This is a genomic window from Helicobacter sp. MIT 14-3879, assembly GCF_003364125.1.
Window position 1 is genome coordinate 1 of the sequence record NZ_NXLP01000005.1, and the last position, 57671, is coordinate 57671.

At 27.0% G+C, this 57671-nt stretch carries 64 protein-coding genes and 1 pseudogene (1 of these 65 running past the window's edge); 27 read left to right on the forward strand and 38 right to left on the reverse strand.

The window, feature by feature from the left end; genetic code table 11:
* The 3 genes from CQA44_RS04605 to CQA44_RS04615 all read left to right on the forward strand — a co-directional run.
* The coding region (locus CQA44_RS04605) for a hypothetical protein (protein ID WP_115546117.1) at window positions 1-1128 on the forward strand (1128 nt) is incomplete at its 5' end.
* A 31-nt stretch (window positions 1129-1159) separates the two neighbouring features.
* On the forward strand, window positions 1160-2137 hold the full coding sequence (locus CQA44_RS04610) for a hypothetical protein (RefSeq protein WP_115546118.1): 978 nt from the start codon (window positions 1160-1162) through the stop codon (window positions 2135-2137).
* A 22-nt stretch (window positions 2138-2159) separates the two neighbouring features.
* Window positions 2160-3437, forward strand: a complete 1278-nt coding sequence (locus tag CQA44_RS04615) for a hypothetical protein (protein ID WP_115546119.1) — start codon at window positions 2160-2162, stop codon at window positions 3435-3437.
* 235 nt (window positions 3438-3672) lie between these two features.
* On the opposite strand, the gene CQA44_RS13175 is transcribed toward CQA44_RS04615, so the two are convergent.
* Together CQA44_RS13175 and CQA44_RS04625 are read right to left on the reverse strand one after the other, a co-directional pair.
* Window positions 3673-3933: a DUF6402 family protein gene (locus CQA44_RS13175; RefSeq protein WP_258864901.1), complete on the reverse strand. Its 261-nt coding sequence runs from the start codon at window positions 3931-3933 to the stop codon at window positions 3673-3675.
* A gap of 635 nt (window positions 3934-4568) precedes the next feature.
* The gene (locus CQA44_RS04625; RefSeq protein WP_258864902.1) at window positions 4569-5882 is read right to left on the reverse strand and encodes an MATE family efflux transporter; all 1314 of its coding nucleotides are present in this window, start codon (window positions 5880-5882) and stop codon (window positions 4569-4571) included.
* 172 nt (window positions 5883-6054) lie between these two features.
* Here CQA44_RS04625 and modA point away from each other — a divergent pair, with 172 nt between their 5' ends.
* The 21 genes from modA (at window position 6055) to CQA44_RS04730 (ending at window position 25867) form a co-directional block, all read left to right on the forward strand.
* Window positions 6055-6783 carry a molybdate ABC transporter substrate-binding protein gene (gene modA, locus CQA44_RS04630; RefSeq protein ID WP_115546120.1) on the forward strand — a complete coding sequence of 243 codons (729 nt, stop codon included), beginning with the start codon at window positions 6055-6057 and terminating at the stop codon, window positions 6781-6783.
* A 1-nt stretch (window position 6784) separates the two neighbouring features.
* Window positions 6785-7192, forward strand: a complete 408-nt coding sequence (locus tag CQA44_RS04635) for a molybdopterin-binding protein (RefSeq protein ID WP_115546121.1) — start codon at window positions 6785-6787, stop codon at window positions 7190-7192.
* Between the two features lie 33 nt (window positions 7193-7225).
* Entirely contained in the window at window positions 7226-7912 is a 687-nt protein-coding gene (modB, locus tag CQA44_RS04640; protein ID WP_115546122.1) for a molybdate ABC transporter permease subunit, read from the forward strand.
* Window positions 7893-8765: an ABC transporter ATP-binding protein gene (locus CQA44_RS04645; protein WP_115546123.1), complete on the forward strand. Its 873-nt coding sequence runs from the start codon at window positions 7893-7895 to the stop codon at window positions 8763-8765. The genes modB and CQA44_RS04645 overlap by 20 nt, the downstream gene beginning before the upstream one ends.
* A 40-nt stretch (window positions 8766-8805) precedes the next feature.
* A complete protein-coding gene (locus CQA44_RS04650; RefSeq protein ID WP_115546124.1) occupies window positions 8806-9342 on the forward strand; it encodes a hypothetical protein in 537 nt (178 codons plus the stop codon).
* On the forward strand, window positions 9321-9857 hold the full coding sequence (locus CQA44_RS04655; RefSeq protein ID WP_181881784.1) for a GT-D fold domain-containing glycosyltransferase: 537 nt from the start codon (window positions 9321-9323) through the stop codon (window positions 9855-9857). Before CQA44_RS04650 ends, CQA44_RS04655 begins: the two co-directional genes overlap by 22 nt.
* Window positions 9858-10028: 171 nt before the next feature.
* The gene (locus CQA44_RS04660) at window positions 10029-10418 is read left to right on the forward strand and encodes an NAD(P)H-quinone oxidoreductase subunit 3 (RefSeq protein ID WP_115546126.1); all 390 of its coding nucleotides are present in this window, start codon (window positions 10029-10031) and stop codon (window positions 10416-10418) included.
* The gene (locus CQA44_RS04665; protein ID WP_181881785.1) at window positions 10400-10903 is read left to right on the forward strand and encodes an NADH-quinone oxidoreductase subunit B family protein; all 504 of its coding nucleotides are present in this window, start codon (window positions 10400-10402) and stop codon (window positions 10901-10903) included. Before CQA44_RS04660 ends, CQA44_RS04665 begins: the two co-directional genes overlap by 19 nt.
* 12 nt (window positions 10904-10915) lie before the next feature.
* Window positions 10916-11671: an NADH-quinone oxidoreductase subunit C gene (locus tag CQA44_RS04670; RefSeq protein ID WP_115546128.1), complete on the forward strand. Its 756-nt coding sequence runs from the start codon at window positions 10916-10918 to the stop codon at window positions 11669-11671.
* Window positions 11671-12900, forward strand: coding sequence for an NADH dehydrogenase (quinone) subunit D (nuoD, locus tag CQA44_RS04675; RefSeq protein WP_115546129.1), 1230 nt, complete (start codon window positions 11671-11673; stop codon window positions 12898-12900). Before CQA44_RS04670 ends, nuoD begins: the two co-directional genes overlap by 1 nt.
* A gap of 23 nt (window positions 12901-12923) precedes the next feature.
* Window positions 12924-13196 (forward strand): NADH-ubiquinone oxidoreductase subunit E family protein, encoded by a 273-nt coding sequence (locus tag CQA44_RS04680; RefSeq protein ID WP_115546130.1) that lies wholly within the window; start codon window positions 12924-12926, stop codon window positions 13194-13196.
* A gap of 17 nt (window positions 13197-13213) precedes the next feature.
* The gene (locus tag CQA44_RS04685) at window positions 13214-13960 is read left to right on the forward strand and encodes a hypothetical protein (RefSeq protein WP_147289751.1); all 747 of its coding nucleotides are present in this window, start codon (window positions 13214-13216) and stop codon (window positions 13958-13960) included.
* Window positions 13960-16308, forward strand: a complete 2349-nt coding sequence (locus tag CQA44_RS04690) for an NADH-quinone oxidoreductase subunit G (RefSeq protein ID WP_115546132.1) — start codon at window positions 13960-13962, stop codon at window positions 16306-16308. The genes CQA44_RS04685 and CQA44_RS04690 overlap by 1 nt, the downstream gene beginning before the upstream one ends.
* A complete protein-coding gene (gene nuoH, locus CQA44_RS04695; protein ID WP_115546133.1) occupies window positions 16305-17285 on the forward strand; it encodes an NADH-quinone oxidoreductase subunit NuoH in 981 nt (326 codons plus the stop codon). Before CQA44_RS04690 ends, nuoH begins: the two co-directional genes overlap by 4 nt.
* A 13-nt stretch (window positions 17286-17298) precedes the next feature.
* Window positions 17299-17871: an NADH-quinone oxidoreductase subunit NuoI gene (nuoI, locus tag CQA44_RS04700; RefSeq protein WP_115546134.1), complete on the forward strand. Its 573-nt coding sequence runs from the start codon at window positions 17299-17301 to the stop codon at window positions 17869-17871.
* Window positions 17872-17880: 9 nt separating this feature from the next.
* On the forward strand, window positions 17881-18396 hold the full coding sequence (locus tag CQA44_RS04705) for an NADH-quinone oxidoreductase subunit J (protein WP_115546135.1): 516 nt from the start codon (window positions 17881-17883) through the stop codon (window positions 18394-18396).
* Complete coding sequence (gene nuoK / locus CQA44_RS04710; RefSeq protein WP_115546136.1) at window positions 18393-18695, forward strand: NADH-quinone oxidoreductase subunit NuoK; 303 nt, start codon at window positions 18393-18395, stop codon at window positions 18693-18695. Before CQA44_RS04705 ends, nuoK begins: the two co-directional genes overlap by 4 nt.
* Window positions 18688-20538, forward strand: a complete 1851-nt coding sequence (nuoL, locus tag CQA44_RS04715; RefSeq protein WP_258864903.1) for an NADH-quinone oxidoreductase subunit L — start codon at window positions 18688-18690, stop codon at window positions 20536-20538. Before nuoK ends, nuoL begins: the two co-directional genes overlap by 8 nt.
* Before the next feature lie 12 nt (window positions 20539-20550).
* The gene (locus CQA44_RS04720) at window positions 20551-22068 is read left to right on the forward strand and encodes an NADH-quinone oxidoreductase subunit M (protein WP_115546138.1); all 1518 of its coding nucleotides are present in this window, start codon (window positions 20551-20553) and stop codon (window positions 22066-22068) included.
* Window positions 22068-23543 carry an NADH-quinone oxidoreductase subunit NuoN gene (nuoN, locus tag CQA44_RS04725; protein ID WP_115546139.1) on the forward strand — a complete coding sequence of 492 codons (1476 nt, stop codon included), beginning with the start codon at window positions 22068-22070 and terminating at the stop codon, window positions 23541-23543. The genes CQA44_RS04720 and nuoN overlap by 1 nt, the downstream gene beginning before the upstream one ends.
* A 41-nt stretch (window positions 23544-23584) precedes the next feature.
* On the forward strand, window positions 23585-25867 hold the full coding sequence (locus CQA44_RS04730; RefSeq protein WP_115546140.1) for a tetratricopeptide repeat protein: 2283 nt from the start codon (window positions 23585-23587) through the stop codon (window positions 25865-25867).
* 1 nt (window position 25868) lies between these two features.
* Here CQA44_RS04730 and xseA read toward each other — a convergent pair whose 3' ends face one another.
* The 24 genes and pseudogenes from xseA to CQA44_RS04850 all read right to left on the reverse strand — a co-directional run bounded on the left by xseA (window position 25869) and on the right by CQA44_RS04850 (window position 44713).
* Window positions 25869-27215: an exodeoxyribonuclease VII large subunit gene (xseA, locus tag CQA44_RS04735; RefSeq protein WP_115546141.1), complete on the reverse strand. Its 1347-nt coding sequence runs from the start codon at window positions 27213-27215 to the stop codon at window positions 25869-25871.
* Window positions 27212-27874, reverse strand: a complete 663-nt coding sequence (locus tag CQA44_RS04740; RefSeq protein WP_115546142.1) for a uroporphyrinogen-III synthase — start codon at window positions 27872-27874, stop codon at window positions 27212-27214. The genes xseA and CQA44_RS04740 overlap by 4 nt, the downstream gene beginning before the upstream one ends.
* An 8-nt stretch (window positions 27875-27882) precedes the next feature.
* Window positions 27883-28482 carry an isoprenylcysteine carboxylmethyltransferase family protein gene (locus CQA44_RS04745; RefSeq protein WP_115546143.1) on the reverse strand — a complete coding sequence of 200 codons (600 nt, stop codon included), beginning with the start codon at window positions 28480-28482 and terminating at the stop codon, window positions 27883-27885.
* Between the two features lie 17 nt (window positions 28483-28499).
* On the reverse strand, window positions 28500-29024 hold the full coding sequence (locus CQA44_RS04750; RefSeq protein ID WP_115546144.1) for a DUF2147 domain-containing protein: 525 nt from the start codon (window positions 29022-29024) through the stop codon (window positions 28500-28502).
* The gene (locus CQA44_RS04755) at window positions 29021-29545 is read right to left on the reverse strand and encodes a YhcH/YjgK/YiaL family protein (protein WP_181881786.1); all 525 of its coding nucleotides are present in this window, start codon (window positions 29543-29545) and stop codon (window positions 29021-29023) included. Before CQA44_RS04755 ends, CQA44_RS04750 begins: the two co-directional genes overlap by 4 nt.
* Window positions 29529-30107: a hypothetical protein gene (locus CQA44_RS04760; protein ID WP_115546146.1), complete on the reverse strand. Its 579-nt coding sequence runs from the start codon at window positions 30105-30107 to the stop codon at window positions 29529-29531. The genes CQA44_RS04755 and CQA44_RS04760 overlap by 17 nt, the downstream gene beginning before the upstream one ends.
* Window positions 30104-30670, reverse strand: coding sequence for a D-sedoheptulose 7-phosphate isomerase (gene gmhA / locus CQA44_RS04765; RefSeq protein WP_115546147.1), 567 nt, complete (start codon window positions 30668-30670; stop codon window positions 30104-30106). The genes CQA44_RS04760 and gmhA overlap by 4 nt, the downstream gene beginning before the upstream one ends.
* Before the next feature lies 1 nt (window position 30671).
* A complete protein-coding gene (gene rfaE1 / locus CQA44_RS04770; protein WP_115546148.1) occupies window positions 30672-32066 on the reverse strand; it encodes a D-glycero-beta-D-manno-heptose-7-phosphate kinase in 1395 nt (464 codons plus the stop codon).
* A complete protein-coding gene (gene rfaD, locus CQA44_RS04775; protein WP_115546149.1) occupies window positions 32054-33055 on the reverse strand; it encodes an ADP-glyceromanno-heptose 6-epimerase in 1002 nt (333 codons plus the stop codon). The genes rfaE1 and rfaD overlap by 13 nt, the downstream gene beginning before the upstream one ends.
* Window positions 33056-33073: 18 nt before the next feature.
* Window positions 33074-33613 (reverse strand): D-glycero-beta-D-manno-heptose 1,7-bisphosphate 7-phosphatase, encoded by a 540-nt coding sequence (locus CQA44_RS04780; protein ID WP_115546150.1) that lies wholly within the window; start codon window positions 33611-33613, stop codon window positions 33074-33076.
* Window positions 33614-34318, reverse strand: a complete 705-nt coding sequence (locus tag CQA44_RS04785) for a sulfite exporter TauE/SafE family protein (protein ID WP_115546151.1) — start codon at window positions 34316-34318, stop codon at window positions 33614-33616.
* A gap of 22 nt (window positions 34319-34340) precedes the next feature.
* Window positions 34341-35378 carry an LptF/LptG family permease gene (locus tag CQA44_RS04790; protein ID WP_115546152.1) on the reverse strand — a complete coding sequence of 346 codons (1038 nt, stop codon included), beginning with the start codon at window positions 35376-35378 and terminating at the stop codon, window positions 34341-34343.
* A 2-nt stretch (window positions 35379-35380) separates the two neighbouring features.
* Window positions 35381-36136, reverse strand: coding sequence for an A24 family peptidase (locus CQA44_RS04795; protein WP_258864904.1), 756 nt, complete (start codon window positions 36134-36136; stop codon window positions 35381-35383).
* Window positions 36137-36147: 11 nt separating this feature from the next.
* The gene (locus tag CQA44_RS04800) at window positions 36148-36795 is read right to left on the reverse strand and encodes a protein-L-isoaspartate(D-aspartate) O-methyltransferase (RefSeq protein ID WP_115546153.1); all 648 of its coding nucleotides are present in this window, start codon (window positions 36793-36795) and stop codon (window positions 36148-36150) included.
* A 7-nt stretch (window positions 36796-36802) separates the two neighbouring features.
* Window positions 36803-37531 carry a nitrilase-related carbon-nitrogen hydrolase gene (locus tag CQA44_RS04805; protein WP_115546154.1) on the reverse strand — a complete coding sequence of 243 codons (729 nt, stop codon included), beginning with the start codon at window positions 37529-37531 and terminating at the stop codon, window positions 36803-36805.
* Entirely contained in the window at window positions 37521-38558 is a 1038-nt protein-coding gene (locus tag CQA44_RS04810) for a ribonucleotide-diphosphate reductase subunit beta (RefSeq protein WP_115546155.1), read from the reverse strand. The genes CQA44_RS04805 and CQA44_RS04810 overlap by 11 nt, the downstream gene beginning before the upstream one ends.
* A 107-nt stretch (window positions 38559-38665) precedes the next feature.
* Entirely contained in the window at window positions 38666-39178 is a 513-nt protein-coding gene (locus CQA44_RS04815; RefSeq protein WP_115546156.1) for a thiamine phosphate synthase, read from the reverse strand.
* Window positions 39179-39187: 9 nt separating this feature from the next.
* Window positions 39188-39538: a hypothetical protein gene (locus tag CQA44_RS04820; protein ID WP_115546157.1), complete on the reverse strand. Its 351-nt coding sequence runs from the start codon at window positions 39536-39538 to the stop codon at window positions 39188-39190.
* Window positions 39522-40226 (reverse strand): F0F1 ATP synthase subunit A, encoded by a 705-nt coding sequence (locus tag CQA44_RS04825; protein ID WP_115546158.1) that lies wholly within the window; start codon window positions 40224-40226, stop codon window positions 39522-39524. Before CQA44_RS04825 ends, CQA44_RS04820 begins: the two co-directional genes overlap by 17 nt.
* A 96-nt stretch (window positions 40227-40322) precedes the next feature.
* Complete coding sequence (locus CQA44_RS04830; RefSeq protein WP_115546159.1) at window positions 40323-40748, reverse strand: RDD family protein; 426 nt, start codon at window positions 40746-40748, stop codon at window positions 40323-40325.
* A 23-nt stretch (window positions 40749-40771) separates the two neighbouring features.
* Entirely contained in the window at window positions 40772-41380 is a 609-nt protein-coding gene (pyrE, locus tag CQA44_RS04835) for an orotate phosphoribosyltransferase (RefSeq protein ID WP_115546160.1), read from the reverse strand.
* A gap of 2 nt (window positions 41381-41382) precedes the next feature.
* On the reverse strand, window positions 41383-41940 hold the full coding sequence (gene frr / locus CQA44_RS04840) for a ribosome recycling factor (protein WP_115546161.1): 558 nt from the start codon (window positions 41938-41940) through the stop codon (window positions 41383-41385).
* 30 nt (window positions 41941-41970) lie between these two features.
* Window positions 41971-42306, reverse strand: a pseudogene (secG, locus tag CQA44_RS04845) (preprotein translocase subunit SecG); the annotation flags it as partial.
* A 199-nt stretch (window positions 42307-42505) separates the two neighbouring features.
* Window positions 42506-44713 carry a hypothetical protein gene (locus tag CQA44_RS04850; RefSeq protein ID WP_115546163.1) on the reverse strand — a complete coding sequence of 736 codons (2208 nt, stop codon included), beginning with the start codon at window positions 44711-44713 and terminating at the stop codon, window positions 42506-42508.
* A 134-nt stretch (window positions 44714-44847) separates the two neighbouring features.
* On the opposite strand from CQA44_RS04850, the gene CQA44_RS04855 reads away from it, so the two are divergent.
* The gene (locus CQA44_RS04855; RefSeq protein WP_115546164.1) at window positions 44848-45693 is read left to right on the forward strand and encodes a fumarate hydratase; all 846 of its coding nucleotides are present in this window, start codon (window positions 44848-44850) and stop codon (window positions 45691-45693) included.
* A gap of 18 nt (window positions 45694-45711) precedes the next feature.
* Window positions 45712-46260 (forward strand): Fe-S-containing hydro-lyase, encoded by a 549-nt coding sequence (locus tag CQA44_RS04860; RefSeq protein WP_115546165.1) that lies wholly within the window; start codon window positions 45712-45714, stop codon window positions 46258-46260.
* Between the two features lie 15 nt (window positions 46261-46275).
* Here CQA44_RS04860 and CQA44_RS04865 read toward each other — a convergent pair whose 3' ends face one another.
* Genes CQA44_RS04865 through CQA44_RS04910 form a run of 10 tightly spaced genes read right to left on the reverse strand, consistent with a single transcriptional unit; the run spans window position 46276 to window position 55449 of the window.
* Window positions 46276-48228: a hypothetical protein gene (locus CQA44_RS04865; protein ID WP_147289752.1), complete on the reverse strand. Its 1953-nt coding sequence runs from the start codon at window positions 48226-48228 to the stop codon at window positions 46276-46278.
* 6 nt (window positions 48229-48234) lie between these two features.
* Window positions 48235-49182, reverse strand: coding sequence for a glycosyltransferase family 2 protein (locus CQA44_RS04870; protein WP_115546167.1), 948 nt, complete (start codon window positions 49180-49182; stop codon window positions 48235-48237).
* An 11-nt stretch (window positions 49183-49193) separates the two neighbouring features.
* Window positions 49194-50369: a pyridoxal phosphate-dependent aminotransferase gene (locus CQA44_RS04875; protein WP_115546168.1), complete on the reverse strand. Its 1176-nt coding sequence runs from the start codon at window positions 50367-50369 to the stop codon at window positions 49194-49196.
* Between the two features lie 14 nt (window positions 50370-50383).
* Window positions 50384-51352, reverse strand: a complete 969-nt coding sequence (gene hemB, locus CQA44_RS04880) for a porphobilinogen synthase (protein ID WP_115546169.1) — start codon at window positions 51350-51352, stop codon at window positions 50384-50386.
* Window positions 51345-52601 (reverse strand): ArsS family sensor histidine kinase, encoded by a 1257-nt coding sequence (locus tag CQA44_RS04885; RefSeq protein WP_115546170.1) that lies wholly within the window; start codon window positions 52599-52601, stop codon window positions 51345-51347. Before CQA44_RS04885 ends, hemB begins: the two co-directional genes overlap by 8 nt.
* Complete coding sequence (locus tag CQA44_RS04890) at window positions 52598-53272, reverse strand: response regulator transcription factor (RefSeq protein WP_115546171.1); 675 nt, start codon at window positions 53270-53272, stop codon at window positions 52598-52600. Before CQA44_RS04890 ends, CQA44_RS04885 begins: the two co-directional genes overlap by 4 nt.
* 29 nt (window positions 53273-53301) lie before the next feature.
* On the reverse strand, window positions 53302-53637 hold the full coding sequence (locus CQA44_RS04895; protein WP_115546172.1) for a CiaD-like domain-containing protein: 336 nt from the start codon (window positions 53635-53637) through the stop codon (window positions 53302-53304).
* A complete protein-coding gene (locus tag CQA44_RS04900) occupies window positions 53627-53869 on the reverse strand; it encodes a hypothetical protein (protein ID WP_115546173.1) in 243 nt (80 codons plus the stop codon). The genes CQA44_RS04895 and CQA44_RS04900 overlap by 11 nt, the downstream gene beginning before the upstream one ends.
* A gap of 2 nt (window positions 53870-53871) precedes the next feature.
* The gene (gene leuB / locus CQA44_RS04905) at window positions 53872-54924 is read right to left on the reverse strand and encodes a 3-isopropylmalate dehydrogenase (RefSeq protein WP_115546174.1); all 1053 of its coding nucleotides are present in this window, start codon (window positions 54922-54924) and stop codon (window positions 53872-53874) included.
* A gap of 15 nt (window positions 54925-54939) precedes the next feature.
* Window positions 54940-55449: a 3-isopropylmalate dehydratase small subunit gene (locus CQA44_RS04910; RefSeq protein ID WP_115546175.1), complete on the reverse strand. Its 510-nt coding sequence runs from the start codon at window positions 55447-55449 to the stop codon at window positions 54940-54942.
* A 99-nt stretch (window positions 55450-55548) separates the two neighbouring features.
* On the opposite strand from CQA44_RS04910, the gene CQA44_RS04915 reads away from it, so the two are divergent.
* Window positions 55549-56184: a hypothetical protein gene (locus CQA44_RS04915; protein WP_115546176.1), complete on the forward strand. Its 636-nt coding sequence runs from the start codon at window positions 55549-55551 to the stop codon at window positions 56182-56184.
* A 156-nt stretch (window positions 56185-56340) separates the two neighbouring features.
* On the opposite strand, the gene murI is transcribed toward CQA44_RS04915, so the two are convergent.
* Complete coding sequence (gene murI, locus CQA44_RS04920) at window positions 56341-57087, reverse strand: glutamate racemase (RefSeq protein WP_115546177.1); 747 nt, start codon at window positions 57085-57087, stop codon at window positions 56341-56343.
* Window positions 57088-57095: 8 nt separating this feature from the next.
* Window positions 57096-57671: the final stretch of a transcription termination factor Rho gene (rho, locus tag CQA44_RS04925; RefSeq protein ID WP_115546178.1), read on the reverse strand. It continues 732 nt past the right edge of the window; the window shows 576 of its 1308 coding nt (coding positions 733-1308); the start codon falls outside the window, past its right edge — the gene reads right to left on this strand; it ends in the stop codon at window positions 57096-57098.

Sequence of the window (57671 nt, forward strand, 5' to 3'; positions counted from 1 at the left end):
AAACCCATTTACCTAGACCCTACATTAAAAACAGGACAAAGCTCAAATTATTTAGAATTTAAAGCTTGGCAAGATTTATATCTAAAAGAGCCAGTTAAAGGCTCTATTGCCCCTTGGACAAAAGCAGAAAAAGCTTATTATGAATCTTTAAAAACAAAAAGAGAGAGATATAAATATCTAGTCATTAGAAGTGGATTAAGAAGTTCTGTAATAGATATACCCTATGATGCTTATGCAGGAGTAGATGACAATGGAAAACTCATCAATAAAGAATATGCCTATCTCTATGAAGAAGTAGAAGCAAATAGAGGATTAGCACATTTGGGTGATGGAGATTTGTTTATGGGTGAATGGGAATTAGCAGCAGGAATCTTAGGAGATATTAAAGGATTTCAAAAGGCTTTACAACTCTCTAGCACAGGATTTAAGGCAAGAGCTTCTGCTGTTCGTTTTTTACTCTTACAATTAGGTTATAAAGAAGTCTTGTTCGGCAAGAATCCCATTGAAAGTTATTTGGCAGAGGCTCATGAGTCTTTTAGAGGTTTATCAGTTGGTATGCACATCAATGCCTTAAGAGCCTTGCAAATCAAAGAATTTTCTAAGAATCCTCCTTATGATGAATATGGAATGCTTCCCTTTTTAGATGAACTCATAGGAGTGGATTGGGTGATTGATTTAACGGAGTATCAATTTGCAGATGATGCTTTAGGCAATGCAATGTGGGGACTTTATCAAGATGTTAAACAAGGCAAACTCAAAGACCCTAGAGATAAAGATTCCACAAAGGAAGGTAGATTGGAATTTAATGACGCAATGTTTGCGTATCGTAGAGGTTCTCGAGCAGGTTATAATACGGATATTCCAAATGATTGGAGTGAAGAATCCGCCAAACGATATATGAGGCACCTAATTCTAGATGCTAAGTTAGCCGCACTTACTCCCCCTCAAGGTTACCCCAATGCTCCTCGTTATTATGTGCCAGAACATTTAGAATTTCTCTATAAAAAAAGACATAGGCTAGACAAAAAACTAAACCCCACTATCCCAGCAATGTATAGAGAAAACTTCCCAGAGTGGCTAAGAAAAGAAATAGAGGATTATGCAAGGAAGCATAATATCAAAAAATAAGGATAAATCAAACATTTAAAAGGATATAACTATGCAAACAAACAACCAAACAAAAACTTTGAATCTTTTTTCTCTACAAAGACGACAAGCCTTAATTGCTTTTAGAGATTTAGGCATAATGTGTATAGCAGGGATAGTTGGTATTAAAGGCATAAGAGAATCTACAAACATAGAATCTCTAAATACATCATCTATTCTACAATCTTATCAAGATTTAGATTCTTTGTATTCTTATGCTTCTACTTCTAATATTCCTAAAGAATTGCTTTCTTTACCACTAGAATCTTTCTCTATTCCTCATGAGTATGCTTATATTTTAGAAAATAAACATAGCATAAATCAAAAAGAGAATCTAAGCTTTATAATCCCCTTAATCTCAAATCAATATTTAGAGGATACTCATTATTATTTAAATATGCCAATGAAGCATAAAAATTCTCCTTTTCTTAGCTTTCATTACCAAAGCCTACAATCTCTAGTTAAAGATTTAGAATCTCGTAATTATTTCATCAAAATATTTGATAGGGATTTTATAAACTTTTTTAAACAAAGCTTTATTGATTTTTATAGCAATATCAAGGTATCAACAAGACTAGATACATTGTATAAGGAATACAAGGATAAAGAAAGTAGAAATCCCCACAATAAAGACAATTATATAAAAGCACCAATTTCAGCCATAGATGCCTATCATACTGCGATGAATTATCTTGATGATGTTTATATGGGTTGTTTCAATACCAATTTAAAAGATAATACCTTAAATTTACAAAAACACAGAGAATTTTTAAGAGCTTTAAATGTGATAGGGGAGAATAATATTAAGGCTTTGTATGTGGGGGTGAATAATAAGGAGTCTCCAAACAATACACCGCCAACACCCATTGTGGGAGTAACCAATAATAAAGATAGTGATAAAAAAGATACTACTACCCAAGAAAAAAGACCTAAACTTGTAGGGAGATTAGCCACTACAATTATTATGAAAGATGGATTACATATAGGATAAAATTAAAATAAAGGAGATTAAAATGAGTGAAACATATATAATATATGCTGCCAATGGAGTAGGGGTCGAAGTCAATAAGGAAACCAATGAAATATATTTTTCCAAAGGAACAAAAGAGGCGGGAAAATATAATAAAAAGCATAGTGATATTTATTTTAAAACACACAAAGCAAGAGAAACCTCCCCCTACATAAACTATAAACCCATTTACCTAGACCCTACATTAAAAACAGGACAAAGCTCAAATTATTTAGAATTTAAAGCTTGGCAAGATTTATATCTAAAAGAGCCAGTTAAAGGCTCTATTGCCCCTTGGACAAAAGCAGAAAAAGCTTATTATGAATCTTTAAAAACAAAAAGAGAGAGATATAAATATCTAGTCATTAGAAGTGGATTAAGAAGTTCTGTGATAGATATACCCTATGATGCTTATGCAGGAGTAGATGAGAATGGAAAACTCATTAATGAAGATTATGCCTATCTCTATGAAGAAGTAGAAGCAAATAGAGGATTGGCACATTTAGGTGATGGATATTTGTTTATGGGTGAATGGGAATTAGCAGCTGGAATACTAGGAGATATTAATGGATTTAAAAGTGCTTTACAACTCTCTAGCACAGGATTTAAAGCAAGGGCTTCTGCTGTTCGTTTTTTGCTCTTGCAATTAGGTTATAAAGAAGTATTGTTTGGTAAGAATCCAATTGAAAGTTATTTAGCAGAAGCTCACGAGTCTTTTAGAGGTTTATCAGTTGGTATGCATGTCAATGCTTTAAGAGCCTTGCAAATCAAAGAATTTTCTAAGAATCCTCCTTATGATAAATATAGAATGCTTCCCTTTTTAGATGAACTTATAGGAGTGGATTGGGTGATTGATTTGAATGTAATGTATGGGTATTCAGTAGATGAGAATGGATTTACCTTAGACAAAATAAAAGAGGAAATAGATAGGGGTAAGCTCTTAGACCCTAGAGACCCTAAAGCCACAGAGCAAACGAGAATAGAATTTAAAGAGAGAATGAAAAAGGTAACCTTTTGGAGATATGATGTAGATTTATCAAATGAAAGAACACAACAATCAGTAGATTTATATATAAACACAATGCTTTTAGAAGCTAAAGTAATGTCTATCACTCCTCCTCAAGGTTACCCTAATGCTCCAACTTACTATATTCCTGAATATTTAGAGGAATTATATAAAGAACATAAGCTAGACAAAAAACTAAAACCTACTATCCCAGCAATGTATAGAGAAAACTTCCCAGAGTGGCTAAGAAAAGAAATAGAGGATTATAAAAAATAAACCTACAAGAATGGGAAATATATCATCAATATGCGATGGACTATATAGCTTCTCATTTAGCTCACACATTTTCATTGACCCTCACACTTATCGGCATTGATAAAGGATACACTTCTATATCTTTGAAGCTAGAAGTAAGGATTCTAAAATCACAGCCTAGATTAATAATTTTGGTTGTTGTAGTCTTGATTAAACATTGTGTTTTCGTTTGGTTGTTTGATGTTATCTGCAGTATCTACCAAAGATATATAAAAGATATATATTTATGAGCTATTTCCCTCGCCAATGCAAAAGAACTCTTATCCATAATAAACTCCATAGTCTCATAATTCCATACACCTACAAATTGATTCGCATCTTCGGGCTTTTCAATGATAAAATCAAATCCATCATCAACATAAGCTTTAATTTCTAAGATTTGAATCTCTATGCTATTATTTTTGCCTTGAGTGATTTTAAAGAGGCTAGGGATATGATAGAGGTTTTGAAAACGCATAGGAAATCCTAAATTAACTAAGATATACTAGACAAAAACCACTAACTGACAACATTACACCAAATAAGAATATCCCTGCAAAGAAACTTTTTTTCTTGTTGATTTTTATATGCTTTATATCCTAAAAACCTAAATAACACCACACGAAGAAAAGTAATAACACATTAATGTTGCTAAAAAAGGTAATATAAAAAATCGTCATTACTGCTAATACAGATGATATACAATTACAAGAAACATTTAAACAAGCCATTATAGATAATGGTATATGGCGTGGTATATCAAAAAAAGTAGCAGAGTAAAAAGCTATAGAAGTGTTTTGTATTACATAATTAAATATTTAAATAATTTATTTAATTATGTTTTGTATGGTTTATTTATATTTTATATATCCATCTAACTTTCTAATTTATTTAAATAAAATATTTTGTTTTGTATATAATTTTATACTTACTATATTTCTTTAGATCTTAAAAGAATTATTTTGTTTTTAAACCCTATCTTAATTATTTAATGTTTTATATTTATTAAAACATATAACTTTTATAACTTTGTAATTTATTTTATTTCTACATACATACTTACTTAACATCTTTTTATAAAGAAACATTAATTTTAACACCACAAATAAAAATTTAAACTACTGCTTTACCCTGCCATTTACAACTTTTCCATCTATAAGCATTGCATAACCCTCTAAGCCATTCATCAGAACAAAATCCAATCCAAATACCAATTATTCCAAGATCAAACTTAAAACACAAAATATATCCAACAGGTAAACTAACTCCTAACATAAAAACTATACCAGCTAAAAATGGAAACTTTGCATCACCTGTTGCACGAAGAGAATTTACCATTACTATATTAAAAGTTCTTCCAACCTCTAAAATTATAGATAGACTAAAAAGTGGCAACATAATTTTTCTTAAAGGCTCTTCTAGTCCTAATTTATCCATTATAAATCCTTTTCCCATAAAAAATACTATCACAACTATAAATGTAGCTATAATACTAACCCATAACACCATCCAAGTGTGCTTATAGGCTATTTTTAAATAATTTGCACCGACCAATTTGCCAATTATAATTTCATTTGCAATACTAAATGCTTGACCTGTTAGCATAATAAGCATTGAGATTTGAAAATATATTGTCTGAACACTTGCATTTTCTTCACCTAAAGAATAAACGAATGATAGTGCAATAGTATATTGGATAATCCAAATTAGGTTTTCCCCAGCACTAAAAGAGCCTATTTTTAGAATCTTTTGTAATACTTCTTTTTGAATTAAAAATAATTCTTTAAAATATATTCTAATTTTTAGTTTAAATAAAAGAGCAAATACAAGTATAAAAATAGCTCCAATCCTACCAATAATGGTAGAAAGCCCTACTCCCCATAACTCATAATTTGTATAATTTAATACATAATAATTACATAAAACAGAAATAATATTCATAACAAGAGAAGTTAAAGTTACAAAATATGCCATATTATAAACTCTAACTACTGATGCTAAAACTATTCCAATTGCATCAAAAAATAAGCAGATTCCAAGCATATTAAGATAAATATTTGCTTGTTCAAACTGACCTTTTGGGACATTTAGAAACTCTAACAAAAGATTTCCATTAGATAATATTAAAACACCACAAAACAATCCTAAAATAGAATTTAAAAACAAACTTTGATGCATTGCCTTTGATGCAAGAGTAATATTTTTTGCCCCTACTGCTTGAGCTATCACTACGCTACAACCAACACTTAAAAAACTAAAGATTGTAATAAATAAATCTAATATCTGATTTCCAGCCCCCATAGAGCCAACAAGATAGCTAGAATGCTTTGATACCATATATGTATTTATCATTAATGATAGATACCTTAAAAACATTTCAATAAAAATTGGCAAAGCTAATGCCTTTAAAGAAAGTCTTTTTGACAATAAATATCCTTATAAGTTAGAGATTGGAGAAAAATAGTTTTTTGTAATTTCAAAATTATAACAAAATGCCTAATAAAAAATAATAAATATATTTTTTAAGTTTATTTATATATAAAAATCATTATATTTTTATATATATTTCGAAAATAACAAAAAGAATAAGGTAAAAAAGATGAAAAAATTAATTCTAGTAATATTTATATTATTTACGAGTGTAAATGCAGAAGAAATAATGATACTTGCAGCTGCAAGTCTTAAGTATGTGTTAGAGGATATTAAAATAGAATTTTTAAAAGATAAAAAAGATACGATAAATATAAGCTATATTGCTTCAGGAAAAGCCTATAATCAAATTGTAAATGGTGCTCCAGCTCATCTATTTATAGCAGCAGATACTAGTTATCCACAAAAGTTATATGATAATAAACAAACATTTGATAAACCAGTAAATTATATAAAAGGTAAATTAGTTTTATTTAGTAAAAATAAAAATCTAAATATTAATTCTTTAGATATTCTAAAAGATGACAAAATAAAGCATATAGCACTACCTAATCCAAAACTAGCACCTTATGGAGTAGCTGCTAAAGAAGCAATGGAGGCAAGTAATATATATGATAGTGTAAAAACAAAAATAGTTTTAGGAGAAAGCATAGGGCAAGCAACGCAATATGTAACAACAGGTTCAAGTGATATTGGCTTTAGTGCTTTATCAATGGTAATTAAAGATAATAATGTAAATTATTTAGAAGTAGATTCTAAGACTTATAGCCCAATACTTCAAGCAATGGTAATAACAAATTATGGTAAAGATTCTAAACTAGCAAAAGAATTTAAAGATTTTATTCTAAGTCCAAAATCTCAAGAAATATTTAAAACTTACGGATATGATAAACCATAAAATGAATACTATTCAAGCAAAAATTATAAGTATTAAAAGAAATAAAGATATTGCTTTAATAAAACTAGAAGTTTTAGATTCTAATAATATCTTTAGTGCTCTAATTTTAGATTTTAACACTAAAGATACAAGTTTTATTAATAATGAAATATACAATGTCGTTTTTAAAGAAAGTGAAGTTATGCTATGTCATAAAGATTATGCGTTAATTAGTGCAAGAAATAAATTTAACTCTATTGTTATAAAAATAGAAGAAGATGATATATTTGCCAGAATATATTTTAAATTTGAAAAATATACAATAACTTCTTTAATCACAAAAGAAGCAAAAGATTCTTTAAATGTTAAAATAAATGAGGAATTTGGGTGGTTTGTAAAATCAAATGAAGTAATGTTAAGCAAGCTCTAAATGTCAAATATGCTAGAGAAATAAGGCTATAAAATGAATATTGAATTTATACAAACTATGATTTTAACCTTTAAGGTTGCTTTTATTTCAACATTAGTTCTACTTCCATTTGGTATATTGCTTGGATATATTCTAGCATATAATAAAAAAGCATATATTCTCATTTTGGAAGTTTTAGTTTGGATGCCATTAATATTACCTCCATCTGTACTTGGATTCTACCTTTTAATTACATTTTCACCAAGCAATTTTATAGGAAAATATTTATTAGAAAATTTTAATTTAAAGCTTGTATTTAGCTTTGATGGTATTATATTAGCAAGTATTATTTTTTCACTACCTTTTATGGTAAATCCTATTAAAGATGGTTTCATAAACCTACCTAAATCACTAAAAGAAGCAAGTTATGTATTAGGAAAAGGTAAAATATATACATTAATTTTTGTCCTTTTGCCAAATATGAAATCAAATATTTTATTAGGAGTAATTACTAGCTTTGTTCATACAATAGGAGAATTTGGGGTTATTATGATGATAGGAGGAAATATACCAGGACAAACTAAACTTGCAAGTATTGCAATATATGAAGAAGTAGATACACAAAATATAGGACTAGCACATCAATATTCAATAAGCTTATTTTTGATTACCTTTGTATTGTTATTAGTTATATTTTACATAAATAAAAAGTTTATAAATTATGATAAAACTAATAATTAAAAAACACCTAAATGGCTCTAATGGAAAAATTTTATTTGATATTAATACAACAATAAAAGATAATTCATTTGTTAGCATTTTTGGCAAAAGTGGTGCTGGAAAAACAACATTACTTAGAATCTTAAGTGGATTAGATTCTCCTAAAGAAGGAGAAATAATTGTTGATAATGAAGTTTGGTTTAGCTCTAAAAATAATATAAATATTCCTCCTCAAAAAAGAAAAATTGGATTTGTTTTTCAAGACTATGCATTATTTCCTCATCTAAATGTATATAAAAATCTCTATTTTGGATTAAAAAATAAAAATGAAAAATACAGAATTGATGAAATTTTAGAATTAATGGAATTAACATTTTTAAAAACTAAATATCCAAATGAACTTAGTGGTGGACAAAAACAAAGAGTAGCCCTAGCTAGAGCTTTGGTGTGTGAAAATAAAATTCTTTTGCTTGATGAACCTTTAAGTGCGCTAGATAATGAAATGAGAAGCATCTTACAAGAAGAAATACTAAAACTGCATAGGCACTTTAAACTAACTACTATTTTAGTAAGCCACGATATTGGAGAAATTTTTAAATTATCAAATAGGATTTTACATATCAAAAATGGAGTAATATTTAAAGATGGAGGAATTAATGAAGTATTTGGTAACAAAGAAATTAGTGCAAAATTTAATTTTAATGCAAAAATACTAGATATTAAACAAGAAGGGGTAATATTTCTTGTAAAAATACTAATAAATAATAATATAACAACAATTACCGCTGATAAAGAGATTCTAAATTATAAAATTGGTGATGAGATTCTAGTTGCCTCAAAAGCATTTAATCCTATGATTTTTAAACTAAAATAAATTTGGCTAAAATTTTACTTTAATATTTAAGGAGTTATTAATGTTTAAAAGAATCATTAAAAAGATTTACAATATGATTGTTTTTATATTTTTAAAGCCTCTATATAAGCCAATTTTTAAAGAAATTAATAATAACAAAATTGATAAAAGCCTATCATTTGGAATAGAACTACTATTAAGAAAAGAATTTATGAATGACTACAACCTATTAAGTCCAAGCAAAAGCATAGAGCTAATCAAAACCAAAAAATCTTTCATTAGGCTAGGAGATGGTGATTTACCAATTCTAGGAGGTAAAAATGGAGGAATGCATAGATTTAGCGAAAAACTAAGGAATTCTCTGCTTTATGCACTAGATAAGGCAAATAAGTTAAATATCCCAATAGGAATTAACCCTGTTTTAGTAGAAAAATATACAGATAACCTCAATCCAAATTTATTTTATGCTTGTGAAAACCTAAATACTTACGATAGTCTAAGATATTTATCAAAAGAAAGTATTTATTTTGATGGTTTAATCTTACGTTACTCTCCACTAGATTTATACTTAAAAAATTGCTTATATATGAGGGGGTAGATATAAAAGATAATAAATTAGATAATTTAAAGCCCTATTTAACAGAACAAGCAGATAAAAATCCAAGATTCTGCATTGAAAATTCATTTGGCATAGAACTTTTTAATCAATACAAACAAATATTAATAAATCCTATAAAAGAACTTTGGAAAAATAAAATTGTAATAGTAATTGAAGGTTTTAATAGCTATTTTGGTGTATATAATGATTTATTTGATAATGTAAAATCTTGTTTAAGATTAAATAAAAATCCAAGTTATGATGCTTTTAAAAATATAGATAAAATACTATCAAATGCTTTAAATATAGCAAAAAACTATAATAAAGATGAAATATGCTTTGTTGTTAGCTTAGGTGCAAGTGCAAAAATACTTTGTATATATTTAATAGAATATGGATATACAGCCTATGACATAGGGAATTGCTCTATTTCATATGATTGCATTATACATGCTAAAAATCGATGCTTAATTGATAGATTAAATACAAAACAAAATTATATTTTATTTCAATAAATTATTTTATGTTACTTTTAGTTTATTTTAATAAATATAATTTATACACTCTTATCATTCTTAAAACTTAAATTTTTCCCTAGTATAGCTTTAAAGGTTAATTAATTGTAAAATGAACTTTAAGTTTATTTATTTTAAAATGTGAAATATTTTAAAATTTTAGGATATAAAATGACACATTCTACATTTGCACACCCATATTTTGGTGCTTTTGCATTATTTGTTTTAACTTTTGGGGCATTTGGGATAACATTATTTTTACAAAGAATAATCAGTAATAAAATAGCTTCTAAAAGTAGAGAGAAATTAAAAGTTAGCCAATATGAATGTGGTGTTATAACAAATAAACAACAAAATAAAATATCATCTAGGTATTATTTAATGGCTTTATTGTTTATTTTATTTGATGTTGAAATTATTTTTATGTTTCCTTGGGCTGTTAGCTTTAAGACATTAGGAATATTTGGTTTTATTGAAATGATATTATTTATATTTTTATTAGCAATAGGTTTTATTTATGCATGGAGAAAAGAGGCATTCTCTTGGGGGAGTATGAAATGAATTACACTAATTCTATTCCAGTAAAATTAACAAGACTTGACAAAATATTAAATTGGGCAACTAGCAACTCATTATGGCCTATGACTTATGGGCTTGCTTGCTGTGCTATTGAAATGATGGCATCTGGTGGTTCAAGATATGATTTTGATAGATTTGGAACAATTTTTAGGGCATCTCCTAGACAAAGTGATGTTATGATTGTAGCAGGAACTGTTACTAAAAAACATGCCGAATTTGTTAGAAGGCTATATGATCAAATGCCAGAACCAAAATGGGTTATTTCTATGGGTAGCTGTGCCAATACAGGGGGTATGTTTAATACTTATTCTACAGTTCAAGGTGTAGATAGAATAATTCCTGTTGATATTTATTTACCCGGTTGTGCTCCCCGCCCTGAAACTTTGCAATATGCAGTAATGGTATTACAGCAAAAAATAAGATCTCAAAAAGCAATAAAATCTCATACAAAAAAAAGATTAATATAAGAGTAAAGAGTTATGAAAAATATCCAAAAAAAGGTCTATCATAAAAATAGATTCTACAAGACTAAGGAAACAAAAAAAGAAGAGGTAAAAGATTCTAAATTTGATGGAATTTTAAAGGTAGTAGAGGCTAGAATTAAAGTATTAAAATCGTATATTGAATTTAATAATCTAGTATTTTATATAGCAAAAGATGATATTATAGAATGTTTAATAACACTAAAAGAGTATGGATTTGATATATTGAGCGAAATGAGTGCTATTCACTTAGAGGATGATAGTTTTGAAATTTTTTATCAATTACTATCAATGGAAAGAAGATTTAGAGTTAGAGTAAAATCAAACACAAAAGATAATATAGATTCTATTTCTCATGTCTTTAGAAATGCAACTTGGTGTGAAAGAGAAGCTTATGATATGTTTGGAATAAAGTTTAATAATCACCCATATTTAAAACGTTTATTAATGCCCGATGATTGGAGTGGGCATCCATTAAGAAAAGACTATCCACTTCAAGGTGATGAAGATGCAAAATGGTATGAGATTGATAAAATATTTGGTGAAGAATATAGAATAAATGTTGGAGAAGAACAAAGAGATTCATTTTTTATAAATCAAGATGATACTTTTAACTTTGCACATATAGGCTATGAAGTTCCTAAAGGAGAGCCGCCAAAAGAAATAGAATCAAATATTTCATATCAAGAAAATAGTGGTATTTTTGTAATAACTAAATTTGACAAACAAAAACAACTAACAAAGAGGCGATAATGGGACAAATTTATACTAGACTAAAACCACAATTTGAAAATATCGCATTTGAACGCAATGATGATAAAATGATATTAAATTTTGGACCTCAACATCCATCAGCACACGGACAATTAAGATTGATTTTAGAACTTGATGGTGAAATGATAATTAAAGCCACACCAGATATTGGTTATCTTCATCGTGGTATGGAAAAGATGGCAGAAAATATGATTTATAATGAATTTATCCCAACTACCGATAGAATGGATTATATTAATGCCTCTTCCAATAACTATGCCTATGCTTTAAGTGTAGAAAAACTACTAAGTATTGAAGTGCCAAGAAGAGCTCAGATAATTCGTATGATGCTATTAGAATTAAATAGAATTATATCACATATTTTTTTTATATCTGTTCATGGAATGGATGTAGGGGCATTATCTATTATGTTATATGGCTTTAAAGAAAGAGAGTATGGACTTGACTTGATAGAGGATTATTGTGGAGCTAGACTAACACATTCAAGCATTAGAATAGGGGGTGTTCCACTCGATCTACCTGATAATTGGTGTGAAAATTTAGAAGCATTTTTAAATAGACTTCCAAAAGAAATTGGAAAAATTGAATCTCTGCTTTCTAAAAATAGAATTTGGAGAGCAAGATTAGAAAATGTTGGAGTAGTAAGTAAAGATTTAGCTAAAAAATGGGCTTTAAGCGGGGTTATGCTTAGAGCAAGTGGCTTTAAATGGGATATTAGAAAAGAAGAACCTTATGAGCTTTATGATGAAGTTGAATTTGACATTCCCTACTCAAATGATGGCGATAGCTATGCTAGATATTTATTATATATGGAAGAAATTAGACAATCAAGCAGAATCTTAAAACAGTTAATTAAAATGTATCCTTCTAGTCCAAAAGAGCTTATGGCAAATTCTCCAGAGTATATTTCAGCTCCAAAAGAACAAATAATGACTCAAAACTATTCTTTAATGCAACATTTTGTATTAGTTACTCAAGGTATGAGACCTCCAATAGGAGAATCTTATGCACCAACAGAATCGCCAAAAGGAGAGTTAGGATTTTTTGTTAAATCTGATGGAGAACCATATCCATATAGAGTTAAGATTAGAACGCCTAGTTTTCATCATTGTGGGTTATTACAAGATTTATTACCAGGGCATTATTTAGCAGATGTTGTTACTATTATTGGTTCTACTAATATAATTTTTGGTGAAATAGATAGATAAAATAGATGAAGCAGGAATAAAGTATGAAAAGATTTGATTTAAGGCATTTAAAAGGAAATTTTTTAGATAAGCTTATAGAAATTATTAATAATAATTTATCTCAAGATGAAGTTGCTATTTTTATATTTGAGATAAATGATTTTGATGATATTCAAAAAAGTGCTGATTTAATAAAAGAAAATAATTTCACCTTAATGAACTCTCTAAGGTTTAATGAAGTGGACTGGACATTAGTTGTAAAAAAATCAAGTAATTCAGAAATATTAGAAACTAAAGATAATAAAATAGGTTCTTAAAGGTGTAAAGAGTGGTAATGCAAAAACTAAATGATGATTTTTTAAAAAAACACGACTTTATTATAACTTTTGGACTTTATGATAAAAATATAATGAGTGATGTTTGTTTATATCCATTTTTGGATTCTAAATGTAAGTTTTATATTAGATATGAAGTTGGGACGGAAGAAGGTGTTAGTGCATTATTATTATATGAATTATTAAATAATACAAAAGATTCTAACATAAAAGATGATATATCTAATTTAGATTATGGATACTTAAGTGCAGAGACAAATATTGGCGAAGAAGAACTTTTAGAACTAAAATTAATATTAAAAAATAAAAGAAAGCCTTTAATATTAATTGGGAATGATATTTTACTTCATCAAAAATCAAAAAATATAATAAAAATGCTAGAGACAATAAAAGCTTTATCAAATATTGATATAGTTATATTACAAGAAAATAGCATAATTCCCATTAATAAAGCAGTAAATAAAATAGACACAATATCAACATTGCCAGAAAATAATGGATGCATTATTTATATAGACAATAACACAGCATCACATTCTACACTAAAAATATCAAATGAGTTTGCAAAAGCTTGGAATCTACAAGATAATGCAAAAGTAAATATTTTATTTGATGATTTATCTCTAAAAGCAATATGCAAAATAGACAGCAGTTTTGGTGGTGTAATTGGAATATTTAATTACACAAAAAAATTAGAATGTAATTATAGATTTAAAAAAGTATCAATAAGACAAGAGGTAATTTAATGGCAGAAATTATGATTAATAACATAAAAATGCAAGCCAATGAAGGTGAATATATACTTGAAGTAGCTAGGAAAAATGGAATTTTTATTCCTGCAATTTGTTATCTTAGCAAGTGCTCTCCAACCCTTGCTTGTAAGTTATGCATGGTTGAAGTTGATGGTAAAAGAAGCTATGCGTGCAATACTAAAGTAAAAAGCGATATGAATATAATCACTCATAGTGAAGAAATAGAAAAAGAGCGAAAAGCAATAATGCAAAGTTATTGTGTTAATCACCCATTAGAATGTGGTGTATGTGATAAAAGTGGTGAATGTGAATTACAAGATTTTACGCTTCTATTTAATGTAGATAATCAAGATTTTTTTGTAAAAGATTCTGCTAAAAAAATGGATTATTGGTCTCAAGTTAAATATGACCCAAATTTGTGTATTCTTTGTGAGAGATGTGTAACAACCTGTAAAGATAATCTGGGAGAAGCTAATTTAAAAGTAATTAAACAAGATTCTATCCCACAATTAGATTCTGCTTATTGGAAAGAAAAAATGCCAAAAGATGCATTTAGCGTTTGGAATAGAAAGCAAAAAGGTGTCATTGGATTTGTTGGCAGTAATCCTTGTTTTGATTGTGTAGAATGCGTTAGCGTATGTCCTGTTGGTGCATTAGGAGTAAAAAGCTTTCAATACAAAAGCAATGCTTGGGAATTAGATAAAATAGATTCTACTTGTAACCTCTGCTCTAGTGGCTGTAAAATAGTATATGAGGGTAAAAAAGATACAAATAATAAGACTAAAATTTATAGAATAACAAATGATTTTAATTTTAACCCTATATGCGGAGCTGGAAGATTTGCCTATGATATATATGCAAAAGATGATAGTAACAATAATATAGAAAATGCTATAAATGCCATAAAGAAAGCTAGTTATATTAATGTAGGTGGAAATATTACAAATAATGAAGCTAAGTTTCTGGAATCCTTAAAAAAGAAATTTAACATCAAATTAATAAATGAAGAAAATAGATTATATGGTGAATTTTTAGATAATTTAGAAGGAATTAGCCTAGCAAAACTAGAAGATATACCTAAAAATAAAGTTATTATATCCATTGCAGGAAGTATAAAGTATGAAAATCCACTAATTAGGTATAAAATTAATAATGCTATAAAAATGCAAAAAGATTCTACCTTTATTTATGCTCATCCAATTAAGGATTTATTAATAGATAAACTTAGCAAAAAATACATTAATTTAGCCTATACTCCATTATATGAAGATATTGCATTAATTGCTATACTAAGTATATTGGATTCTAATCTATTAAAAGAGTTAGAATTTTATAAAATAAATATAAATTATACTTATAAAAAAGAGGTTAAATCTCAAATTAAAGAGATAATAAAAGATGAAAATGATAATGAAAAAGAAGTTTTAAAAGACATAATAAATACAGAAGAAATAACCGAAACAAGAGAGTATTACTCTATTTTTGAAGATGCAAATATAACATACGAAAACTATCTGAATTTACAAACAATGCTTAATAATACTACGCCATTAATAATCATTGGTTCTGATATGTATGCAAATAAAAATGCAAAGTTTATTGCCAAAATATTAGCCTCTTTAGTAAAAAATAAGAGAATAAAACTTATTTTAAATCCTATTAGTGCAAATTCTAATGGTATATATAATTATTTAACACTAGATTCTAATAATAGCTTGGATGGTTTTAGTGTAGGCTTTAGAGCAAATGGGGATTATATATTTGATAGCATTAATGCTAATTTTACAATCCCATATTTTAATGCTATGAATGATAGTATGGTAAATATTGATAATAAAATTCTACCAATAAAAGGATTTTTGAAAGATTCAAATTACTTAGATACCTTCTGTAAAGAACTTGATTTAGAATGTAATTTAGAAAAAATAGAATTAAATAATAATTATGAAAATGACGGAAGTGATAATAGAGGAATTGAAATTAAACCCAAAATTAAATCACCAATAGAACAAAATGCTAATTTTATACATAATAAAGAAAATTTTAATGCGTATTTAAGAGATATTAACTCACATTTTTATCCATACACTCAATATAGCTCAAATTTTCAATCAAAAATAGGTATCTATGTATCAAATTCTAAAATGGAGGAATTAAGCTCAAACCTTAATATAAAATCTGGCGATGAAATTAGTTTTAAAATAAAAGATGATATTTTTAGGACTAGAATCTATGTTGATTTAGAAATGGATGGTAATTTTTTCGCCATATCCCCTCAAATTAGTAATATAAAAGAGTTACTAGATACTGAAAAATACCTAAATATAAGGATTGAAAAATGAGCTTTTTAGAAGTTATCATAAAGATTCTAGTTATTTTACTTGTATTTTCTGCATTAGCAGGATTTGGAACATATTTAGATAGAAAATTTTTAGGACTTATTCAAAAGCGACTTGGACCTACTCATGTTGGACCTTGGGGACTTTTGCAAGTATTAGCTGATGGAATTAAACTATTTTTAAAAGAAGATATTTTACCTCAAAATTCAAATATGATAATTTTTAGATTAGCTCCCATAATAGCTGTTGCAACAGCATTTATAGCTATGGCTCCAATACCATTTTTACCAGAGTTTGAGATATTTGGAAAAACAATCAGACCTATAGTATCTGATATAAATGTAGGAATCTTATTTGTGTTAAGCGTTAGTGCAGTAGGGATGTATGGACCATTGCTTGCAGGTATGAGTTCAGGAAGTAAATATTCTTTAATTGGTGCGGCTAGGGCTGTATCTCAATTACTAAGTTTTGAGGTTGTTAGTGGATTATCAATACTTGCCCCAATTATGATAGTTGGCTCTTTATCATTAATTGATATTAATAATTATCAAAGTCAATCTATTTTTGATTGGCTAATATTCTCTCAACCTATTGCATTTGTTCTATTTCTAATTGCAGGGTATGCAGAAACAAACAGAACTCCATTTGATTTATTAGAACACGAAGCAGAAATAGTATCTGGATACATCACAGAATATAGCGGACTTAAGTGGGGAATCTTTTTTATAGGTGAATATGCAAATATGTTTACTCTATCTTTTATTGTTAGCATTATATTCTTTGGTGGATTTAATCCAATAGGCTTTGTTCCTGGCGGAATTGCTATTTTATTAAAAGTTGCATTTTTTATATTTTTATTTATATGGGTTAGGGCTACTTTACCACATATAAGACCAGACCAACTAATGTCTCTTTGTTGGAAAGTGTTAATGCCTATAGCAATTATTAATATTTTAATTACAGGTTTTATAATAATATAAAGGAGAAAATAAAATGAATAAAGAATATAAGTTAATACAATCAAGTGAATCTCCTAGTTTTAAAAGATTTATAAAAAGAACTTTTGGGTTAGATTTATTTAAAGGATTAGCTATTACATTAATTGAGTTGTTTAAACCTAGTACAATAGTTACTATAAAATATCCATTAGAAAAAATTCCTCTATCTCCTAGATACAGAGCTGTTCATAAGTTAATGAGGCTTTTAGAAAGTGGTAATGAAAGATGCATTGGTTGTGGATTATGTGAGAAAATTTGTATTAGTAATTGTATTAAAATAGATACAAAATATGGCAAAGATGGTAGAAAAGAAATCCTTTCATATAGCATTAATTTTGGTAGATGTATTTATTGTGGATTCTGTGCAGAAGTATGCCCAGAGATAGCTATAATCCATGGAGATAGATATGAAAATGCAAGCGAACAAAGAGCTCATTTTGCTCTAAAAGAAGATATGTTAACACCAATTGACTTGGCACTTAAAGGCAATATTGATGAATATCAAGGATATGGAAGTTTAAGCAATAATGCTAGTGAAAATATCAAGCAAACTCCGCTTGGATATTAAGGATAAACAATGTTAGAGTTGGTTTCATTTTATTTATTTAGCATATTAATTATTATTTCATTTAGTATTGTAGTTTTAAGCTCAAATATCCTTTACACTATGAGTGCCCTTGCTAGTGGTATGATTTTTATCTCTGGTATTTTTTTTACACTTGGAGCAGAATTTTTGGGAGTAGTTCAAATATCTGTTTATACAGGGGCAGTAATGGCATTATATGCCTTTGGAATGATGTTTTTTGATAGCTCAAAAGATATAAAAGAAAATAATAAAAATACAAAAATTATCGCTTATTTAAGTATTGGAATCTCTCTTATGATAGTATTTATTATAACTTTTCCAAGAATTTTAATAATTGACAATACAAACAATACATTAGAAAATATTAATGGAAATACAGAACAAATTGGAGTTATATTATTTACTAAATATCTAATACCATTTGAACTAGCAGCTATAATGTTATTAATTGCAATGATTGCTGGAATTATTTTAGTTAAAAAAGAAGATAAAAAGGAATATATATGATAGTTTTAAATCATTATTTATTATTAAGTATAATAATATTTGCAATAGGAATAATTGGTATTATGAGAAGAAAAAATATTTTAATGATATTTTTTTCTACTGAAATTCTACTAAATGCTGCAAATGTCGGGCTAGTAGCTATAAGCAAATATTATAATGATTTAGGGGGACAAGTATTTGCCTTATTCATCATAGCAATTGCAGCATCAGAAGTAGCAGTTGGGCTTGGATTATTAATTATATGGTATAGAAAACATAATAATCTCAATTTAGATAATTTAAATAAAATGAATGGATAATGGAGGAAATATGTTAGCTATTATACTTTTTGCTCCATTATTTGGTTCATTATTTGCAGGATTGTTTATTTTTAGAAAAAAATTTATATTCTCTGCGGTAATCCCCATAATATGTCTTATAGTTTCATTAATTTGTGTATTTTTAATGCTACCAAAATTTTTCACACAAGAACACTACAAAGAGGTTTTAAGTATTACTGACTGGATTGTTACAGGTAGATTTAGTATTGATTTTGGTTTTATGATTGATGGAATCTCTATGATTATGATTCTAGTAGTATTGATAGTATCATTATTAGTTCATATATATTCCATAGGATATATGGAAAATGATAATTGCTTTAATAAATTCTTCTGTTTTCTCAGTGCATTTGTATTTTCTATGTTATTTTTAGTAATGAGTGATAACTTTCTTGGATTATTTATAGGTTGGGAAGGGGTTGGACTTTGCTCTTGGCTTTTAATTGGCTTTTGGTATCATAAAAACACTGCTTCATTTGCTGCAAATGAAGCTTTTGTAATGAATAGAATAGCAGATTTAGGAATGTTACTTGGAATCTTTATGATATTTTTTAATTTTGGGAGTGTGAAATATGATATTGTCTTTAGTGATGCATTAGAAATTAGTGAATTTAGTTTAACATTAATTGGAATCTTATTATTTATAGGTGCTATGGGGAAATCAGCTCAATTTCCGCTTCATACTTGGTTAGCAAATGCAATGGAAGGACCAACTCCTGTTTCAGCACTAATACACGCTGCTACTATGGTAACTGCTGGAGTATATTTAATAATTCGTTCTCACCCACTTTATGATTTAATCCCAAGTGTTGGAATTTTTATTGCGTATTTAGGAACATTTGTAGCAATATTTGCTGCTAGTATGGCACTTGTAAATAAAGATTTAAAAAGAATAATTGCATATTCTACACTATCTCAATTAGGATATATGTTTGTAGCAGCTGGGCTTGGATATTATTGGATTGCACTATTTCATCTAACAACACACGCATTTTTTAAATCATTATTATTTCTTGGAGCTGGAAATGTAATGCACGCAATGGAAGATGAATTAAATATTACTAAAATGGGAAGTTTATTTAAGCCTTTAAAATACACTGCCATTTTAATGATTATTGCTTCAATTGCACTTTCTGGAATATACCCATTTGCAGGATTTTTCTCTAAGGATAAAATTTTAGAAGCTACATTTTTAGAGGGTCATTATGATTTATGGATCGTATTATTAATTAGTGCATTTTTGACGGCATTTTATAGCTTTAGGTTATTAATGTTAGTATTTTTTGTGCCAAAAAATCATAATTCACACCCACACGAAGCATCTAATTTAATGCTTATTTCAATGCTACCACTTGCTATTCTTGCTATTATTAGCGGTTTTTTTGAAAAAACATTTCATCATTATTTGATAAATTATCTAAGCATAAAAGACACACAAATAGATTATAGCATTCTTGTTATATTAATCATTACTGCGTTATTTGTAGCTGTAAGCGGGATTTTACTAGCAATATTTATCTACTATAAAAAATATAAAATTAATAATATACATTCTAATATAGTTTATAAACTATTACTAAATCAATACTATATCCCAAGGCTGTATAATACTTTTATTAGAACTTATAAGGCAATATCTGATTTTCTATGGAAAGAAATTGATTTAAAAATTATTGATTATGTTGTTGATTGTATAGCAAATAGCTTTATTTTAGCAGGAAACAAGACTAGAAAAATGCAAAATGGTAATTTATCATATTCATTAATGTTTATGATATGTGGCATTTTTGCAATGCTTGTAATTCTTCTATTATTGTTTTAAGGAATTAAAAATATGGAAAATTTATTAAATATTATCCTTTTTTTGCCACTTTTAGCTACATTATTAATGTTTGGAAAAATTATTGATAATAATTCTGCAAAATATTATGCCATTACAATAACATTAATAGAACTTATATTATGCTTACTATTGTGGTATTTATTTGATGAAAACAATCCAAATTTTCAATTTATTACAATGATAAGCTTAATGCAAGGAATTAATTATCACATAGGCATTGATGGCATCTCTTTGTTTTTAATAATATTAAGTGCATTTATTATCCTACTTTGTGTAATTTTCTTAGATAATGTAGCAAATATAAAAAATTTCTTAATAACATTGCTATTATTAGAAAGTATTATGATTGGTGTGTTTATATCACTTGATATGATTTTATTTTATATATTTTGGGAGGTTTCACTCGTGCCTATGTTATATATTATAGGTGCATGGGGAGGTGAAAATAGAATCTATGCTTCAATAAAATTCTTTTTATATACATTTTCTGCCTCTGTTATTATGTTATTTGGTATATTGTATTTTGCATATTTATATTATATATCAACGGGTATTTGGAGTTTTAATATATTAGATTGGTATATGTTACAAATAAATTTTGATATTCAAAAATTGCTATTTATAGCATTTTTTATAGGGATAGCAGTAAAAATACCAATATTTCCTCTTCATACTTGGTTGCCTTATGCACACGGACAAGCACCTACCATAGGCTCTGTAATACTAGCTGCTATTTTATTAAAAATGGGAACCTATGCCTTTATTAGATTTTCCCTACCACTTTTCCCAGATGCAAGTATTGCATTTATAACACCTATTGCAATTTTATGTGTAATAATGGTAATTTATACAGCTATGATAGCATTTGCTCAAAAAGATATTAAACAAGTCATTGCTTATAGTTCAATATCACATATGGGTATAATAGTGCTTGGAATATTCTCATTAAATATTGAGGGGATAAGTGGAAGTATATTTTTTATGATAAGCCATGGGATTATAAGTGGAGCTTTATTTATGATGGTTGGAGTTATATATGATAGAACGCATACAAAAATGATAAATCATTATGGAGGTATTGCAAAAGTAATGCCAAGATATACTTTAATCTTTGGGATTCTACTTATGGGAAGTATAGGACTACCACTTACCATTGGATTTGTTGGAGAATTTTTATGCTTACTTGGCTTTTTTAGCGTAAATAAAATAATTACAATACTTGCAGGTAGTGGAATAATATTTGGTGCTATTTATATGCTAAATCTATTTAGAAATGTTTTCTTAGGAAATCTAAAAGAACATAACTTAAATTTAACTGATATAAATAAAAGAGAAGCAATTTCTATACTGCCGCTAATATTAATAATTATATGGCTTGGAATCTATCCTAAAATTATACTAGATAAAGTTAATTTATCTGTAAATAATCTTGTAGTATTTATGTATGAAAAATCTATATTAAATGAAAGTAAAAATTTCCTTAGCAAAGTAAATGAGGAGGTGAGATAATGATAGACATATCTTTTTCTTCATTAAATATAATTAGTATAATACCAATAGCAATTATATTATTTGGTGCTATTAGTATATTAATACTAGATTTATTGATACAGGCTTTTTATAAGGGAATGTATATTAGCTTAAGCATAATATTTATGACCATAAGTTTAATCTCGCTTTTATATATAGATAATAATATAAGTGGTTTTTTTGGTTTTATAAATATCGATGGATTATCTCTACTTTCACAGATTATTATAATTGTAGCTTCTATATTATTTATGTTTTTAATCATATCTAAAGACAAGTTTGCAGAACTTGAATGTGCGGAATTTTATATATTATTTTTATCTATGATTGCTGGGTATCAATTTATGGTATCAAGCAATAATTTAATATTAATTTTTCTAGGACTTGAAGCTTCTTCACTATCATTATACACACTAATTGCCTTAAATAAAAAGCAAAAAGCACTAGAAGCAGCAATTAAATACTTTACATTAGGAGCACTTGGAAGTGGATTTTTTGCATTTGGAATAATGTTTATATATGCAAGCATTGGGAGCTTAGATATAAAAGAATTATCATTTATATTATACAATCAAGAATATATGATAAATAATAAATATTTTATATCACTTGGGTTTATCTTTTTAGTAGGTGCTATTGGGTTTAAACTATCATTATTCCCATTTCATACTTGGGTGCCAGATATTTATGAGGGTTCAAATGCACCACTAGCATTTTATATGTCGATAGTTACAAAAATTGCGGGTTTTGTGGTAGCTATTAGAGTATTTGACGCATTCTTAGGATTTAATTATGATTTTATTGAGATGATATTATTTTTAATTGTAGTTTTAACTATAACTATACCAAATATTATAGCACTACTACAAAATGACGTTCAAAGGATGCTTGCATATAGCTCAATATCTCAAGCTGGTTTTGGTCTTGCCTGCATACTTATAAATACTAACGACAGTTTATCTGCATTATTTTTATATTGGATTTTATTCTTATTTACAAATTTGGGTGCATTTGGATTGCTTTGGCTAACGCACAATAAAAATCATAAATGGGATAATAGATTTAACTCTCCATATATTAAATTTAGTGGTTTAATTAAAACTATGCCACTACTTGCAGTTGGTTTTGGAATATGTATGCTATCGCTTGGTGGGATACCTCCATTTGGTATGTTTTGGGGAAAACTTTTTATTATTAGTGCTTCAATAAATGCAAATCACTACATACTAGCATTAATACTGCTTATAAATAGTGCTATTGCAATTTATTACTATATAAAATTAATAATTTTTATGTTTTTAAAAGAACCTATAAATAATGATACTAATCTATATACAAGAAATTTAACATACCCTATGGTTTTTATAATTGTTATTTCGCTTTTAGTTTCAGTATTTGCTATATTTTTAGTTGATATAATACTTACTCATATACAAAAATATCTATTTATTTAAAGGGTTGTGTCATTTTAAAATTATTTCTTATATTTTTAGCATTGTTAGAAGCATCACTTGCTTTTAACATTGAGGTTGATTATGGGATTGAAGATAATAAAAAATTTTCAATTATTACGTTAAAACATAATGAAAAATTTAAATGCAATGATAAATTTGATATAAATAATAAAAATATTTTAATTGAATGTATTGTTAATAGTATACCCAACTCGTCATTTCCAAAAAATTCTACTGATTTTTTTGAAATATACACAGAAATAAAAAATTATAAATTTTATATTTATATAAAACCAAAAAAAATGCAAAAGTTATTTGCTAATTCTTTTGATTTAAAAAAAGATATTGCTATCCCAAAAGAAAGACCAAAGGAATCTAAAATTTGGCAAATTATTGGGTATAATGATGAAATTCCATTTTTATCAAATAATTCATATTCTGGGCTAAATTTTCCAATTAATATTCCAAATACAACTTTACCCTATATAAAAGAGCTAAATATTGATGCAAGCCCTCTAGTATATGATGAGGGTCCTGATTTAGCTATGTTTTTAAGTATGAGGTCATTTTATGATAATAATAATTTTGCTGAAAGCGTAAGATTAGCAGATGAAATTCTAACAAACTACCCAGACAGTATTTTTAAAAGAGAAAGCTTATTATATAAAATTCGCTCTTTAAGTAAAAACTCTACAATACCAGAAGATATGATAGAGTTAGCAAAAGAATGGGTTAAAAGTTATCCTGCTGATGTAAATATTCCTGAAATACTATACATACTAGGAGATAGCTATAATAAACTTAGAATCTATAATGAAGCGAGATATTACTTCAATAGAATCCTAGATGAATATGAAGATTCTAAATATGCACAATACGCTCTTGTAGGATTAGCAAAAATTCTTTATGCAAATGGTGATAAAAAGCAGCCTGAAAGCTTATACGCAAAGGCTTATGGTAGTGCCAAAGATTTAGATACTGCATCTTATGTATCACTAGCTTGGGGAAAATATGAATTACAAAATAATAATACGAGCAATGCTAATGAATTATTTAATAAAGTTGTAAAAAATAATCCGAACTATTTTCTAAAAAATCCGACCCAAAGCTATAATGATTTTAAAAATTGGGCAGAAAATAAGCTCTATAATACTGTTGCTCTAGCCGGAGATAGTATGTTAAAACATCTGCAAAATAATGAGTTAAAAAAGCAATTAATGATAGATGTAGGAGTATGGTATGAGCTAGATAATAAAATTCAAGACGCATATAGAGTAAATAATGAATTTTTAAATATTTTTAAAGATTCTAAAGAAGCAAACTCAATAAAGGAAAGAAATGATAATCTTTTATTTAGTCTAAATGAAAATGACTTAGAAAAGCAAATAAAACAATATGACTACATTATTAAAACATATCCAAATACAGATAATGCAAAATTAGCATATACTAAAAAAGCTAAGAATTTATTTAGTTTAGGTAAATATAATGAAGTTCTTGCATTAAAACAAAATCTTGAAAGTAATAATGAAAATATCAAGCAATCATATATAAAATTAATAGAATCTAGCGATGATTGTAATACCCTTATAAAGTTTTTCTTAGAATCTAATGAAGTTTTAATCACAAATAACTCAAAACAAATTTTTAATTGCTTATTTAATGCTTCTTTATTTATAAAGGCAAAAAATTTAAGTGGTGAAATACTAAAACAAAATACAAGCAATATCAATGATAAATTTATATGGCTTTATAATGAAGCAAGAGTAAATTTTGCATTAAATGATTTTAATAAAGCAATTTCTTCTAGTAGAGATGCACTAAGTCTAGCAAAAAGTTCTATTGATAAAATAAAAATAGGAAGTATATTATTTTTATCACTTGCAAATGCAAATAGAAAAGATGAGGCAATAAAAGTATTTAATGAGTTAATAAAAATTAATTTAAATACTAAAGATATGATAAAGCCATATTATCAAATGTTGCTTTGGGCTATTAATGATAATGATAGTATTGCTACTCAAAGCTATGCTAAAGCTTTGATTAACCTACAAAATCAAAATAAATTATATGAATATTCCCCATTTGTAGAGCTAAGCTATGCTGATGTTCTTTTTAAAGATAATCGTTTTAATGAAATGCTAAAAGTATTAGAAAATATAAAATATAGCAATAATAATGAGCTTCAAAAGATTAAATATATGCGTGGTGTTGCTTATACTGAATTAGGCAATAATAATATGGCAAAAAAAGAATTTGAAGAGTGTATAAAATTAGATTCTAATTCTAATTTTGGAAGCTTGTGTAATGAGGGATTAAAATAAATTATTTTATTACTGCTTCCATATTAATATCTCCATTACTTAATGTTATACAATCATTAGATTTTAACTCCTGTAATTCCTTTATTTCTCCATTTAGCGTTATTTGAACAAAGCCTTTTTTTAGAGTATTTCTTGGATTAATAGAGTCTAACATTTCTTTTAAATACTTTAATTCAGCAAATTTTGATTTTACAATATAAGTTATTAGATTATCAAGAATTTCTTTAGAAATAAGCAAATCTATCTTTATCTTTAAAAAATTTTTATAATTAAATTCTAAATTCTGCTTTAAAGTGTCTATATTTTGCTTTTTATACATATAAAAACTACCATACATATTGATATTTTTAAGATTTAATAGTTCAGCTATCTTTATACTTAAAATATTATTCATAAATTTATTTAATAATTTAATATAATCTTCTAAATTCACTTTAAGTTTTAAATAATCAAACCTAAAATAAAAAATTTCATTTTTTAAAGCATTTAACCTATTTTGATAATTAGATAGCTTGTTTTTCATTATGAAATTTATTTCATCTAATAATTCATCTAGCCTAAGCAACCAATCATCCTTATCTGGTAAAATAATCTCCATAGCTGCAGATGGTGTAGCAGCTCTTTTATCAGCAACAAAATCGCTTAAAACAAAATCTATTTCATGTCCTATTGCAGATACTATAGGAGTTTTTGCCTCAAAAATAGCCTTTATTACAATTTCCTCATTAAAAGCCCATAAATCCTCTAAACTACCACCACCACGAGATAACACAATAATATCAAAATTTAATTTATCTGCTAATTTTATATTTTCTATAATTTGAAATTTAGCTTCATCTCCTTGCACTAATGTATCAAACAATGTTAATTTTGTTAGATTCCATCTTTTTTTTGTAACAGACTTCATATCATATAAGGCAGCACCTGTTTTAGAAGTAATAAGGGCAATTTTTTTTGGAAATTTCGGGAGACTTTTTTTCTTTTTATCAAAATAACCTTCTTCTTTTAACTTTTCTTTCAATTTTTCATACTGAAAACTTCCAATACCACTTTTAGTGATACTTGAACAAATTATTTGATATTCGCCTCTCTTTGAATAAAGTGCTATATTCCCTTCAATCTTAACTTTTATATTTGATTCTAGTTTACAATTAAACTTGGCTTTAGCACCTTTAAACAAAACACATTTTATACAAGATTCATCATCTTTAAGGCTAAAATAATAATGCCCACTACTTTGATGTTTAACAAGATTAGTAACTTCACCCTCTACTCTAACATTAAAAAAATATTGATTAAGTATGCTTTTTAATTGCTTATTTAATTCCGTTACACTTAAAAACCTCAAGGCAGCCTCAAAGCAATTTCTTTTGCAAACTTGATACAAGATTGGATACTTTGCTCTGGTGCTACAAATGAATCAATTCCTGCATCAAATACACCAAATGTAGTCATGCCAATAGCAATAGCAAGATAACTACCATCCCATTTAAAGTTAGCTAAAAATGCTTTATAATGGCTGGGAGCAGTAAAAATTAATATAGAATTTGGAGGTGGAGCAAGACGAGAATCTAATTTTTTTGTTTTATTTTCATAGGCTATTACCTCGCTTAGCTTTATTTTATTATGCAATAATTTTTCATTAATATGAGATACTATCTTTTTAGCATGAATATAAAGTGGGTGTCTATTTTTAAGCAATGGGATAATTTCTTTTGCAAAGCCATCTCCGTGAGAATCTTGACCAACATATTCAATCTTACCTCCAAGCCTCTCCAAATATGTAGCACTGCCCTTTCCAATAACAAAACTAGGAATATCTTTCCAAGAATAATCATTCAATCTTTTTGCATTTTCTGATATTGACTTAATAGCATAACGAGATGTAAAAATCAAAGCATCTATATTACTTAAATTCATTTCAAAAGGAAGTAATTTAATCTCACTAACAACTAAAGATTTAATATTTTCTTCTGCCTTAGAACCTATTAAAAATATCTCCCTCATAAATAATCCTAATAAACACTAACTAAAGCAGGTAAAATTCCTACACTATGAAAATATGAGACTATGTAAATAAAAAATGCAGCTATAATCCAAACAATCGCCCTTTTAAGCTCTTTATGTAAGAAAAATGGTCTAATTTCAATTCTCTCTTTATAGCTAAATTTAGAAAAATTTGGAAAAAATCTAGGAACTTCACTTAAAAATTTCTCATAAGACTTTCCAAACTTATCTCTTAAAAATGCTTCTTCTTTTAATATTGTAAAATGATAAACTAATAAAAATAATCCTCCTCCTATAAAAATAAAACAAATTTGACCCTTTAAAAATAAAAGACCAATTAAACCCAAAAAAGAGAAAAAATATAAAGGATTTCTACATGCCTTATAGATTCCATCATCAATAAAGCTGTTACCATCACTTCCTTCATTTTTCATACCGCCAATGTAAAGTGTTGAATAAATCCTACCAATTATCCCAATAAAAAGTAGTATTAACCCTATAATGTTAAATAAAATAGAAAAATTATCCAATTTAGGGGTGCTAACAATAATCCAACCTACAAAAGCAATGCCAAATATCCACTGCCAAAACATTCTATCAAATCTCAATATCAAATCCTTTTAAATTAATTCTCAACACCACTAAAATCAATATGCAAAAACTTATCTTTTATATAAAATCCTACATCATCTGAACTTAGATGCTGATAAACTTTTTTACTACCCAAAACTCCAATATTATCAATACTTATTATAAGGGTTAAAATATCACAATTATGTTTAATTTTAAGGTGAAAAACTTTGCCATTATTAAAATCATAATATCTGCCATTAATATATGAATTTTGAGTATTTCGTTCAAGATTATAGATATATACACTACCTAGGATATCTCTATCTCTAAGGAAAAAATTTTGATTATGTTCATCTTTATTAGCAGGCAAAGAATCCATAAAAACAACATTATAAGCAAAATATTTACCATCTTTTTTAATAATTTCTACAATACTCATCCTCCCACTAATCTCATCTTTAGGACTTAACCAATAGCCTACTATATCACTTTCATTACAAGTTTCTTTATCTATTTGACTATTTTTACTTCCAAGAACAATTGATAAAGAAATAATTAAAATAAATAAAATTTTCATACAAACTTAGGTTTTACCAATGATATAGGCACTTTTAAAACAGATTTAAAAACAATATCATTTTCTAACTTCAGACCTCCCCTATGAATATCACTTGGAAACAACACTAGAATATTATAAGCATAAAGATTAATTTTAGAAACCTTAGAAATGCAATTATAGTTTATTAGATCTTTACTTTCATCATAATCATTTATAGTGTTAAAACTAGAAGCAAAGCCTATCTCCATACATTCACTTCCATAAACTATAAGCTGGAAATCCACAAACTTTCTATGAGATTCAAATAAACCTCCGTTACTTAAAGTATAGCTTTGCTCTATTGCCAATATATTTGAACCCAAGTCTATGCTTTGCTCTACCCTATAATCCCTATGATTTTTACAATCAAGCGATAAGATTCTACTATAAATAGAGCTACTTTTATCTAGCGCAGAATACAAATAATTATATAATGTATGTAATTTTTTATTAGTATTAAACATATATTCAATATTGTTTATTTCAAGCAAGAGAGCCAAAAACATTCCTTTTATAAGATAAATAAAAATTTCCATTACCAATATTTACATCAACCAAAGAATAATTATTGCTAATAGCTATATTACTGCTAATTGCAATTTGTTCTTCTTTTATTTTAACATCATCTAAACAATCAAAAAATACAAAATCCTCATTATAGTTTTTTTCATAAAAATTATTAAATTCTAATTTATAAGTTTCTACACAAAGGGGGCAAAAAGGAAGAGGAATATCATAAAATAATTTAGAAGCATATCTTTTATTTAACCCAACATTATAATCAAATAAATTTTTTCTAGTAATTTTTACTTTTGTGCTATCTAAGTAAAGTATATCATATAAATTTTTACAATTATAAAAGTGAAGTAATGGTTTTAGCCTATCTTTGTGAGCTTTTGGACTAAGCAAGCTATTATATATTATACAAGGATATAATATATTCTTGGGAGTTAGAAAATAAATAAAATATTTGCCAAAAATAATATCTGCATATTTGAGAGGAATCCCTCTTTTTACTTCCTGCATAATAAAATCCTCAAAACTACCAAATTCAATTTTCAAATAAATTCCCTCTCAATTATATTACATAAAATATGCTCAATTATTAAATGCATTTCTTGGATTCTAGGCGTGCTAGAGCTAGGAACTACTATATTTAAATCAGCTACATCATTCATATTACCACCATCTTTTCCGCTAAGTCCTATTATTTTACAATTCCTACTTCTAGCAACATCAATAGCTCTAATTATATTAGGTGAAGTGCCACTTGTAGAAATAGCTAGTAGTATATCTCCACTTTTAGCCAAAGCTTCAATTTGCCTTGAAAAGATAAATTCAAAACCAAAATCATTACCAATAGCTGTTAATGCAGAAGTATCAGTAGTTAAAGCAATGCAACTTATAGCATCTCTATCTGCCATATATCTACCACTAAGCTCAGCTGCAAAATGCTGTGAATCAGCAGCTGAACCACCATTGCCACAAACCATAATCTTATTACCATTTTTAAGAGAATCTATCATTATTTTTGAAGCTTTTGAAATATCATTTACTAGGCTCTTTAGTGTATTTTGAGCTATATCAATATGTGAAAAAAACTCACCCTGTATAAAATCATTCATTTTATAATCCTTTTATTTTATTTATAATATTTGTTGTACTTTTATTTGGAATATAATCAACTAATCTCACATCATTTATTATATTGCTACCAACAACTTCCTTATCCTTATAATCTCCACCTTTTACTAAAATATCTGGCATTATTTGTTTTATTAAATTTAATGGAGTTTCTTCATCAAAAATAATCACAAAATCAACACATTCCAATTCTCTTAAAACATTTGCCCTATCATCTTGTGAATTAATAGGTCTTGTATTTCCTTTTAGCTTTTTAACAGAGCTATCAGAATTTAGTCCAACTACCAAAATATCTCCAAAACTCTTTGCTTTTTTTAAATAACTCAAGTGTCCATAATGTAAAATATCAAAACAACCATTTGTAAAAACTATCTTTTTACCATCTTTTTTATAACTAGAAATTAAAGAAATATCATCAACATTAGCCTTCATAAAAGATAGAATCTCACTAAGCATTGCTTGAGCAGAACCAATCTTTCCAACCACCACAGCTGCAGCAATAGAAGCAAACCTAGCACTCTCATAAATATCCATTCCATTGCAAAGCCCAAAAGCTAAAGCTGCAATGACGGTATCTCCTGCACCTGTAACATCATATATTTCTTTTGCTAGAGTTGGTATCCTTGTCATTTTATTATCATAAATAGCCATTCCATCTTCACTAAGAGTAATTAAAGAATATTTTAAATTATAATCATTTTTTAATTTTACTAAAGATTCTAATAATGAATCTTGAGAATTAATTTCAATATTTGTTGCAATCTGTGCTTCTTTTTTATTTGGTGTAAGCAATGTAGAATTACTATATTTAGAATAATCATTACCCTTTGGATCGCATAAAATTAGCTTATTATGTTTATTTGCAAGGCTTATTATCTCTTTTGTAAAATTATCACTTAAAGCACCTTTTGCATAATCTGATAGAATAATACAATCAAAGTTTACAATTTTATTCTGTATTACTTCTAAACAATTTATAAAATCTAGTTCCTTAGAATCTAAACTAATTTTATTATATTCTCTATCTACACGCAAAACTTGCTGATTTGATGCAATAAATCTAGTCTTTTTAATAGTATTAAAATTCTTAGAAAGAATGATTAATTCACTATTAATATTAGATTCTTTTAACATATCAAGCAATTGCCTACCATCAAAATCATCACCAATAATCCCACACAAAGAAACATTTGCACCAAGCGAAGTTAAATTCTTAGCAACATTACAAGCTCCACCTAAGCGATTATTTTCATCATTAATTTTTAGAATCTGCACAGGAGCTTCTGGTGAAATTCTCTCTACAATTCCCCAAATATAGCAATCTATGATTAAATCACCAATAACTAAAATATTTGGAATATGTTTTAAATTAAGCAAGATATATCCCTAATAACATCAATATAATCTTCTATACCACTTTCTAAACTATATCTAGGTTCATAAAATAAATCCTTAGTAGTGTTTGATATATCTGCTTGTGTGTGATTTTGATAAAATGAATGGGGATTTTTAATATACTCTACTTCAAAGTCTCCAATATGGTTTTTTAGTATATTAACAATATCATTAAAACTTCTTGCAACACCATTACCTACATTATAAATTCCGCTTTTTATGCTCTCCATAGCTTTGATATTAGCCTGAATCACATCTTTAATATAAACAAAATCTCTCAATTGCTCGCCAAACTCAAATAATCTTACTTTTTTATTCTTTAATGCCTGAATCCCAATTTGTAAAATCATAGATGATGTATTGCCTTTAAAATATTCTCCACTTCCATATACATTAAAATACCTAAGAGCAATGATTTTAAAGTCCTTATTACTATCATCTTTTATAATTTCTCTTATTTTCTTATCCATAAGTAGCTTTGAAAAACCATATACATTCTCTGGAATTTCGCCACTACCTACAATGTTTGGAGCTGTTGTTTTACCATAAACTGCAGCACTAGAAGAATAAATTAAAACTGCATTATCATTTTTAGCCTTATTAATAAAATAATCAAAACTTTCATAATTTGTCTTTAATACTAATTCTTGGTCTAAACAAGTTGTATCAGAAATTGCCCCTTGATGAAATATATAATCAAAATCTAAATTATCTAGTTTGGCTAAATCATTTTTATTAGCTAAATCTCCAATTATTATTTCACCTCTAAATTCAAGGAGATTTTTAAAATGCCCTAAAGACATTAAATTACCATTACTAAATATTTCATTACTCCTAAATTTATCAAAAATGAAGATTCTAGCCTTAGGATGATACTTATTTAAATAATATGCAATATTACTGCCTATAAATCCTGCTCCACCTGTAATTAAAATATTTTTATCTTCTAGGTCATCATAAATATATTTCATTTTATTTCTCCTATAAGTTTATTTTATTGATTTAATTATACTATTTGCTTTATAAAGATAGTCTATAACATAACTTGCTTTAGAATTTTTATTGCTCTTTGAAAAAAGTATTTGTGTGCCAATACCTGCATTTATCCCTGCTTCAATATCGCTCTCTTTATCGCCAATTATATATGAGTTTAATAAGTCTATTTTAAAATCCCTATTAGCATTTTCAATCATACCAATATTTGGCTTTCTACATTTACAATGTTGAGTTGGCTTATGAGCACAAAAATAGATTTTATCAAAACAAAAGCCAAACTTTCCCTTCAAATCATTTTGTATAAACTCACTTAAAAGCAAAAAACTATCCAAGCTATAATAACCCCTACCAATACCAGATTGATTGGTTATAATAAAAAGCAAGTATCCTTTTAATTTACATTCTTTAAAAAGCTCTAAGAATCCTTCCATATAGATAAAATCTTCTATTTTATAAATATATTCTGTATCAATATTTACAACACCATCTCTATCAAAAAAAACCGCTGGTTTAGATAAAAAAATATTTTGCATTTAATCTCCGCTAAATAATATATTAAAACCCTTAAAAATAGTGTAAATTCCAAAAATAATAACAAATATTGATGATATTTTTAAAATAATATTTTTATATTTTGTTAATTTTAGAAGTGAATTAAAAATACCAAGCAAAAACATAGGAATTAAAGTAGCTAACCCAAAAATAAGCATTATTTCAGCTCCTTTAATAATGCTATTAGAAAGTGCTGCATTCATTGCAAAAAAATAGACAATTCCACAAGGAATAGCACCATTTAACAAACCAAGTAAATAAATACTAAAAATATTTTTCTTCTTTAATATAAAATTAAAAAGCCACCTAAAAATCCTAAAATTTCCAATATTTGGTTCTAAGATGTATAAAATCTTTGGCAAGAATAAAAACCCAATTCCAAAAAGAATCATAATAAAACCAAATATGATAATAAATCCTCCCTTAGTTGGCGTATTTATAGCAATATTTTTACCAATATAAGCACATATTACACCAATTATTACATAGGTTGTAATGCGTCCAAAACTATATAAAAAATGACTAACAATATTTGCTAACACTCCACCTTTTATTTTTATCTGGCTATAAGCTATAACTATTCCTCCACACATAGCAAAACAATGTGAAAATGAATAGCCTAGTGCTATAACAAACATAGAAACTAAATTTGCTGTATCTAGCATATTGTGCATCATATGATTCATGAATCTCCTTATAAAATTAATTTTAATAATATTTTAAAATAAATCTCCTATATAAAATATATGAGACAATAATCCAAAATGCTAATAATATAGGGATTCCAAGTAATGGAATATTATTCATTACAAAATATACTAATGTATAGAAAAATATAATAGAAACTATAATGTATAAATATGAAAAATTTTTATGAAATCTAGGATTAGACACTCCAAATAAAGGTAATAAAAATATACTAAAAAGAGGAAATAGCGAAATTAAGACTGATTGAGAAAATATCCTAGTTAATTTATTTGGCTCTTTATTAAAAGCTTCTTTCCAATAATTAAGTAAATCATAGCTACTTAGTTCAACTTCGCCAATCTTATTTCTTACAATCATATTTTCAAAAATAACTTCTTTAATATTATAACTTTCTGCAAAATAAGCTATACCATCAAATAAATCAATCTCAAAAATACTATCAATATTGTTTGCTTTGCCATTTTTAGCTAGAATAAAACTCTCTAACTCTAAACCTTTGCTTGAAAATAATACTAAATTTTTATATTCCCTATCTTTTACATCATCGACATAAACAAGCCAATCGCCAAGCTTTTGACCAAATTCTCCTGATTTAATATTAACATCAATATTAGTCTTTTTTTCATTAATAAAATTCCTATAAGCACTTTTTGATAAAGGAACTATTGCTATTGAAAAAATTAATAAAGTAATACTTATTAAGATACTAATTGGTAAAAAAACTTTTAAAATTTTATTTGGGCTTATCCCAAGTGAAAAAAAAACTAACAATTCATAATCATAAGATAGCTTTGATAAAGATAATACGCAAGTAGCAAAAAAAGTAATAGGCAAAATAAAAAATACACTATTTGGAAGTGAATACAAATAAAGCCACAAAAGATCATAAAATGATATCTTAATTACAAAAGTAACACCTGCAATTCCTATTAAAACAATAATTGATGAAATAAAAAATAAAATAATAAAAAATATAAAAAATAATTTTGCAAAAGAAAGAAATAAATAATTTCTAATACTATTTTGGAATATAGACATTTTCATACTTGTAAAATATAATTATTCAAAAATGCCATAAAAAAATTATCAAGAAATAAACAAACTAAAGTTCCTAAATACAAAAAAGGAATGTAGGGAATCTGATAATCTCGCCTACAAAAAATAAGAATAATAAGAGCAGATAACGCTGATATAAAAACTGCAATTAAAGATAGTTTCCAGCCTAATAATGCGCCCATAGTTGCAACAATTATTATATCTCCCTCACCTAGTGCTTCTTTTTTAGCAAGGCTCTGGAAAGCAAATCTAAGCAATGTAAAAAAACCTGCAAGAGAAAATGATGATGCAATAACAAATAATAAATCTAAATGCAGCATCACACCACCAATTAAAGCAAATATTAAAGCCCAGAAATTAATGCTATCTGGAACTTCTTTAACCTTTAAATCAATAATGCTTAATGCAAGTAATAATAAAATACTAATGCCTATAAATAAAGATTCTAAACTAAAACCAAATTTTAAATAAATAAATAATCCAAAAACACCAGATATAGCCTCTATTAATGGATATAAAAAAGAGATTTTTGCTTTGCAAAACCCACATTTACCCATTAAAAACAAATAAGAAATAAGTGGGATATTATGATAAAATCTTAACTTCATTCCACAGCTCATACAAGCACTAGCAGGTAAAACTACACTTTTATTTAATGGGATTCTAACAATTAATACATTTAGGAATGAGCCAAAACATAATCCAAGTAAAATTGCAATTACAGCAAATAAAATTTCCAATATACTTCCTTTTATTCTATATTATCTCTAACTATTACAAATGAACAATTATCTTTCATATCTAATATCTCTAACATATCATTATGTTTAATAAACCTAGTAATTACTTGACTTCCATCATCTTTTAAAATTGGAGCTACTATAATACCACCATTGCATAATTGACTAATAATCCTAAGTGGAATCTCCTTCAAACTTGCAGAAAATAAGATTCTATCAAATGGTGCAAATCTATCCCAACCATTTTTACCATCATCAAGCTTTGTATTAACATTCATAATATTTAGCAATCTAAATCGTTCAATTGCCTCATCTCTAAGTCTATTAATCCTCTCTATACTAAAAACTCTTCTAACAATCTTACTTAAAATAGCAGCCTGATATCCACTGCCAAGACCTACTTCAAGAATACTATCGCAAGATTCTAATTCAAGGTATTGTGTCATTTTTGCAACAGTCAATGGAGAGCTTATAAATTGCCTTGTTCCAAGTGGAAGTGCATCAAGCTTATAGGCTATGTGAAGCATTCCTTGTGGAATAAAAATATCTCTAGGAATATTTAAAAAAGCTTCTCTAACCCTACTAGATAATATAAACTTATCCTCTATCATTGATACCATTTGTATAAGTTGTTTTTGTTGCTCTATTTTGGTTCTCATAAAAATATTAAGATAAACCTACATCAATATACTTTCTAGTCTTAGATATTTCAGATAAATCTACCTCTGCCGAAATAACTTCTCTATTATCATTTTTAATAACAACACCAAACGGTGATATAATGGCACTTCCTTTTGCCATAGTATCATTTGCACAATCAGCACATACAACAAATGCTTGATTAACAATTGCAAGAGCACGATTTAGCGTCTCCCAATGCTCCTTTCTCTCTTTACCCCATTGAGCAGGAACAAAAATTATATCAGCACCTCTTACGATATCCCAAATTTTAGGAAACCTAAGCTCAAAACAATTTATAGCCGCACATTTAATATTATCAACACTAAACATACAAAACTCACTCTCATCACCATTAGTAAAATGATTATGCTCACCACCAAGAGGAAATAGTTTAGTTTTAGATTGTTTATGTATCATAACTCCATAAGAAAAAACTTTAAGATTATTAAAATATTTTCCATTATAGTTTTCAATCATTGTAGTTATAATAGTTTTATCTTCACTTGCCTTTATTAATCTCTCTGTTGCAAGTTTGCTAAATTCGCTTGCATCATTCATTCTTTGATAGCAAAACCCACTCAAAGCAACCTCTGGTGTTAAAATTATTGCACCCTCACCACAGCTAGCTGATAAAAACTCTATATTTTTTAAATTATCCTCAAAATTAAACCTAATTTTCATTTGTAACGCATATAATCGTTTTTTAGAAGTCATCAAATGTTATACTCCCTTTTGAATAGTTGGTAACTTTAGATTCAAAGAAATTAGTTTTTTGCTCATTAAAACTACTAAATTGATCAACCCATTTAATAGGATGTTTTACACCATAAATCTTACTAAAACCAACTCTCTCTAATCTCTCATCAGCAAGATATTCAATATATTGCCTAATAATTTCCGTAGTAAGCCCTAAAATCTGCCCTTGAGTAATGTATTCACCCCAGCTAGATTCTAAATCAACAGCCTTTCTAAACATCTCAATAACTTCTTCTTCAAGTGTTTTTGTAAATAAATCTGGACGCTCTTTTCTAACAGAATTAATCATTGATGAAAACAATATTAAATGTGTAACTTCATCTCTTTGAATAAACCTTATCATATTAGCACTTGCTAACATTTTTCCACTTTTTGCTAAAGTATAAAAATATGAAAATCCTGAATAAAAATAAATTCCCTCTAAAATTTGATTTGCAAAAAATACTTTCAAAAGATTGACTTCTGTTGGATTCTTTGCCAAATCCATATAAACATCTGCTATATAATCATTCTTAGTTCTTAATTCAACATCTCTTCTCCACATCTCATAAATCTCATCACTATTATCACTAATAGCTTGAACCATAACATCATAACTTTGTGAATGCAATGCCTCTTCATAAGCTTGACGAACTAAGATTAGATTTAATTCTGGACTAGTGATGTATGGATTTACATTATCAATTAAATTGTTAGTTTGAAGGGAGTCCATAAAAATTAATTGTGCTAATGCCCTATCATAGCCCAATTTTTCTTGCTCTGTAAGACCGCTTACATAATCTCGCTTATCTTGTGCCATTCCTACTTCTTCTGGAAACCAAGTATTAGCAAGCATAACTTTCCATAAATTATATGCCCATTGATATTTAATCTTGTTTAAATCAAATATACTCGTAGGATTCCCATTAAATATTTTTCTATCATTTACACTTTCATTAGATTCTGGATTATATATTTTTTTTCTTCTAGCTATAGTTTCTTTCATTGCATAAACCTCTAAATTTTAGTTTTGTAGAAATTGAATTATACAAAATATAAGCAAAAAGAATTAGATAATTTAGCAATTAAAAAAGCTTATAATAGCATATAATTTTATAAAAACATTCTAATTCCAGCCACTCCTGCAATGCCAAGACCTTCAAGTTCAGTAATATTTGTGCTATCTATACCACCTAGAGCAAAAATTTTATTTCTAATATAAAGTGGGATTTGCTTAATAAATTCTATGCCAAGTGGTTTATTTTTATTTTCTACAAAAAAAATAGGGCTAATAAAAATATAACTAACACCACTATAATAGGCTTTTAATACATCATCTAAACTATGGGCACTATATGAAATTGGGATATTAGTTAAATCATTTGCAAGATGTAATTGCTTACCTTTTAAATGAATTCCACATTTACCAAAATATGATAATTTAGGATTATAATTAATAAATATTTTAATATCATACTTTTTAGTAGAGACTAAAAAATTATTAAGAATATTTATAGATAAATCCTCATCTCTTAAGTAAATCTTACTAACTCCAAAATTTTTCATAAAAGAAAGATTTGATAAGATAAATTCATAATTTTTATTGCTTATTAAAAATTTATCCATTTTTGTAATTTATAATTTTTTGTTTATATCCTCTAATAACTTAACTTCTTTCACTTTAAGAGAAACTAGAAAATACATATATTTCAAAAACAATACTAAGAATATAGCAAATATTAAAATAATAAAAAATATTCCTAGAGAAATTATCAAGCTACCTCTTAGTATAAAAAATGAAAAGATAAAACCAAAACAAATAGAAACTCCTAAAACAGCACCAACTAATATTTCTATAAAAATACTAATAAACGCAGAATTATACAAGAAACTATCTTTTTGTAAATCGTTAGCTTCTTTTGCACTAACTTTGTTTTTATAAGTATTTTGTTTGAATAAATTATTCTTCTTAATGAGATTCTTCATCTAATATAACTGCACCTGCAAGATAAACATAAGTTAAAATCATAAAAATAAATGCCTGTAAAAAAGCCATAAAGGTAAGTATAGCAAATGCTGGTAATGGGGCTAACCAAGGGGCTAACATTAGCATAACGAGTAAAAATATATCATCTCCTTTAATGTTTCCAAAAAGCCTAAATGATAAAGATATAACTCTTGAAAAATGAGATATTAATTCAACAGGGAACATTAAAGGGGAAATCAACTTAACAGGACCTGCAAAATGCCCAAAATAACGAATAAATCCATTCTCTCTAATACCTTCAAAATGATAGTAAAAAAACACTATCAAAGCCAAGACTAAAGTAAAACTCAAACTAGAACTAGGTGCTTCAAATCCTGGAATAATACCTATCATATTTGATAAAAATACAAATAATGCTAATGTAGCAGTTAGCGGAATATATTTTCTAGCTAATTTTTCTCCAATAGCATCTTTTGCAAAAAATATAATACCACTTAAAAATGCCTCTGCAACATTTTGAAATCCATTTGGAACTAATTCCAATCTTTTTGTTGCTAATTTAGCAAAAAGCAATGCTATTAAAAATATTATAAATGTATAAAATCCTATTATAAAATCGTGGTTTGGATTAATTAAACTAGCAAATGTAAAAATCTTCTCATCTAATGAAACACTCTCTTCTGCCATATGAACTCCTTTTATCTTGGTGATTTTAGATTCTACATTAATTTATTTAAAAAAATCTTACTTAAAATATAATTATTAAATGTTTTGCTACTTTTTTTAAATATGACTTTCACTAATAACTTCTGTATTACATAAAATATCGTGAAAAAACCTCCTATCTTTTCTAATAAATGGTAAAACTACCCCAAAAACTAATGTCATACTAATACAAAATAATAAAAACCTAATAAATGCTTTTAAAAAACTTATCTTGGATTCCTCTATTGTTTTATTATTTTCTACAAGAATAATTTGAGAATACTTATATCCTAGAGTTTGAGAAGTTTTAGAAAATAAAATAGAAGTTATTAAAGCATACAATAAAAAGCAAACAAAATGTGTAATCTCACTATCTAAAAATGCTTTTTTAGAGCCTAAAATTATATAGGCTATATATAAGATTGGCATATAAATCATAAAAATATCTGTAATAAAAGCCTTTATACGCTCTAATAACAACATTTTTACTAATATTTTTTTCATTTAATTTAGTATTAATCCTAGATTTAATTACCCCTACTACCCGGCTTAATTGCAATACTTCCATTTCTGCACATTGGACATTCATTTTCTTTATACATATCAAATAAAAAATCATCTAATGCAAATAATGGAATATCTAATGGGAGCTTACATTCAGTCTTAGAAGTAATGCTTGAGCCAACCCTTTTACAAAATCCTCTATTTGCTAGTGCTGCAAAAGCTACTACTTTAGCACCAAAATTTTTAACACATTCAGCAGATTCTACCGCACTACCACCTGTTGTAATTATATCCTCACAAATTAAGATTCTTTCATTTGGACTTACATTAAAACCTCTTCTTAGATTCATTACTCCATTAACTCTTTCTGTAAAAATAAACCTAACTTGAAGTGCTCTTGCTAACTCATACCCAGCTAAAATGCCACCAATAGCAGGAGAACAAATACAATCTATTTTAATATTGCTTTTAGATATTTCTTTTGCTAACTCTTTTGCTAAAATTTCAGCTACTTTAGGGTCTTCAAGAATTTTTGCTGACTGCAAATAGTATTTTGAATGATTTCCACTACTTAATAAAAAATGACCTTCTAATAATGCGTTTGACTCAATATAATACTTTCTTATATCCATAACTAAACTTTTAATATTTCCTCTTCTTTATTTTTTACTATTTCATCAATTTTTTTTACAAAATCATCAGTATATTTTTGTATTTCATTATAAGCTGCTCTTACTTCATCCTCTGTAATTACCTTATCTTTTTCAAGCTTTTTTACAGAGCTATTACTATCTTGACGAATATTTCTTATAGCAATTTTTGTTTTTTCACCCATTGACTTAGCTTCTTTTGCAATTGATTGTCTTTGTTCTTTTGTCATAGGTGGAAAAAATAGCTTTACGCTGCTACTATCAATATTAGGATTTACTCCTATATTAGCTTCCAATATTGCTTTTTCTATGTCTTTCAATAGATTTTTTTCCCAAGGAGTAATAATTATAGTTGTAGCATCCTGTGCAATAACAGAGCCAATTTGGTTTATTGGCGTGGGTGTGCCATAATAATCTACTCTTATATTGTTTAAAATCATTGTTGATACTTTACCACTTCTTAATATTCCAAAATCCCTTTTTAAAGAATCCAAACTTTTTTGCATATTATTTTTTGTGAGTTCATAAATCTCTTTAAGCATTATCATCCTTTAATTAGTCTTTTGTTTATTTTCAAATGGAGAAGGAGCACTTGGAATATTAAAGTTATTTAAAGGATTGCTTGGTATTGTAGAATTTTTTTCAATATTAATTTTTCTATTATCCATAATTGATTTATTAGTTTCTTTATTATAAAAATATCCTAAGGCTATTGTATTTATAATAAAAACTAATCCAACACCCATAGTGAATTTTGCCATAAAACCAGCAGGACCTTTTGCACCAAAAAGAGATTCATTACTACCACTATAAACGCCCAGTCCAATGCTTGAACTTTTTTGTAAAAGAACAATTATAGTAATGATTAATGCCAAAATAATCTGCGTTACTAACAATACACTTGTCATTATTTACTCCAATTAAGCTTTTAAGTCTGCGGATTTTATCACAAAAGTATTTCTTTTTCAAGTAAATTAAGCTTTTAGGAATATTAATAATGCCTTGTTTAAAGCTTGTATTAAGTTGAATAAATATTACTAAGATTTATTATATAAATTAAATAATTTTATTTAACTAACTTTAAAATATGTCAGTGATACTTCCAAATTACAACCAAGCTTTTATATTAAAAAAACCTGAATTATTAATAGATTTATTGCCAAACATTCCTAAATAATCTATACTAAATTCTACTTTGTTATCTAAACTATATCCAATACCTAAATTTACATACCCTAAAACTCTATCTAGTCCAATATTATAATTAATAACATCATCTTTTATTTTTAGAGAATTTGTTGGTTTTGTAGTTAATGTTTTTACACCTAATAATGCATCAATCAACCAAAAGTTACTAAAAACTTTAGAATAATTTAGACTAAAATCAGCATAGGCTAAATTTAAAAATGAATTACTATAACTTTCTGTATCTAATCTTATACTAGAAGAATTTAATCCTTGATAATTAATTCCCAATTCTAGACCTATTATTCCAAAATTATTTAGATTAAAGTTCTTACCAAATGTGCTACTTAGAGCAAATCCTAAATTATTTTTATTAATTTTAGATTCTATATACTTTATATTATCTATGAAGTAAAATATATCTCCTTTTAGCTTTACATACATATTAAAAATTAAATTTAACTTATAGTGTAATCCTGCATTAATAGTCATATTAGTTAGATTAGTATTCCATATATTTTCTTTTAATTCCCCATAACTAAAACCAAGATTAAGACCAATTGTATGGATATTTGCTAATTTAGTATTTATTCCTGTTATAAACCCATAGTCTAATCCACTATAGTCTAAACCATCATTATAAAACATAGTATGAGATATGAATGGAGCAAAGAAAAAATTAATATTTTGATTATTTGTATTACTTGTATTATTGGAATTTCTATTAATCTTGGTAGCATAATTAGAAGTAGCTCTATTTCTTAATTCTCTAGTAGAATTTCTATTTGCTTGATTACTCCTTACATTATCCAAATAATTTATTTCATCTTTTAGTATATCTTTATAATAAAAATTTTGATTATTTCTTAATTCCTCTAATGAAATGTATCTATTAAAAGAAAGTTTTATTTCAGGAAAAATTTTATTATTAAATATAAGAGAATTAGTTTTATTTATAAGGCTATTCATAGATACCACACTTGCTTTTACTGTAGTATTTATTACTCCATTACTAGCATTAGTATGCTTATTAACTACAAATGTATTATTTGCACTTCCTTTTGATATAACATAATTTAAAACAGGAGAATTACTTCTTTCATCTACTCGTAAAAAATCTAAAAGAGCATAATTATCTTTAATAGAAGTGTTGTTTGTATCTGTTATATCATAGTCTGATAAGTTATTATTGCTGTTATTAGCAGCTAAAAATATTTTATTTAGACTATATTCTCCTCCTAATTCTAAACTATCATTAATAAAAACTGCAATAGGCTTATTGTTTCTTAATTGAAATGTATTGTTATTATCTTTTATTATTATATGTGAGTTATTAGAATCTGAATCACTAGATATTTGATTAAAACTATTAAAATCTTGTGAATTTTGAGCTATTTTCAGTGTATAGTTTGTTATATTAACTTTATTAATATTACCATTAACAGCAGTAGCAGATAAATGGTATTTATTTGAAACATTCTCATCAAGTAAAATATATCCTGTATTGTTCAATATTAAAGGATTACTAACATTATTAAAATCTATAATACCACTAATTGTTCCACTATTATTAATAATACCTATAGAGCTATTATTTATTGATATTGCATTGTTAGCACCATTACTTAAGATTACTCCATTATTATTTAAAGTGTTTATTTTAGAATTACCTATTATGCTTAGTTTATAGATTACTCCATTATTATTTAAAGTATTTATTTCTCCTCCATTTTGCAAAACTAAACCTAAAGAGTTACTACTATATGTTTGATTTCCAATTATTCCATTATTTATTAAGGTAGTTATAGATGTGTTTGTATTAACTTCTAATGCGTTTCCTATAACTCTAAGATTTGCATTATTAATAAATTCATTTATATTCATAAAGCTTAATGAAGCATCTTTACTTATATAAATTTTATTATTAAAATCAACATCAACTTCTACTTTATCATAATAACCTTGTGTGTTTGTGAGTTTAAATTCCTCTATTCCTATTTGATTTTTAACACTATTATTGATAATACAAGTATTTCCACTACATTCAGCAATACTATAAGAATCTTTAGCTTCTACCCCCCCCCCTATTAACAAATATAAAAGCATAAATTTGTAAATCTTTATTTTCATTATATTCCTTTTTAGGTGTTTAATTAAAAATTATAATCTAAAGTGAATAATAAATCCCTAACTTTCAATCTTGTTTTAATATAAAAGTGATAATATTTAACAATACTAAAATTTTAGCAATAAGGACTTAGGTAATGAAAGAAATAGATTATAATCAAATAGTTAATAGTGTTGAAAAACTATGTATTGAGGCTTGCTGCATACAAACAGATGATATTAAAAAGGCTTTTAATAATGCAAAAGAAAATGAAAGCTCACCACTAGGAAAAAATATCTTAGAAAAACTAATCGAAAATGGAAAAATATCCGAGCAAAATATGATACCAATTTGTCAAGATACAGGAATGTCAGTAGTATTTGTGGAGTTAGGGCAAGATGTAAGAATAGTTGGAGGATATTTAGAAGATGCAATAAATGAGGGTATAAAAAACGGATATGTAAATGGCTATCTAAGAAAATCTGTTGTAAATGACCCTTTATATGAGAGAAAAAACACTACTAATAACACCCCTGCTGTAATTCATACTAGAATTATTAAAGGAGATAAATTAAAACTAAAAGTCGCTGCTAAGGGCTTTGGGAGCGAAAATAAAAGCCTTTTAAAAATGCTTGTTCCTGCTGATGGAATAGATGGTGTTAAAGCGTTTTTTAAAGAGGCAATAAACTTAGCAGGACCAAATGCCTGTCCTCCATTAGTAGTAGGTGTAGGAATAGGAGGAACAATGGAAAAAGCCGCCCTACTTGCAAAAGAGGCGGCAATTAGAAATATAGATTCTAAAAATAAAGATGAAAGATATGCAAAACTAGAAGATGAATTATTAGAAATAGCAAATAAATCTGGTGTAGGTCCACAAGGATTAGGGGGCAATATAACTGCATTTGCAGTAAATGTAGAATGGTATCCAACGCACATTGCAGGTCTTCCTGTGGCTATTAATATTAATTGTCACGCAGCTAGACATTCAGAAATAGAACTTTAAAAAAGGGGAGAATTAAATATGGAAATAAGATTAAATGCACCATTTAATAAAGATGATATAGAGAAATTAAATGCTGGTGATAATGTATTAATTAGTGGAAGTATAATTGCAGCAAGAGACGCAGCACATAAAAAACTAATGGAAGTCAAAGATATCGGAGGTCAAATACCGCTTGATTTAACCAATCAAGTAATATACTATCTAGGACCAAGCCCAGCTAAACCGGGTGAAATAATAGGTGCAGCGGGTCCTACAACAAGTGGTAGAATGGATAAATATACACCTATGATGCTAGATTTAGGAATTAGTGGAATGATAGGAAAAGGATATAGAAATAAAGAAGTAATAGAATCTATCATAAAACATAAGGCTGTATATATGGTAGCTATAGGTGGAGCTGGAGCATTGATAGCAAAAAGTATTAAAAAATATGAAGTTTTAGCATACCCAGAATTAGGACCTGAAGCAATAGCTAGACTTGAAGTGATTGACTTTCCTGCAATTGTTGCTATAGATAGTAAAGGTGTTAATTTCTATGAAATAGGGCAAGCTAAATACAAAAAATAAAGGCTTATATAAGTGTTAAAATTTTAGTCTATAATAAAACCTATCTAGTATAAAACACATAAAACCAATTAATGCAACAATGCTTAATGGGAGTATAGGAGACATATAACGAGTATCTGTTACAGGAGAAAATGCTGCTATAAAGAATGCACTCCAAAAACTTCCAAAACTAACACTAAATGTAAATACCAACAAAGAATTTCTAAAGTTTTTAAAAAAAAGAAATATTGAACTGATAATCATTAGAATCCCACCTATAAAAATACCCCAAATATGATTTAGTATAATTTTATATTCAAAAATAAAAGTATAAATTTTTTCTCTCATATCACTTAAAACTATGCTTTTTTCATTATCATTAAAATGACTTAAAATTGCAAGGTGAGTTGGATGTGAGGCTTTATTTTGTAATTTTTTAGCATCAAATATCCAACTAGGATTTTGCAATGGACTTTGTATCCACATAGCTTTAAAAAATCTAATCTCGTGATTTAAAAAATCTTTAGGATATTTGAAAATAGATTCCAACCATTTATACTTTAAGCCATCTAATCTCCCATATTTAAATGGTCGCACATCATCATACGCCCAAAATACATTAAGAGGATCTGCATCAAGTGGATACTTTTCATAAACATCTTTTACATCATCAAAAGTTTTATGCGGATAATACCATTCATCTTTAAAACAAGAGCTATCATTATTTGGCACACAAGAACCTGCTATTTGGTGTAAAAATATATGATTTGAAGGATAGCTACCATTTGGATTCTTTAAAATTTTTGGGATAAAAATAACAATACTTAAACATAAGATTGCACTAAAAATAAGTGATTTTATATAATTTTTAACAAAGCTCCTAGAATCTAAACCTCTATTTATAAGATATAAGTATGACAAAATAAAAAATGCTGGATATACACTAAAGATGGCATTATGCCTCCAAAGAATAGCAAAAAATAATATAAATAAAATTAGTAAATAAAAAATTTTAGATTTAGTATTAGTTAAAATACAAAACAAGATAATACTGTAAGAACAAAATAAAAGCATAGGTAAAGCGAAGCTATGATACTCAATAAAATTTTGAAAATAAATATTACCGATGAAAGTTGGAAATAATAGAAGTATTGCAAACTTTGTCTTAAACTTAATATAGAATCCACAGATTAAAAAACAAATACCCATATAAAATGGAAAAATATTAAATAAAAATAGATAATATAAATGCTTACCAATATAAAAATATAATAATTCTAAAATATATGCTATAAATACAGGATGTCCACTTGCCATATCTAAACCAATAGAGCTATAAGTATCACCTATAATGTGATAGCCAGGAAATCCTAAATAAAATGTAAAAAGAAATATAAAAATACATAAAATCACTACAAACATAATAAAAAACTTATCATTTTTATTTAGTGTTTTTGTAAGTTCAAGATTTGAAATAGAGGTTGTAAAAATTTTATTAGGAATATTACAAATTAAATATTTTAAATTTAAAATTGCAATAAAAGATAAGATTCCACCTATATAAATACTAAATAGTATCATAAAGAAAATTGGTAAAATCTCTACATTATAAACCACACTTCCTAAAATTTTGTTGTCTATTATTTTTTTACTCTCAAAACTAAGACTATTTAAATCTAATTTAATATCTTTTAAGTTATCTTGTAAATCTAGACCTTTTATTATTATCTTAGAAACGAATTTATATTCTCTAAAAATAGTATTAGAAAAATCAATACTTATCTTATGCAAAAATGTATAATTTAGTTTTTTTAACTCTTCTAAATTATTACTTATCTCTTCTCTTACTTTATCATTAAATTTAACAGATACTTCATTTAAGATAATATTTGTGCTAAATTCCTTGTGTGTTATATTAAAAATACCAAATATTAAAGCCAAAGTTATAAATATTGAACTCCAAATTAATAATAAAACTTTTAGTTTCATTAAATATTAAGATTTATGTTGAAGGTAAATAAAATGTCGCATTTCTTTTGTATTTCTAACAATTAGAAATGACAAAAGCCCTGCAATTGCAAATATAACACTTACAATTTCAAATCCTATACAAACAAAAAGTGTTGGAAATCTAGAAACTTTTGAAGTCTGTATAAATTCAAACACAACAGGCAATCCAAAAATAATTCCTAAAATGAAAAATAGAAAACTAAAGCTCCCAAAAACAAGCAAAGGTCGCTCCGTAAAAAGAAGTTGTGCTATCATAAACAATATTTTAAGTCCATCTTTAAAAGTTGATAGTTTAGAAATGCTACCACAAGGTCTAGCCTTATATAGAGCTTCAATCTCATCAACTCTAAGGTGTTGTTGAAGTGAAAAAATAGTAAGTTCAGTCTCAATTTCAAAACCTTGAGAGTGGGCGGGGAAACTCTTTACAAAAGCTTTAGAAAATATCCTATATCCGCTTAACATATCATAAAATTTCTTTCCAAAAAGTAAAGAAGTAATTTTACTAAAAACTCTATTTCCAAGCTTATGCCCTCTGCGATATATAGTATCATCTGAAGTTTTACGAGATATATTTAACATATCTAGTTTATTTTTTACAAAATGATTTAATGCTTTTGGCAAGATATTAGCATCATACTGTGCATCTGCATCAATTATTATATAAATATCTGCATTGATCATAGAAAAAGCTTCCCTAATAACTGCACCTTTTCCTTGTGTAGTTACTTTTAAAAGATTTAAATAACAATTTGTAGTATTAGAATCTTTAGATATTTTAGATTCTACTAAACTAAATGATTTATCACTAGAGTTATTATCAAAAACAAATATATTAGCATTTGGTAAATTTCTATGTAAATCATTTATAACGCTAAGTATAGTACTCTCTTCATTATACATAGGAATTATAATTGCTATATTATCACCAACCATAAAAAATATTTCTAATTTATAATACTTTTTATATACTTATCTATTCTTTTTATTCCCTCAATAATATGTTCTTCACTACACGCAAAAGAAAATCTAACATACCCCTCCATACCAAATGCAATACCAGGAACTAAAGCCACACCCTCTTTTTCTAATAAATCCTTACAAAAAGCAATAGAATCATTATTAACTTTTTGAATGTTAATAAAAAGATAAAATGCTCCTTGTGGAAGCTTTACTTTGAGTTGCTGTATTTGATTTATCATTTTATAAGCTAAATTCCTTCTATTTTCAAATGTTTGACAAAAATCCTTAGTATCTATATTACTATCCCCATTTAATCCTATAATTGAAGCTTTTTGGGTTATTGAATTAATGTTTGATGTGCTTTGACTCTGTAAATTATTTAATAATTTTATTAATTGTTTATCTTTTGAGGCTAAATAGCCCATTCTCCAACCCGTCATAGCAGATGATTTACTTAAACCATTAATAGTAATTGTTCTGTTTAACATATCATCATTTATACTTCCACAAGATACAAATTTAATATTATCATATACTAGCTTTTCATAGATTTCATCACTAATAATTATAATACCTGTATCTTTTATTACATCATAAATAGCTTCTAATTCATCTTTTGAATATATCATTCCTGTTGGGTTTGATGGAGAAGTTAATATTAGAAGCTTTGTCTTTGATGTTATTGCTTGTTTTAGCTGAAATGATGTAATTTTAAAGTCAGAATCTTCACTTGTTTGTATAAATATACTTTTACCGCCAAAATAATTTACTAGTTCTGGATAAGTTACCCAATAAGGTGATGGAATAATAACTTCATCATTTTTATCTATAAGTGCAGAAAAAGCATTAAAAAGAGAATGTTTTGCACCATTACTTACAATAATTTCACTTGGTTCATAATTTAATAAATTCTCTTTTTTTAACTTATCACTTATTACTAATTTTAATTCATTAATTCCTGAAACTTGTGTATATTTTGTAAAACCACTATTAATAGCCCTAATTGCCTCATCTTTAATGCTTTTTGGAGTATCAAAGTCTGGCTCACCTGCTGAAAATGATAATATATCCCTTCCTTGCTCTTTTAAATCTCTTGCAAGAGAACTTATAGCTATTGTTAAAGATTCTCCTAATTTTGTAATTCTGCTTGAGTATTTCATTTTTCCTCCTTTATTTAAGATTCACATAAAATCTTTTGTATCTCTTTAGTATGATAACTTATTATTATATCTGCACCTGCTCTCTTAAAAGATAGCATAATTTCCAAAAGCATTCTTTCATAATCAATCAAACCATTATTTGCAGCACTCTTAAGCATAGCATATTCTCCACTTACATTATACACTGCAAGAGGAAGAAGAGTATGCTCCCTCACATCTCTTACAATATCAAGATAACTTAGTGCTGGTTTTACCATTAAAATATCTGCACCTTCACTCTCATCAATAATAGATTCTCTAATTGCCTCAAATCTGTTTGCAGGATTTTGCTGGTAAGCTTTCCTATCACCAAAATTAGGGGCAGAATCTGCTATATCTCTAAATGGTCCATAAAAAGCACTAGCAAACTTTGTGGAATAACTCATTATTAATGTGTCATTAAAATTTGCTAAATCTAAATCTTTTCTAATATATTGAACTTGATTATCCATCATAGCACTAGGTGCAATTATATCTGCCCCACTTTGTGCTAAAATTACAGCTTGTTTCCCTAAAATAGTTAAAGTTTTGTCATTATCTACATTACCAAATTCATCTAAGATTCCACAATGTCCGTGCTCTGTATATTCGCAAAAACACAAATCAACGCTAATTATCATCTCATTAAAATTCTTCTTAATTTCTCTAGTAGCTTTTGCTATGATTGCATTTTCATTTAAAGCAGAACCCCCGATACTATCTTTATAATCAGGTATTCCAAATAATAATATATGATAGATTCCATTTTGTAATAAATTTTCACATTCTTTTAAAACATTATCAATACTTAGCTGATAGATTCCTTCCATTGACTTAATTTCATTTTTAATGTTTTTACCCTCTAAGACAAATAATGGATAAATAAAATCACCAATATCTAATCTATTTTCTTGCAATAAATTTCTAATTTGTTTATTTTTACGAAGCCTTCTTAATCTAGTCATTTTTAATCCTCATTGTAGAAATTATACAATCTTTTATATAAAAATAGTGGCAGTTATCTTGATATTTATGCTCTAATTTGTAACCTTGTGCCTCAATAGTATTTTTAATAATATACATTCCAAGTCCAAGCCCTTTTCTTGTATCCTTTACACCATCACTATAAAATGGTTTAAAATAATTTTCTATACCATTTTTAAAAGGCTGTCCTTCATTTTGAATAACAAGATCTTTATTCTCTACAAAAATATTTACTAATTTATTTGTAGAGTATTTAAAAGCATTATCAACTAGATTCTTAACACTAAGACTCATTAATTCAAAATCCCCTAATATTACCATATCTCTATTTTTTAATATAACATTTCTTGGACGTTCAAATTCAATAATTAGCATTTTATTTACATTTTGCATTAATTCTGTTAAACTGAATTCTTTTTTATTAATCTTATATTTTTGTGTATTTATTTCTTCTAACATAGCAAAATCATTAATAATCTCATTTAATCTCTTAAATACAGAATCTAATCTATATTTTAATTTACCATCTTCTATCATCTCACAAATAATAAAACCCTTTGTTATTGGTGTCTTTAACTCGTGCATTATAGAACGAAGAAATAAAATTCTAGCTTTATTCATTTCATTTATAGTTTTAGCAGCTTTTGTAAATTCTTCACTTAATTTACCAATTTCATCATTATTATTTGATATTGTTTTTATATCAAAATCACCATTTGAAAACTTTATAACTTCTCTTCTAAGCTCTCTTAGTGGAATAAGGGAATTCAAAACAGTAATATAGAAAAATATAAGCGTTATAAAAGCAAGTAGAGCGATAAAATAGTAATTTGAATAATCATTAGATTCATTATAATCTGTATATAAAAAATTTAAACGCTTTTCTGAATCCATAATAGATATATAATAATGCTCTGATACTTTTACCATATTAACAAATAAATTATTTGATTCATATGATGAAATATATTTTATATCATCATTATTATTTTTATCATATTCTTCAAAAAAATTTATACTATTTAAATATTTTTTGATGTTATTTAAGTTATCACCATATTTCAATAATTCATTAATTGTATAAATTATATTGCTGTATCTTTGCTCTATTATATTATCACTCTTAGCTTTCTCTGAAGCTACAAAATATAAAATAAATAATATAAAACAAATTGAGCTAAAAATAAAAAGTAATGTTACTTTTGTAATAATAGAATTTTTTAGCCTCATAAATTAACTTTATATCCACGACCTCTTACAGAAAGAATATATTTTGGATTTTTACTATCCTCACAAATCTTATTCCTAAGTCTGCCAATCATAACATCAATACTTTTATAATCACCCTTGGAAGTGATAGACTGACATTTATCAGCAATGTTTTCCCTAGAAAAAATAAAATTCGGTTTTGAAAGAAATAAGGTTAAAATCTCATACTCTGCCCTAGTTAAATCTAGTTTATTATTTTTAAAATATATACTCATACTATCTTTATCTACCATAAAAATAGACTTATTACTGCCTACTTGTGTTGGTATAATGCTATATCTTCTTAAAACACTATTAATCCTAGCTAAAAGCTCTTTTGGATCATAGGGTTTTGGAAGATAATCATCTGCTCCATATTCTAGTGCATCAACTTTGTCTTGTGTATCACTTCTAGCGCTTGAGATTATTATAGGTATATTATTATAAGCTGTCACTTTCTTACACACCTCTAGACCATCTATATTTGGCAATGTTAAATCAAGAAGCATTAAGTCAAAATGTTTTTTCTCTAACTCTTTAATTCCTAGAAGTGGATCCCTATAGTTTGTAACACAAATATCATTTTTACCCAAAAATTCAGTCAATATCTCCGCTAACTCTTCATCATCTTCTATCATTATAATTTCTATCATAATTTACCCCTAACAATTACATCCCTAAGTCAAGTTTTTATGGTTTTTAATCTATCTTCAATAATATATAATTGATATTCAAGATAACCAATCACCATATTCAACTTCATTTCTACATTCTTATTTTGAGATGCCCTTAATCCCTCAAATAAAACTAATGATTTTTCTTTAAGTCTTAAAAGTAACTCTTCTTCATCATTAACAACAGAATCTATCTCACCTTCTTCTTTAATATCTATAAAAATATTTTTAAGCTCTTTTTTATCAGTATCTTCTTTTGTAGAATCTATATTAGAATTATCTTTATTTAATTCCAAATTACTTAATTCTGATATTGTAGCAAGTATAGCTTCTTTAGTTTCCAATCAACCACCTCTCTAATTCATTTAATTCATCTTTAGAATTTGCTTTTATAAAGAAATTATACATATCTTTGTTTAATTCAGATATATCAATATTTTTAGTAGCAATCCTGCGTAAAGTCTCTTCTGCCTCTTTGTCTTTAGGATTAGAATCTAAAATATTCCTACAAATTTTTACAACTTTCTCTTTCTCTCCTTTTATATCATAAATACTAGCTAATAAATGTTTATCCATTCCTACACCTTTGTAACATATGATGCAACCAAGTCACCCATTTTAGAACAAGAACAAAAGCTATTATTATCTAAATCTTTTGTTCTATATCCATCATTCAATACTGCTTCAATTGCAGCATTTATACTAGATGATGCTTTAAATTCACCTAAATGCTCTAACATCATTGCAGCAGAAATTATTGTAGCAAGTGGATTTGCTATATTTTGTCCTGCAATATCTGGGGCTGAACCATGTATTGGCTCAAAAAGTGCATTTTTATCACCTATACTAGCACTTGCTAAAAGCCCAATTGACCCCCCTATAACACTAGCTTCATCACTTAAAATATCACCAAACAAATTTTCTGTTAATATCACATCAAATTGAGTTGGATTTACTATAATCTGCATACTTGCATTATCGACATAAAGAAATGATAATTCTACTTCATTATAATCTTTTGACACCTCACTAACTACTTCTCTCCAAAGTACACTAGTTTCTAACACATTTGCCTTATCTACACAACATACTTTTTTCTTTCTTTGCATAGCAAGATTAAAGGCATATATAGCAATTTGCTTTATTTCATCTTTTGTATAAACCATAGTATTATAAGCTCTATTATCAAACTTAGCTCTTGGCTCACCAAAATAGATTCCAGAAGTTAGCTCTCTTACTATAACAAAATCACTTCCTTCAATTGTTTTTCTTTTAAGATGAGAATAATCTAAAAGTGCATTATAGATTTTTATTGGACGGACATTTGCATAAAGTCCTAATTCTTTTCTAAGCTTAAGCAAGCCATATTCAGGTCTTAGATGCTTTTCTAAACTATCCCATTTTTTCCCACCTATTGCACCAAATAAAATTGCATCACTATTTTTAGCACCATCTAAAGTTTCTTTAGGTAGTGGATCACCAAATCTATCTACACCAGCACCCCCTACTGCATACCTCTTAAATTCTAAGTTAAATTCTTTTGGAAGAGAGTATAATACTTTTAGTGCTTCATTAATTACTTCCTCTCCAATGCCATCTCCGCTTAAAACTGCAATATTGTAAGTCTTCATAATTTCCCTTAAAATCTAATTTTGCTTTGCATATTGCATTAATCCGCCAGCAGATAAAAGCTTTAGCATAAATGTAGGAATTGGATTAAAAGTATAAGTTTCATTTGTGCTTTTATTGATAATTATGCCAGATTCTATATTGATATTTAAAATATCACTTTCTTTTATCTTACTAACATCTTTCAATTCTAAGGCTAAAAGCCCTGTATTAAAAGCATTTCTATAAAAGATTCTAGCAAAATATGGTGCAATAACAACACTTATCCCAGCTGCCTTAATTGCTATAGGAGCATGTTCTCTACTACTTCCACAACCAAAATTTTCATCTGCTACTATAATATCACCTTTTTTTACAACTGAAGCAAAGTCACTTCTAGCATCTTCTAACAAATGACTTGCCAAAATTGCCTCATCAGTGGTATTTAAATATCTTGCAGCGATGATTAAATCAGTATCAATATTTTTTCCGAAACGCCAAACCCTACCTTCAATAATACTTGCAATAATACTTGAAATTGTTTTCATAATTTAAAATTAGCCTTAAATCTTTTAATTAATATTAGCTATAATTTTAACGAATTTTTTAACAATAAATGATTTAATTTATAAATTTTAAGGAATGAAATGAAAAAAGAAAATTTTGAACACTCAAAAATAGATGATTTATCAGACACTATGTTTAAATTAATTGAAGATATTTCAGATGTTGAAGATAAAATAGAAGAAACAAAAAAAGATATTAAGGCTTTAGTAGAATCTTTTGAAAGCAATCTCTCTACAATCAAGGAAACTCAAACTTCTCAAGCAGAAGTTATAGAAAAACTAAATAATAATGATATAACAAATATAATAAATAAAGTAGTAAAATTAGAAACTAATATTAATAGTATTGTTGATAGCGGACTTTTAAATGAAGTAAGTAGTAAAATAAATAATAAAATAATGTTAAAAAAAGAAATATCAAAATGGCAAATGATTATGATAGGGATTTTGATTTTCTTAGGACTTGAGAGCTTATTTTTCTTTATCTTTGTATTTAATAGTGCTACACAAGGCAATGCCTTAATAGCATTATTTATTGCTGTGCTACCATTTATTATAGCAATGTATTTTATAAATAATAATTTAAAAAAGCTAATATCAGAAGAAAAAATAATACCTAAATATAATAGGAATAATGCAAGAAGAACTAATATTTCACAACCTACTTCAATTACAGGAATAAAAGATAATGATGAAGTTAAAGGCACATTTGATTAAAAAGTTTTAAAATTTAATAAGCCATATATCTCTTTTATGTGAAGTTTTTATTTAGCTAATACTTAAAAATTCATTATAAAATCAATATACTTTAGATTGTAAAGTTAATTTTTAATAAAAAATATTTGAGAATAAACAAAATAAAAGTTAAAAGGCTTAAGAATTAAGCCAAATCTTAACACAAGAATCTAAAATCTCTTTAGAGCCAGATACATAATAAGAAACCTTTGTTGTAGATTTATTATTTTGATTTAATTTATATTTATCAAATAAATATCTAACAATGGCTTCTCCAGAATGAATTAGGATTGGTTTATTATTAAAATAATGCTTTATTTCATTTTGTATTAGAGGAAAATGTGTGCAACCAAGTATAATAGCATCAGGAATTTCTATATCTTTAAAATAATATTTAAATGCACACTCTAAAAGCTCTCCACTAAAAATTCCCTCTTCAACTAGTGGAACAAAAAGCCCAGTTTGAATACTAATAATATTTTTATAGCCTAATTTATTTAACTTTGAAGCATAAAGGTTGCTATCTATTGTAGCTTTTGTAGCAATTATTAAAATACTAGAATCTAGATTAGCTATATTGTTTTTTGCCAAAATTACACCCGGCTCAATAACACCTACAATATCATAAGAAGCTATCTCTTGCATCTTTACTAAACCGTACGCACTAACAGTATTACAAGCAACAACTAGCATATCAATATCAAATTTATTAAAAAAATCAATTGCCTCTAGTGAAAATCTAATTATTGTATCTTTATCTTTATTTCCATAGGGTACTCTTGCTGTATCACCATAATAAATAATCTCACTAAATAAATTAGAGTTAAGCAAACTTTTTAAAACGCTAAGACCACCTATACCGCTATCAAATACACCAATCTTCATTTATATTATTATTCTTGCTCATTCATCTTACTTAAAAAATCTTCATTGCTAGTGCTATCTTTCATCTTAGAATAAATCAAATTTAATGCCTCAATATCGCCTAATTGTTGCATAAAATTCCTTAGAATCCATACTTTTTGAAGTTTCTCACTTCCAAGCAATAATTCATCTTTTCTAGTGCCTGATTTTAATATATCAAATGCAGGATAAATTCTCCTATCTGCAATTGCTCTTGCTAAGACTATTTCTGCATTTCCTGTTCCTTTAAATTCCTCAAAAATAACTTCATCCATTCTAGAGCCTGTATCAATCAAAGCTGTGGCTATTATAGTTAAGCTACCTCCTTGCTCAATATTTCTGGCACTTCCAAAAAATCTCTTTGGTTTATGAAGGGCGTTTGCATCAACCCCACCGCTTAAAACTTTACCACTTGATGGAGTTACTGTATTATAAGCCCTAGCTAACCTTGTAATAGAATCAAGCAAAATTACTACATCTTTCCCCATCTCAACTCTTCTTTTTGCTCTCTCCAAAACTAATTCAGCTACTTTTACGTGATTTGAAGCTGGGAGGTCAAAAGTAGA

What these genes read in the sequence shown, in the direction of transcription:
- CQA44_RS04610 (WP_115546118.1), top strand. Translation starts at nt 1,160, where the DNA reads ATGCAAACAAACAACCAAACAAAAACTTTGAATCTTTTTTCTCTACAA.
- CQA44_RS04615 (WP_115546119.1), top strand. Translation starts at nt 2,160, where the DNA reads ATGAGTGAAACATATATAATATATGCTGCCAATGGAGTAGGGGTCGAA.
- CQA44_RS13175 (WP_258864901.1), bottom strand. Translation starts at nt 3,933, where the DNA reads ATGCGTTTTCAAAACCTCTATCATATCCCTAGCCTCTTTAAAATCACT.
- modA (WP_115546120.1), top strand. Translation starts at nt 6,055, where the DNA reads ATGAAAAAATTAATTCTAGTAATATTTATATTATTTACGAGTGTAAAT.
- CQA44_RS04635 (WP_115546121.1), top strand. Translation starts at nt 6,785, where the DNA reads ATGAATACTATTCAAGCAAAAATTATAAGTATTAAAAGAAATAAAGAT.
- modB (WP_115546122.1), top strand. Translation starts at nt 7,226, where the DNA reads ATGAATATTGAATTTATACAAACTATGATTTTAACCTTTAAGGTTGCT.
- CQA44_RS04645 (WP_115546123.1), top strand. Translation starts at nt 7,893, where the DNA reads ATGATAAAACTAATAATTAAAAAACACCTAAATGGCTCTAATGGAAAA.
- CQA44_RS04650 (WP_115546124.1), top strand. Translation starts at nt 8,806, where the DNA reads ATGTTTAAAAGAATCATTAAAAAGATTTACAATATGATTGTTTTTATA.
- CQA44_RS04660 (WP_115546126.1), top strand. Translation starts at nt 10,029, where the DNA reads ATGACACATTCTACATTTGCACACCCATATTTTGGTGCTTTTGCATTA.
- CQA44_RS04670 (WP_115546128.1), top strand. Translation starts at nt 10,916, where the DNA reads ATGAAAAATATCCAAAAAAAGGTCTATCATAAAAATAGATTCTACAAG.
- nuoD (WP_115546129.1), top strand. Translation starts at nt 11,671, where the DNA reads ATGGGACAAATTTATACTAGACTAAAACCACAATTTGAAAATATCGCA.
- CQA44_RS04680 (WP_115546130.1), top strand. Translation starts at nt 12,924, where the DNA reads ATGAAAAGATTTGATTTAAGGCATTTAAAAGGAAATTTTTTAGATAAG.
- CQA44_RS04685 (WP_147289751.1), top strand. Translation starts at nt 13,214, where the DNA reads ATGCAAAAACTAAATGATGATTTTTTAAAAAAACACGACTTTATTATA.
- CQA44_RS04690 (WP_115546132.1), top strand. Translation starts at nt 13,960, where the DNA reads ATGGCAGAAATTATGATTAATAACATAAAAATGCAAGCCAATGAAGGT.
- nuoH (WP_115546133.1), top strand. Translation starts at nt 16,305, where the DNA reads ATGAGCTTTTTAGAAGTTATCATAAAGATTCTAGTTATTTTACTTGTA.
- nuoI (WP_115546134.1), top strand. Translation starts at nt 17,299, where the DNA reads ATGAATAAAGAATATAAGTTAATACAATCAAGTGAATCTCCTAGTTTT.
- CQA44_RS04705 (WP_115546135.1), top strand. Translation starts at nt 17,881, where the DNA reads ATGTTAGAGTTGGTTTCATTTTATTTATTTAGCATATTAATTATTATT.
- nuoK (WP_115546136.1), top strand. Translation starts at nt 18,393, where the DNA reads ATGATAGTTTTAAATCATTATTTATTATTAAGTATAATAATATTTGCA.
- nuoL (WP_258864903.1), top strand. Translation starts at nt 18,688, where the DNA reads ATGGATAATGGAGGAAATATGTTAGCTATTATACTTTTTGCTCCATTA.
- CQA44_RS04720 (WP_115546138.1), top strand. Translation starts at nt 20,551, where the DNA reads ATGGAAAATTTATTAAATATTATCCTTTTTTTGCCACTTTTAGCTACA.
- nuoN (WP_115546139.1), top strand. Translation starts at nt 22,068, where the DNA reads ATGATAGACATATCTTTTTCTTCATTAAATATAATTAGTATAATACCA.
- CQA44_RS04740 (WP_115546142.1), bottom strand. Translation starts at nt 27,874, where the DNA reads ATGAGGGAGATATTTTTAATAGGTTCTAAGGCAGAAGAAAATATTAAA.
- CQA44_RS04750 (WP_115546144.1), bottom strand. Translation starts at nt 29,024, where the DNA reads ATGAAAATTTTATTTATTTTAATTATTTCTTTATCAATTGTTCTTGGA.
- gmhA (WP_115546147.1), bottom strand. Translation starts at nt 30,670, where the DNA reads ATGAATGATTTTATACAGGGTGAGTTTTTTTCACATATTGATATAGCT.
- rfaD (WP_115546149.1), bottom strand. Translation starts at nt 33,055, where the DNA reads ATGAAATATATTTATGATGACCTAGAAGATAAAAATATTTTAATTACA.
- CQA44_RS04780 (WP_115546150.1), bottom strand. Translation starts at nt 33,613, where the DNA reads ATGCAAAATATTTTTTTATCTAAACCAGCGGTTTTTTTTGATAGAGAT.
- CQA44_RS04785 (WP_115546151.1), bottom strand. Translation starts at nt 34,318, where the DNA reads ATGAATCATATGATGCACAATATGCTAGATACAGCAAATTTAGTTTCT.
- CQA44_RS04790 (WP_115546152.1), bottom strand. Translation starts at nt 35,378, where the DNA reads ATGTCTATATTCCAAAATAGTATTAGAAATTATTTATTTCTTTCTTTT.
- CQA44_RS04800 (WP_115546153.1), bottom strand. Translation starts at nt 36,795, where the DNA reads ATGAGAACCAAAATAGAGCAACAAAAACAACTTATACAAATGGTATCA.
- CQA44_RS04805 (WP_115546154.1), bottom strand. Translation starts at nt 37,531, where the DNA reads ATGACTTCTAAAAAACGATTATATGCGTTACAAATGAAAATTAGGTTT.
- CQA44_RS04810 (WP_115546155.1), bottom strand. Translation starts at nt 38,558, where the DNA reads ATGAAAGAAACTATAGCTAGAAGAAAAAAAATATATAATCCAGAATCT.
- CQA44_RS04815 (WP_115546156.1), bottom strand. Translation starts at nt 39,178, where the DNA reads ATGGATAAATTTTTAATAAGCAATAAAAATTATGAATTTATCTTATCA.
- CQA44_RS04820 (WP_115546157.1), bottom strand. Translation starts at nt 39,538, where the DNA reads ATGAAGAATCTCATTAAGAAGAATAATTTATTCAAACAAAATACTTAT.
- CQA44_RS04825 (WP_115546158.1), bottom strand. Translation starts at nt 40,226, where the DNA reads ATGGCAGAAGAGAGTGTTTCATTAGATGAGAAGATTTTTACATTTGCT.
- CQA44_RS04830 (WP_115546159.1), bottom strand. Translation starts at nt 40,748, where the DNA reads ATGAAAAAAATATTAGTAAAAATGTTGTTATTAGAGCGTATAAAGGCT.
- pyrE (WP_115546160.1), bottom strand. Translation starts at nt 41,380, where the DNA reads ATGGATATAAGAAAGTATTATATTGAGTCAAACGCATTATTAGAAGGT.
- frr (WP_115546161.1), bottom strand. Translation starts at nt 41,940, where the DNA reads ATGCTTAAAGAGATTTATGAACTCACAAAAAATAATATGCAAAAAAGT.
- CQA44_RS04850 (WP_115546163.1), bottom strand. Translation starts at nt 44,713, where the DNA reads ATGAAAATAAAGATTTACAAATTTATGCTTTTATATTTGTTAATAGGG.
- CQA44_RS04855 (WP_115546164.1), top strand. Translation starts at nt 44,848, where the DNA reads ATGAAAGAAATAGATTATAATCAAATAGTTAATAGTGTTGAAAAACTA.
- CQA44_RS04860 (WP_115546165.1), top strand. Translation starts at nt 45,712, where the DNA reads ATGGAAATAAGATTAAATGCACCATTTAATAAAGATGATATAGAGAAA.
- CQA44_RS04865 (WP_147289752.1), bottom strand. Translation starts at nt 48,228, where the DNA reads ATGAAACTAAAAGTTTTATTATTAATTTGGAGTTCAATATTTATAACT.
- CQA44_RS04870 (WP_115546167.1), bottom strand. Translation starts at nt 49,182, where the DNA reads ATGGTTGGTGATAATATAGCAATTATAATTCCTATGTATAATGAAGAG.
- CQA44_RS04875 (WP_115546168.1), bottom strand. Translation starts at nt 50,369, where the DNA reads ATGAAATACTCAAGCAGAATTACAAAATTAGGAGAATCTTTAACAATA.
- hemB (WP_115546169.1), bottom strand. Translation starts at nt 51,352, where the DNA reads ATGACTAGATTAAGAAGGCTTCGTAAAAATAAACAAATTAGAAATTTA.
- CQA44_RS04885 (WP_115546170.1), bottom strand. Translation starts at nt 52,601, where the DNA reads ATGAGGCTAAAAAATTCTATTATTACAAAAGTAACATTACTTTTTATT.
- CQA44_RS04890 (WP_115546171.1), bottom strand. Translation starts at nt 53,272, where the DNA reads ATGATAGAAATTATAATGATAGAAGATGATGAAGAGTTAGCGGAGATA.
- CQA44_RS04900 (WP_115546173.1), bottom strand. Translation starts at nt 53,869, where the DNA reads ATGGATAAACATTTATTAGCTAGTATTTATGATATAAAAGGAGAGAAA.
- leuB (WP_115546174.1), bottom strand. Translation starts at nt 54,924, where the DNA reads ATGAAGACTTACAATATTGCAGTTTTAAGCGGAGATGGCATTGGAGAG.
- CQA44_RS04910 (WP_115546175.1), bottom strand. Translation starts at nt 55,449, where the DNA reads ATGAAAACAATTTCAAGTATTATTGCAAGTATTATTGAAGGTAGGGTT.
- CQA44_RS04915 (WP_115546176.1), top strand. Translation starts at nt 55,549, where the DNA reads ATGAAAAAAGAAAATTTTGAACACTCAAAAATAGATGATTTATCAGAC.
- murI (WP_115546177.1), bottom strand. Translation starts at nt 57,087, where the DNA reads ATGAAGATTGGTGTATTTGATAGCGGTATAGGTGGTCTTAGCGTTTTA.